Genomic DNA, 56,768 nt, shown 5'->3' with positions numbered 1-56,768 from the left:
CCAGTTATTGATACTTATAGACACGCTTGCATCTAGTGCTTTTGTAATACACTTTAATTGTACAAGCCCGCAAACGATGTAAGATCATATCCATGTCAAAGTTGCAGCCACCAAGCTCTCACCCTCTTCCCCAACGCCTCATTGGCTATGCGCGCGTATCGCCAGTGGACAATCAGGTTCATGACACACAAATGGATGAGCTGCGCTCTGCCAGGTGCAACCGGATTTTCGAAGAGCAAGGATCTGGCGCAGTGAGGGACCGCCCGGTTCTGAACAGACTACTCTCAGAACTTGCCGCAGGTGATGTACTCGTCGTTGTTAGCCTTGACCGGATCGCTCTGTCGCTCGGCCATCTTCTTGAGATGCTCGAAAAGCTTGCGCAACGGGGCATCCACTTTCGATCCATCCACGACCCAATCGATACATCAACACCGCAAGGTATGCTTGCGCTGGAAATCCTGCGCTCTGTTATAGAACTTGAACGCAGACTTGCTGCTGAGCGATCGAAAGCCGGGATAAAGGCTGCGAAGCTACGCGGCAAGCTTCCGGGAAATCCAGGACTACGAGAACGCAAACCAGAGGCGATCAGGGCAGTTTCACAAGCACGCGACAAGCGCTATCTTGATGAGCTGCTCGCTTCAGCGCCGACATGGCTGCCGGTCGTACAGCAACTGCGCCCCACCCATGGCTGGGACAATGTGGTTGAGGTGCTTAATCGCCAAGGTCAGGACTGGACGATTGAGCGTTTGCGCCGCGCCGTGCATCGTCTGGTTCGGGAGAACATGGCAGACCAAAAACTTCTTATCCGGTCCACCCGCCGCATACCGGCCAATCGGTTGATGAAACTGGTCGCTGCAATCACGATCGCTGATCCAAAATTATCGCTACGCGATATTGCAGCACAGCTTGATAAACTAGGAGAGAAGCCAGTGCGTGGAGGACGCAAATGGCAACCTTCATCTGTTCGCAATCTCCTTGATGATGCGCATCGCTTCGGCCTCATTCCCCGCTAAGCATCTCGCTGGTCGGTCAATCAGACAGACCGCCCGCCCCAACCGGGCAATTTTATTGCTTGATCTTCTGCCCGACACATCCTCTCCTGCCAGCTGGTTGTCAGGAGAGATTATGATGCAAACTTTTCTTTTCGCCTGCGCGCCATACTTTACTTGAGCAGAAGACAACCAGCGCAGTGGGAAGAGAGACATGTCTTATCAAAAATCCTTGAAGGGGGCTGCCCTCGCATTCTCCATTTTCGCCAGTGCGACAGCGATGTTCGCGGGTATGGCTCAAGCACAGGTCGTGGTTTCGTCCAAAATCGACACCGAAGGCGGTGTTCTGGGCAACATCATTCTCTTGATGCTCAACGCCAACGGCATTGAAACCACAGATCGAATTCAACTTGGTGCAACGCCCGTTGTGCGTCAGGCTATCACGGCGGGCGAAATCGACATTTATCCGGAATATACCGGCAATGCTGCTTTCTTCTTCAACAAGGCGGATGATCCCCTCTGGAAGGACGCTGCGAAAGCTTTTGAGACGGCAAAAAAGCTGGATTACGATGCCAATAAGATTGTCTGGCTTGCCCAATCGCCTGCCAACAACACGTGGGGCATCGCCATTCGCAAAGATGTGGCGGAGGCAGGCAAACTTGCAAACCTCAGCGATTTCGGGAAATATGCCGCTGATGGCGGCAAGGTGGTGCTTGCGGCATCGTCCGAATTTGTAAACTCAGCGGCAGCTTTGCCCGCCTTTCAGACGGCCTATGCTTTTACTCTCAAGCCCGACCAGTTGATTACGCTTTCGGGAGGTGACACGGCAGCAACGATTGCAGCGGCAGCCAACCAGACCAGTGGTGCCAATGCTGCCATGGTTTATGGAACAGATGGCGGCATCGCGCCTTCCGGCCTTGTTGTGCTTGAAGACGACAAGCATGTGCAGCCAGTCTATCAGCCAGCGCCGATTATTCGCGAAGAGGTTTTGAAAAAGAACCCGAAAATTGAAGAGCTTTTAAAGCCGGTCTTTGAAAAGCTCGATCTCACCACGCTTCAGGATTTGAATGGTCGCGTGCAGCTTGGTGGCGAACCTGCAAAAGCTGTCGCGGAGGATTTCCTCAAGAAAAATGGCTTCATTCAATGAGTCTTCACGCTGACAGGACCGCGTAATTTTGTCAGACATCATCACGAAAGATCGTTCTGCCTATAACGGCAGATTGCATGTCTTTGACAAGCTTGGGCTGGCCTTCGCTCTTTTGAGCGGAGCAAGTTTTGCTTTGCCTTTTGCTCTTTTTCGAGCCAATCGCATTGTGCAGGGCGAGGGGCAATATCTGCTCGATGCTTTACCGACTATGGCTTCCGCATTGCTTGTTGCAGCCATCGTACTTGGTATGATCGTTGCGATTTTTGTCCGTCGGCCAGCGCTCAGGCTTATGGCGAGTAGTATTTTGCTTGCAGTTCTGCTCGTGATGATCGGCATGTCCGCCTCATATCTCTCACCCGATGGCAACTCATATGCACGCGTGTCGCCAGCGTCGGGTTTCTGGCTGCTGCTTTTCGCGAGCGCTCTTTATGTTGCCGACAGTCTCGTGCGTCTTAACGTGCGCCCGTCGTTGCGCATAGGATTGCTGCTTATAGCAACGCTTCTTTTTGCTATGTTATTGGGTTCCGGGCTCTGGGACGATATTTCTTTCATAAAGGAATATCAAAGCCGCGCAGACAGCTTCTGGAACGAAGCTCAACGTCATGTCGCTCTGGCGCTGGGATCGCTGATTGCGGCAACCATCATTGGCATTCCCATCGGGCTGATGTGCTATCGACTGCCACGCGTTCGGGCCTCGGTTCTCAACAGCCTTAACATCGTCCAGACAATTCCCTCCATGGCGCTTTTTGGCCTGTTGATCGCACCAATGGGTTGGCTTGCCGTTCAATTTCCCTGGGCCGGGCAGCTCGGCATTCGCGGCATTGGAGCAGCACCAGCGTTCGTGGCACTGTTTCTCTATTCGCTTCTGCCTATCGTCGCCAATACGGTTTCCGGCCTCACCAATGTGCCTGACGCCATAACTGACGCTGCGCGCGGCATGGGCATGACACGGCTGCAACGTCTGTTCAAAACGGAGTTTGCCTTGGCCTTTCCGGTTATCCTCACCGGCATCCGCATCGTGATGGTGCAGAATATCGGGCTGACGACCATTGCAGCCCTGATTGGCGGCGGTGGATTTGGTGTGTTTGTTTTTCAGGGCATCGGACAGACCGCCATGGATCTGGTGCTGCTGGGCGCGCTCCCGACAGTTCTGCTGGCCTTTGCCGCGGGCGTCATTCTTGACGCCGTTATTCAGATAGCCAGAGGGCAGACCGCATGATCGAATTCGACCAGATAACCAAACGCTACAATGGCCGTGCGGCGGTTGATAATGTGAACTTCATGGTCGAGCCGCGCAGCATTGCAGTCATTGTAGGAACATCGGGTTCTGGCAAAACGACATTGCTGCGCATGGTCAATCGGCTCGTAGAGCCCGATGCAGGTGAAATCCGCATTGATGGCAGAAGCAATCACGATAAACCCGGCCATGAACTACGCCGGCGTATCGGTTATGTCATCCAGCAACATGGACTTTTTCCGCATCGGTCTGTTGCGAGCAATATCGGCACGGTTCCCGCGCTGCTTGGCTGGACAAAAAGCCGTACTAACGCCCGTATCGATGAATTGCTCGATCTGTTTCAGCTCGAACCCAGGGACTATCGCGATCGTTATCCGCACGAGCTTTCCGGCGGTCAGGCGCAGCGTGTCGGCGTTGCACGCGCCCTTGCAGCAGGACCGAATATTTTGCTGATGGATGAACCTTTCGGTGCACTGGACCCAGTGATCCGGACCAAAGCGCAGGAAGACCTCAAAGCCATTCAAAAACGGCTCGGGACGACTATTCTGCTGGTGACCCACGATATGGAAGAAGCCATTTCACTTGGCGATCATATTGCGGTGATGGATGAAGGCAAGCTGCTGCAATATGGCACTCCGGCAGAAATTCTCGCGCATCCTGCAACGGAATTCGTCGAAAAGCTCGTCGGCACTGGCGAGCGGCCTTTCCGGTTACTGTCCCTGGCGAACCTCAAAACTGTGCTTCAATCGGGTGAAGCTTCGGGCGCGCCCATTGTCGTCAGCGCATCGCAGCGCGACGCACTCGCAGAGCTTTTGTGGTCAGGAAGAAGTGCACTGCCGGTTCAGGATCATGATGGCAGGCTATTGGGCCGCGTGACGCTGGAAAAGCTTCTCCATGAAGCCGAGCGCCCCGCATGAAACTGGCTTTGTCACTCACGCCTCGTTTATTGCTTTTGCTGGTGTTGCTGCTGTTTCTCTCGCAGCCGCATCTGTTCGAACCGCTGTTGCGACCACTTGTGAGTGAAGGAACGCCCGTCATTTATGATCGTGCAAACCTGATGACGCTGACACTTCAGCATGTGGGGCTTGTTGCGGCTGCAACATTCGCATCCGCTTTGATTGCCATTGCAATGGCAATCGCCGTCACCCGCTCATGGGGAGCCGAGTTTTTGCCGCTATCGCGGAGCCTCGTGAATATCGGGCAAACATTTCCGCCCGTTGCGGTGCTGGCACTCTCAGTTCCGGTTTTTGGCTTTGGGGACAAGCCAACGCTGATTGCACTGTTTCTTTATGGAATGCTTCCGATATTCGAAAACACATTAACCGGCCTGACAACGCTGCCCTCGCCCGTTGTGGAAGCAGCCCGCGGCATGGGTATGACGACCGGCCAGCGCCTTGTGAAGATCGAAATCCCGCTGGCAAGCCCGGTTATTCTTGCGGGCATCAGGCTATCCGCGGTCATCGGGCTGGCCACCGCAACCATTGGCTCGACAGTCGCTGCAAAAACGCTTGGTGAAGTGATTATCGCAGGACTGATCTCCAACAACATCGCTTTTGTACTGCAAGGCGGTATGGTCGTTGCGGCACTTGCAATTCTCATATTCGACGCCTTTCAGGCCATCGAACACTATCTTTTAAAGCGAATGAGGCAGTGACGCTTCGATATATGTTTTTCCTTAAACAAAGAAATAAATCAAAAGATAGGTAATTTAAGCCCATTCCTTAGCAGGAAAAGCTATAATTCTCCAAACTCAATGACGACGTCAGGTAAAGAATGCGCCTTGGTTGCCCGGGTGCGCCCGTGAAGACACGGTATTGCGACCACCGGCTGAAAACATCAATGGGGAGTTTCGGCTCCCCTACCCTCAAAATTTCACTCAACTGAAATCATTGACTTAAATCTTCGGGCACTATCTCCCTAATCAGAGAAGCCGTCGAAATAGGAATGTCTGATGCCTGACTTAAAATCCAAGAAAACCTATACTGCTACTGCCGCAACCGTATTCCTTGCACTATCTATGCAGCCATCATTTGCTTCAAGTGACGATGCCTGGAAAGAATTCCAGCAGGATGTGAAGAAAGCATGCACTAAAGCCGCCAGCGCAAATATGAAGGTTAAAGCGACCAAGGTCGATCCGTTTGGATCCGAGACATATGGCTATGCCATTATCAATGGCTTTGAAAAGGGCAACAAAACTGAGCAACAGGTTATCTGTGTCTATGACAAGAAGTCTAAAAAAGTTGAGATCAGCGGCTTCTTCAAAAAGTAGTCCGAGACCAATTCATCTCAGACATCAAAGCTTCTGAGAGATCAGGAGCTTTTTTATTACCCCTTTCCTGCTCTTCATTTTATATTATTGAAAACACTGCCAATTCGCGATTTCTGCCGGCTAATCCCATCAGTTTGTGTCATTCATAGAACGAGCTCACACTGTATCTCTAAGCATTTTCACAAGGAGATACATTGATGCAATTTATAGTCGGAAACCAGGGTACTTTAGAAAAATTTCATTACTCAAATGCTGGATTTCAACACGAGATCAGCTTTAACCGTGCGCATGTTTTCTCAAAAAACTTATATGATGGCGGCAAAAAATCACGCAGAAGATCATGATTTCAGTTTATACAGCGGACGTGGTCTGGAGTGTTACTAAATCATTCAAAGACATTGAAGAGATCGAGCGTGGAACTGCTAAGACGTTAGCTAAAGCTGTTAATGCCTGCGAACAAAACGCCACTGTTATGTTGTGCAATATTAAACCAGAAGATTTTATGGATTATATCAATCACGAATTCGAGCATAATCAGCCGATATCGGTCTACAGTCATTTTGCGATCTCAATGATGGCTTTCACGATTGCAGTAATTCTATCTGAGGTCTTTGGCTTTATTGTTGGGCAGACACCCGGTTGACTTGGGAAATCACGCTTATCAGAAAAATGGAGAGCGCTCCTTCTCCCAATCTTCTCCTACTCGTTCGTAATTGCGATTGGATTAGGCGATCATCGATAATCTGTGACAGAAACTAACTCGTACAAACCGTTGTCAGCCGTACAAATTGAATTTACTTATATAGAACAATTAGTTGATGATAATCCGTTAAATTTCAATGATCCAACCGTTTCAATTTCACACAACTAACGAAATTGCGTTAACCTTCTGTTAACCTTAAAGTTGTTGCGAGGATTTCGGAATCGGTTCATACAGTATCGATAATTTACTTATGTGAACAAAATAATCGCTACTCAAGGGTTCCGACAATGGATATCGCTTCATCACCGAAACAGCATTTCGCTAAGACGATCTTAGCGCAAGGTGAAGAAATCTCAAGTCGTCTGGATAACCTGCGTCAGCGTAAGTTTCCTCCTCACGCTCAGAAAAATTTACGCCAATTTTCGATCGCTGAAGTTTCAAACTTCATCGGCGTATCTCAAAGCTATATCAAGAAATTACATCTTGAAGGTAAAGGCGGCGTTGAGCCTGAAACCTCGGCAACTGGTCGGCGTTCTTACACAGCTCAACAGATGCACGATCTTCAAAATTATCTTGAGCGCTCACCTCGCCGCAGACCTGGTGATCCTTTGAAGGTTATCTCTGTAGTCAATTTTAAAGGTGGAAGCGGCAAGACGACTACTGCTGCTCATTTAGCCCAACACCTGGCGCTGACTGGTCACAGAACTCTTGCTATCGATCTCGATCCACAGGCTTCTCTGACTGCTCTGCACGGCATCCAGCCAGAACTTGATCGCAATCTTTCTTATTATGACAGCCTGCGATATGATGACGAACGAAAACATCTTTCAGAAGTCATACAGAAAACCAACTTCCCACTACTCGACATCGTTCCTGCAAATTTGGAACTGCAAGAATACGAGTATGATACCCCGCTTGCTATGCAACAGAATCCTGCTGCAGGCAGAACCTTCTATACCCGTATCGGGGAAACACTTGCTGAAGTTGACGACCAATATGATGTCGTCGTTATCGATTGCCCTCCGCAGCTTGGTTATCTGACGCTGACTGCTTTGACAGCATCAACATCAGTTTTGATCACTGTTCATCCGCAGATGCTCGACCTCATGTCCATGAGCCAGTTTCTGCTTATGCTCGGCGGCATTCTGACAACGATTGAATCAGCTGGTGTCAAAGTTGAACTGGATTGGTTCTCATATCTCGTCACTCGTTTTGAGCCTACTGATATTCCGCAGGCGCAGATGGTTGGCTTCATGCAGTCTATGTTTGTTGAGCAGATGCTGAAGAATTCAATGGTAAAATCGACAGCTGTATCGGATGCAGGTCTCACTAAGCAGACAATGTATGAAGTCGAAAGAAGCTCAATGACGCGCTCTACCTATGATCGCGCTATGGAATCTCTTGAAGCTGTCAATTCAGAAATCACACATCAAATCCACAAATCCTGGGGTCGTAGTTGATTGTCAGCCGTACACTTTCCAAAACGGCAATGAAAACAACTAACTGAAGCGAAATGGATATAAAAATGGCACGCAAAGACATCTTCTTAGACCTCACCTCTCCTGCTCCGGAGCGCGATAAGGAAAGTGGATCTTCTAACTATGCGATGCGGGGTGCCACCAAATCCATGCTTTCGTCTATTGGTGAATTATCAGCGCAGGCCGCTCGTGCAGACAGGCTTCTGGAAGGTGCATCTGTTGTCGAACTTGATACAAACCTCGTTGACACTTCGTTTGTGTCTGACCGCATGTCTGGAAGTGATGAAGCCTACACCGAACTCCTCGAAGCTATTCGTGAACGCGGACAAGACACCCCAATTTTAGTTCGTCCTCATCCTGAAGACGAGAACCGCTATATGGTTGTCTTTGGGCATCGCCGTTTACGTGTTGCTAAAGAACTCGGAAAGCCTGTTAAAGCTGTCATCAAGAAGCTGGATGATGCCGTTCATGTAATCGCACAGGGACAAGAAAACTCTGCACGAGACAACCTGTCTTTCATTGAAAAGGCCGTCTTTGCTCAAAAGCTTATCGATCTCGGATATGAACGTGAAGTTGTCCAAGCCGCTCTTTCGACCGACAACCCAATGCTTACCCGCATGCTGTCAGTAACTAAACGGGTTCCAGCTTCCATCATCGAAGCTATCGGATCAGCAAAGAATGTAGGCCGTGATCGTTGGATTGATTTCGGAGCGCAGTATGAGAAGGCAGGGGAGGGGTGCCTTGGCGACTTAATCACTTTACCTGAATTCACTGCAATTGAGCAATCAGATGACAAATTCTCAAAGGCTTATGCGCTTCTAAAAGCCGCGAACAAGCCCGCTCCGAAAAAGAAGAGACTGGAGACTGCGGCAAAGTCCTGGAGATCCAAAGATTCATCAGTTGCGTTCTCGATGAATCGGAAGCCTAAGAAGACATCAATCGAGCTAACTGACGCAAATGCAGGAGAGTTCGGTGACTTTATGTCTACCCGTTTGGACTCTCTGTTTGATGAGTTTGAGCAAATGAAAAAAACACGAACCGGAGACTAAACCGCAAAAGAAAAAAGCCCCCAAGACGTTTCCGTCGTGAGAGCCTTTCAAAAGTCTAAGCACCTTCTGAATCGCATTTCTCAGAAACGTTGTCAATGATTTTAACGACATTTTTGGCGTGCTGGACTCTTTTGCCTAAATTTAGAGGGCAAGGAAATGCAAATTCTGGAGGCTGTCACGGCTGCATTACGCAGTCGAATGACTCAACGCGTCTCGACATCTGAGCCATCAGGTGAGGGCATAAAGAAATGGGAACTGTATCGGCATCTCTGCATCGCAAAGGCTGACTACAGCCTGAACGACCGTTGTCTGACTGTTCTCAATTCTCTGCTGTCATTCCTTTCCGATGACACAATCACATCGAAATCAAAGCTCGTTGTTTTTCCATCCAACAAGCTGATTTCGCAGCGCGCGCATATGATGCCTGAATCCACATTACGTAGACATCTGACATCATTGATCGCCGTAGGTATTATCACACGCAAAGACAGTCCAAACTTTAAGAGATACGCGTACAAGAGCAGGGAAGGGGAGGTCGAGCTGGCATTCGGTTTCGATTTCTCACCGTTCTTTGCAATGGCATCTGAAATTAAATCTGCAGCAGACCGCATTCTTGATGAACAGAGAGTTGTGAAGCGCTTGCGTGATGAAATCTCGATCACAGCAAGAGAGATGGCAAAAAACTTCACAGATGCCGCGGTAGACGGCTCTGACAGCCGTTATATGCAATTCCGCGATGTCGTCAATTCAATCCCTAGAAAGGCTTCTCTGAATAAATTGAAGGCGATTAAGGCTAATCTCGAAGCCGTTTTTTCAGAATTGGCTATCACACTGAAAAATATCAATAATGCTAAAGAAATGAGCGGCAATGGTGCTCAAATTGAGCGGCATATAGAGTCCCTTACTGAACCCCTTTTAGAAGAAAAAGATAATTTTTTAAACGTGAAAGAGATGACATCTGAAGCTGCTGATCAGAAATCGGATGCCTCAAAAGCTGGAACCATTTCTCTTGATCTCGTTCTCAGAGCTTGTCCTGATATCAGTGCTTATTCACCAGCTGGCATAAAGAGCTGGAGAGACCTCACAGATGTTTCAAAGCTGGTTTCGGGATTTCTTGGAATTTCACAAGCTGCTTATATCGATGCTGTTCGGATTTGGGGCATTGAGAGCGCTTCAGCGGTCATTGCTGGCATTCTTCAGAAGAGCATTGGGATCGTGTGTCCTGGTGGGTATTTGCGGTCTCTGGTGCAGAAGACGAGGGCAGGGGGCTTTTCGGTGAGCGAGATGCTGATGATTGAGTTGAGAAATCGGGTTTATCAGTGAAGTCGATTTTGCGTTGAGCTTGCTAACGATGATCTAAAGTGTAGTCTGATCAACATCACTGGAAAAATAACGGGGCGGGATATGTCTGATATCATCAAAACAGAAGTCGAACACATCAAAGCTAAGATTGAAGATATTAAAGCTAAAATTCATGCTCGCGCTGAACAGCCAGATCATGAACGAGAACAAGAAGATGCAGCAATACGTATGCAGCTGAATGATATGGTCGGCCAAATTAATGCAATTCTTCCGCATTGAAATTGTCGATAATGATGGCGGTTAAGCTGCGTTCTGCGAGAATTAACTATTGAATAGTCATCTAAATTGACATGCTTCAGGCCGCAGTGTGAAATCAGATTGCTTGGACATTAGACAAGGGGGGATTGAATGCGTAAAATTGGATTGTGTTTGATTGCATTGATGGCCATTTCAGGATGCACATCAACTGAAAAAGATCTCAGCATCGGTACAGTTGCAGGAGCTGCCGTAGGTGGTATCGCTGCCGGCGGTGAAGGCGCACTCATTGGAGCTGGCGTAGGAGCTATCGGTGGACTTTTGGTTCGTGACCTCCGAAACGGTAACTGCCAATACCGTAATAGCAGGGGTAAAATTTACACTGCACCTTGTAAGTAACGAAACTTACGTTGTGTATTGGAGCGGTAGCTCGGGAAAATTGCACAGCTAAGATAAGTGGCATTTCTGCTTAACTTCGGCTTAGATGCCAAGAAGCGGAGATACCATAACGAGATGCCGCAGCCCAAAGCATAGCCCAGCTTTTAAGGCAAAAGTTGGGCTAGCTGCGATAAGAGGCGAGCCGTATTATCCCAGCAGTTTGACGTGTATCCACGCCTACAAAGCGTATTCGCAGTGCGAACTGGCATCTGCCAATTTGGCCCTTTACAATAGCCGACGCTCACATTGATCGCTTGACCGGCAAACACCGGCGCATTGCATTAAAAAATCCCCTTCTTATCAGGCTCTTGAACGTCTTTCCTTTCCATGGGGAAATCGAACAGGATTTTTGGCCATAGACTTTCATGCTGTTTACTATGGCAAGACGTATTGAAGGGCTGAGGCTAGAAATTGCCCGTTTAAGTCATTGTCAAATGCCCGATTACATTTGACGCTGGGTGGTTCCGAGCATTGATGAGGCATTATAGTGCGAGTGGTAATGATAAAACACAGGTAGTTTTGGTGGCTGTCACATTGTTACTTGGAACTGGAAAAATGCTCTGTGATGACCATGATGAGGGTCTCGTAGAGTTCAGCATTGTGAGCGGTGCTGATGGTCAGGATATGACCAGGCGTGGCAAGATGTGGGGGAACAAAAAGGCCGTTGTGGCTGCAATGAGTGCAACGAAGATAGTGCTTATCCTGGCTGACTCTGATGAAATGCTTCTCCTCGATGTTCGGGATCTGGATCGTGACGGTGGCGCGTTTTTCACGGTTTTACAAACTGATCCGGTGTAAGTCACACGGCCGTAAACATCAGTTGATCACGTGGTCGAAGATAATCGATTTGAACTCCGAATTCAGTAAAATCGGGATTTTGCGGAAAAATCAAGGTTTGAAGAGATACTTCGAGGTTGGGGGAAAGTTCCTTGCCGTACAGTCAGCCAGAGAGGTTGCATGAACCAGGGGCAGCGACCACTATGCGGAACAAATGGAACAAACTGGACAAATGAGAGTAATCGCTTTATATTGAGCTGCAGTAATATGGAGTTTACCCATGGCTAGTCCAAATATGCAGGCCAACCAGAGTGGCCGCACTGACGTAGCAGATCGTGTCACCAACAAAGTCACAAATGCTCTTAAAGGTGATAAGGCATTTGAGGCCGGTACGCTTGCGCTTTCGGCACATATTGCTGGAGCTGCATCGGCAGCCGTTCTTGACCTTCCGCTAGAAGCACGTCAGGAACTTCGGAAGCGTCAGGCCGAGTTGACGCAGGGTATCAACCGACTGATTAAATCCTTTGGCAATAAATCGAGTTTCGGCAAGATTAAGCTCACGAGACCTGATGGTTTCGAACCCTCCAGGGGGGAGGGTCTTGGTGCGGTCGTGTCCGAGGAAGAAGGACAGCGACTGCTCGATGAAATCGCTGTTGCCCGAAAAATTGAAGACTGGGCCGGAGAAGCTATAGGCGCAACTGAGCTCAGTCGCGACTATGGTATCGCGCGCTCGACGCTCCATAGGTGGCAGCATTCTAATGAAGTAATTGCCCTTCTGAAGGGGACTAAAAAACATGTCTATCCGACGGAACAGTTTATTGATGGGCATCCTGCAAAAGGAATTTCCACCATTATCGATCTGATCGGCAGTCACCGAATTGCCTGGCTCTGGTTGCGTCAGCCGAATCCGGTGCTGGGCGGACGTAAGCCAATTGATCGCCTCAAGCAGGATCGCTTTGATGAAGTGGTCGATGTTGCTCGTGCATATTTCGATCCGCACTAATGCTCGATCCACACATACTTCAGCAACTCGCCGTTCGAGTAGATGTCACCAATTATGTGCGCATTCTTCCGCGCATTTTTGCAGCATCACCATTAGGAATGGGGTTTGGTCTTACGCGTTTTTCTAGTTCGAAGAATAAATTCCAACTGCTCTACCTTGCGCAAAATCCGATTACCGCGGTCGCGGAGACAATAGTACGAGACAGGTTTGAAAAGACAACGGACCGGATCCTTCTTCGTGAAGAGCTTGATCGCTATTCAATTGCCCTGATCCGTAATCCAAGACCGCTATTTCTGCTCGATTTGCGCTTTGAGGGTGCCAGCTTGCTAGGAATATCAACAGATACGGTGCGTGCAAAAGCGCAGGCGGCAGGTAGACGGTTAAGTCAAGAAATCTACGATCGTACCGAATTCGATGGCATCATTTATATGTCACGTATTACAAACAAGGAATGTGTCGCGGTCTACGATCGGGCTGTTGATCCCAACCTCGCAACCGACGCTTCGGCCTTGAACTTAACAATGTTATCAAGCTTGAGTGATATTTTCGAAACGTTGTTCGTGACCTTAATCGCAGAACCATAACATACGATATTCAGACCGGCTGAAAGCTTCAGCACGTTCAGCTGCGCCAGATACCAAATTGCTGGTGCGTCAGTCGGTCCGCGGTCCAGCCGCCATCGAAGGTCCATTTGATGGTGCGATGTGCCTGCCAGGATTGCTGGAAGCCACCCAGTTAGCAGAGAATGAAGGGGCAATGGCGCACATTATCGCCTGTTTCGATGATACCGGGCTTGACGCTGCCCGGGCGCTCTCGCACCGGCCTGTGATTGGCGTCGGAGAAGCCGCTCTTCACTTCGCAAGCCTTGTTGCGCAGGAATTCTGTATTGTCACTACACTGTCCCGCTCTGTTCCCGTCCTGCGAGCGAATGTATTGCGCTACGGCTTCGAGCGCCGATGCCCGCAAATTCTTGCAAGCGATATTCCCGTGCTCGATCTGCACCGCCCTGAGAGCGGCGCCAAAGAGAAAATCGCTGAGCTCATCGAACTAGCAGTTAATAACGGCGCAGAGGCTGCCATCCTAGCCTGCGCCGGGATAGCCGATTTCGCAGCAAGCTTGCAAAAGAAACTTGGCATCCAGGTGATCGACGGGGTGAATGCGGCTGTACGTATGGCTGAAATGCTTGCCAACTCCGGGCATAGCCCCTCAAAGCGGGGTGGCTGGGCCTATCCCGTACGGGCGGCAGAGTTTCCGACAATCTAGCGACGCGGCGTTTCCCTTTTGGGCGTCGATACATCATCGATAAGCTCGACCATATGGTCGATCCTGCGGAAGCGTTCTGCGCTGAGATCATCCAGCCGGGCTGCAACAGACCATGTCAGGTAATCTTTTATCGTCACAGCTGCTGGAAAGGAATTGAACGGTGCCAGCGAGTGACAACGGCAACGTATAACGTGATCGGCAGCTTTTGCGCTCTCAGATGCACTTATGTCCGTGATCAGCACTACTCCACTTCCGCTTGCGCGAAGCTCGTTCAACAGAAGGGCAAGTTTGCGTGGGCGGCGACGAAAAGAGAAACAAATCACCAGGTCGCCTTCATGGATACCTGATAGTTCATGCGCCATTGATGTGCCTGTTGCGGGCAGAACGCGAACGTCTTCTCTTATTAGGCTGAAATAGTGGGCTGCGTAGTGTGCGAGGCCAAAACCATTACGCATGCCGACAATAAAGATTCTCCCAGCCTTGATACAGCGCTCGTAGATCGCTTCCAACGTTTCCTGAGGAATGCCATCGGCGGTTGCCCTGATATTGTCCATATTCGTCTGGACCACTATAGCCAAAGAGGGTTCATCGTTTGCATTTTGTGCTTTATCGATGGCTCCGCCCTGAGGCGATCCCCAATGGGAGGCCTCGCGGATTTGCCGTTTAGCTTCCGGATACGATGAATAGCCAAGCGTTCGAATCAGCCAGGCCGCAGTTGCCGAAGAGACCCCGCCTTTTGTGCCAACTCACCAGCAGTGTAGAGCCCCAAATCCATCTGATGCTCGAGCATGACGTCCGCCAGACTGCGCTCCGAGGGAGTTAGGCCCGAATATACTGTATAGATTCATGCCTCCAACGATTTTGTCGATTGAGCAGTTTGCATAAGCAATGATCCATCTCCAATAAGTTCAGATTCCATCTCTGTGATTTGATTGTCGGGAGCAATAAGGCAGAGAGGGTACGTGTGGCGAGCTTGACGTGATAAGAGCTATCTTCGTGTGGTGTCTACGAGAGTCAGATTTAGCAGATGGCGGAAAGCATGCCTGCCCTTTAAAGAAAAAAGGGTGGCACGGAATGCATTCTTCCAAAGAGAGGCGACGCTACCCCGCACGTCAAGACTACATGATTTTGGAAAAGCGGTTGTGTTGCAAAAATTTGATTTGTTTTGAGTTCCTGAGTTACAAGTTGGCCACACACCGAATTTATGGGATGCAGGTACAGATATATTATATTCCGCGTCAGTACCAAAGAGGTGAATATATGGCTCGTTCGAAAGACGCCGTCTTCACGATGAAACTCGAAAATGAACTTCGTGATGCGTTTATGGCAGCTGCCGATGCTGAAGACCGCCCTGCTTCGCAAATTGTTCGCGAATTTATGCGCCGATTTGTAGCGGAGCGTAAGCTTGCAGCGGAACTTACTTCAGTCACGCCTGAGTATAGGGAATTTCTAGAAGCTAAGGTTATGAAAGCTCGCTCTCAGATGAAAGAGGGTTTAGGCGTGCCAAACGCTGAAGTTTCGGCTCATTTTGCTAAGATGCGGGAACAGCTTGCGTGACAGTTTATTGGCTTCCGGAAGCCATAATTGACCGCCAAGAGATATTTGACTACGTTTCAACTCGTAATCCTGCATCGGCTATTGGGTTAGATAATCGTTTTGAGAAGGCCGCTAAAGATCTTGAGTTCTTTCCTGACATGGGTGCACCCGGCCTAATGCGGTACTCAGGAGCTCTATCCCCACGCGAACTATCAGCTCGTTTATGAAGTTCAGGGATCTGACGTCTTCATCCAGGCAGTCGTACACCGGGCACGTCAGTGGCCGCCGATTAGTCGGGGTTAGCTGACTTAGCCAAAGTCTTTGGAAATCGCTTGGTGGCTAATTCACCTAGCGCTTTCCAATCGACATCGGGTGGTGGCTCCTTCGTCCTGTCGTCAGATGTTTTTTGGGCATAGTACGTGAGTGATAAGTCACGCATGGCAAGCATAGGACACGGAGAAGATGACAAATCATAGCATTGGCGTCGACATTTCCAATTCCCATCTGGACGTTTAAAAGAGAACCGCCCAATATGGGCATGGGCGGCATAGCACCCGCACAGAAACTGAGAATGGCTACGTGAATTCCATCCAAAAGCCCCATTAAATGAGTGGGCGCTGCAGTTAACCGGGGCTTGATTACCGCCATGAAACGTCGAGATTTTTTGTTCGGAGCCGCCGCCATTGGCGTGACGGCTCCCTTACTGTCGAAGGCCGCCATTTCACCGCTGCACGCCGCACCGGCCGCGCCGCAGAATGCCAGGATTGCCCGGTTAGCGATTTTTCCGGCCATCGGCTTTTCGCGGGTCGGCAATTCGCCGCAATGGTTTGCCGCGCCGGAAGTGCCCGGTTTGCTTGATGAACCGGAAGGCGGGTTTAAAGATGACGCGGGTCGGCTGAAAAAACAGGTCCAGCGCTTCCGCATCTTTGCTTATGACGATCAAGGTCGCGTTATTCGCGCGCTTGGAGCCGCTGATGGCATTGAGTGGAGTGTGCATGTCGCCAACAGCAAGGCTGCTTGGTATGGATTTTCCAATGCGCTGGACCGGGACAGTGATGCGCCCGGCATTGCCGAACCGTTGCGCAATGCACCGGTCCCGATGGATCAGCGTGCCGGCATGCTGATCATTGATCCGGGTGTGGTGACAATTTCGGGTCCGTCCCGCAATACCGCCGGTGATGATGCCACCTGTCGTATGGCGGGTAAATTCTGGCAGCGTATGGATGTTACGCTTGGCCATTTGCGCACCGATGATAATGCCCATTTGCTGGTCTTTCCGGGCGATGGTGTGTCGCGCACTGCTATCGAACAAAACCCGGTCCGCGATTTTACTAATAATGATGGCTGGCATGATGACTGGTGTGATGGCTGGGTTAAGGCCAGCGTAGTTATTGACGGTGTGCGGCATGATTGCGACCCGGCCTGGGTTGTGAGTTGCGGACCGAAATTTGCGCCGCAGCTGGAGCCGATTGTAACGCTCTATGATGCGGCGCGCAGCGCCATGGAAAAGCTTGGCCAGATGGAGCCGCCTGCCGACCGGGTGTCGTTCCGGCGCGACGTATATCCGATCCTGCGCCGCACAGGCAGCCTGCAATGGGTGGCAGCAGCTTCCTTCCTGGGGGCTGCCTGGACCGACATCGAGGACCTATCCGACCTTGACGTGCTGGGCCGGCTTAATCAGGCGACCCCGGCGGCGCAACAAGCGCGCGAAAAAGTGGTTGCTGCGTTTCGCAAGCCGGGCGGTGAGGACCGCCGCCCTGATGCTCTGCCCAAAATGCTTGGCGATGGTGTCAATTACCCTGACAGCGCCCATGCCTGGCTGACGCTGACCAATAGCCAGTACCACACGCTCGAACTTTGGGCGGCTGGCAATTTCGACGATGATCTCGATGATGCGGAGGCCAATGCTGTACTCCGCATTGACGATTTGCCGATCGAGTTGCAGCCGGAGGCACTGACCCGGGCCGCGTTGGATGCCTGCTCGGGCGGCGCCTTTCATCCGGGCGTCGAGATCACCTGGCCGATCCGCCATCCGGAACTCTACCTGGGTCGCAATGAAACACCATTGCCATTCCGGATCGCCATTTCGTCGCGCCCCGGCCTGGTGCAAAATCTTGGCCTGCAGCTCAATCCCGTCAATGTGTTCGCCGGCAATGCTGCGGCGCCGCACGATGGGGCACCTATTGGTGCGCAGGCTCCCGGCGATCTCACCCGCTGGATGGGCGTGCCCTGGCAGGGCGATGCGTTCAGCTGTCAGGCAGTGCAGACCGCCGATGGTTTCCCCACCCCGGTATGGTGGCCAGCCCTGTTACCGGTCGATGTGCTACCCGAAGCTTTCTATCGCCAGTTGATGCGCAGCGATCTCAGTGATGAGGCGCGGCTGCGTTTTTATCATAGCCGGGTGGCCTGGGCGCGCGGGGCGTCCGGCATCGGCCTGCACGTTGAGGCCGGTTATACCGATGGCCTGCGCCGCATGATCGAATTGTGGACGCGCATGGGTGTATTGGTGCGCCGCCCTGGTCCGGCCGGACTGCCGGGCGTGCCGGAAAATCTCTATGTAGAAGTGCAGCGCGGTTCCATGGATCTTTATGCCGGCAAATAGCACCAGGCAGGCACGAGGTTGATGGCATCGGTCATTGTCGCGGGTGACGGGGTCGCTGGTATGACGGCTGCACGCTGGTTGCAGTTGCAAGGTGTTGCGGTCACGCTTATCGCACAATCGGCCAAAATTATCAGTCGCGGCGAGACCCTGTCGCCGCGCGCCCTGCCGCTTCTGCAGCGGCTTGGCTGGGATACGCTGCTTACGTCGTCACGGGCACTCGCGAACGAGGGACGGTTTTCGGTATGGGGCGATGACCGACTGCGCAAAGCCGATCTATCCGGCGAAGGGACGAGTTACCATATTGACCGGGCAGGGCTGGAAATGCAGATGGCGAAGGGGCTTGCCAGTGTTGAGCGCTGCCACAGCAGCGTCCAGTCGATCCGGCACGAGCCCGAGGGCGTGACTTTGCGGCTTGCCAATGGTGAAATCCACCGGGCTACCGTGCTGATCGATTGTAGCGGTCGTGCCGCGCTCAGCAGTGGAGACCGGGCTAACCGCCGCCGTCTCGACCGGCTGGTGGCACTGTGGCGGGTTTTGCCGGTGGCCGATGACGTGGACATGGCACCGGTCACTCTGGTGGAAGCAACGCCATCCGGCTGGTGCTATTCCGCTCCCATGCCCGGCCAGCGCCTCATCCTTGCGGCTTTTACTGATACGGATCTGGTTCCTTCCGGCGCAGGCCGCACGGCGCGCCCATGGAAGGCACTGCTGGCAGCTGCACCTGCGACGGCGCAGAGGCTCGCCAGCCTTGCCACGGATCTGGATGATTTGCCGCCGTCACTGGCAGCGGCCTCGACGGTTATTTGTGAAAGGCTGCTGGAAGGCCGTATCATCCGGGCTGGCGATGCGGCAGCGGCTTTTGATCCACTGGCTGCCAATGGACTGGTAACGGCATTTTGGAGCGGCATGCAGGCGGCCGATGCAGCAATTGCCCTGCTCAACGGCGACAAGACCGCTGCACAGCGTTATGAGGCGGCTTTTCTCGATGGACTGGCCACCACGCTGATGACGGGTCAATCGCTCTATGCAAACGAGCGGCGTTTCAACGATCAGCCGTTCTGGGCCAGGCGGCACTGACTGTTGAATGCCACCACCATTCGAGAGTGGATAGTGCTCGTCACAGGGCGCTGTTACAAAATGGGTCTGCTGGGATGGACGCCCCACGGACGGCCTTGATGTGGCAAAATAGGTTTCTTAAGCACGGTGTTGTCACGTTAAGTTTTTTTGGCCGGAAATCTCAGCGGCTCGTAGATCTTCAGGCGACACAGGCCGCAAGTTTCGTGCGATCTGAGGTCCGAACCTTGCGATCCAACGACGAACTGTTTCGTTTGACACGTCAATGCCGCGCTCCGCCATCATTTCCTTCAGACTGCGAAGCCACCTATTATAAACCAGATATCATCGAAAACACAGCAGGATGACAGATTTATCAAAATGGAGACCCTTGAACATCCGAAATACTCAGCTGATCAAAAGCCAGGATACTATCACCTCATCCATTGACGGAAAGTTTGAAACACAACCGTTGGAAGTTGAGTATAGAGATTTATTGAAAATGTATCTTCAAAACATAACATCAGTCTAACTCAGCGCGAGGCTTCATGGCACCGGTCATCAGAGCAACTGCATCCGACATCGAATATTCTTTTGGATCCACCACTGTCAATCTACGACCAAGACGATGAATATGGATGCGATCAGCGACTTCAAACACATGCGGCATGTTGTGTGAAATCAGAACAATCGGCATGCCGCGCGCCTTCACGTCCTGGATAAGCTCCAGAACGCGACGAGATTCCTTCACACCAAGCGCTGCGGTTGGCTCATCCATAATAACAACCTTGGAGCCAAAGGCTGCAGCGCGCGCGACAGCAACACCCTGACGCTGACCACCTGACAGTGTCTCAACCGCCTGACCAATATTTTGAATGGTCGTCAGACCAAGTTCGGAAAGCTTTTCACGCGCGATCTTTTCCATCGCGCCACGATCCAGCATGCGTAGCAATGAGCCAAGTGGACCTTTACGGCGAATTTCACGCCCGAGAAACAAATTATCCGCGATGGAAAGTGCCGGAGAAAGAGCAAGGTTCTGATAGACAGTCTCGATACCCGCTTTGCGCGCTTCCATTGGCGAATGAAAATTAATTGGTTTGCCGTCAAGCATGATCTCGCCCTCGTCAGGGCGTACAGCACCTGACAAAGCTTTGATAAGCGACGATTTACCTGCGCCATTGTCACCGATGACGGCGAGAACTTCGCCCGGATAAAGGTCAAAATCGGCATGATCAAGAGCGGTGACGCGTCCATAGCGTTTGACAAGACCACGTGCAGAAAGAACAGGCGTAACGGAGGTTTTCATGCGGCAGCCTTTCTAATCCACTGGTCGATAGCAACGGCAGCGATAATAAGAACGCCAATCAGCAAATAGGTCCATTGCGGATCAGTTCCCCACAGGCGTAAGCCGAGTGAGAAGACGCCAACAATCAGCGCGCCAAACATCGTGCCGAGGATGGACCCGCGTCCACCGAAAAGCGAAATCCCGCCGATCACCACGGCTGTGATAGATTCGATATTCGCAAACTGCCCGGCGGTCGGCGAGACAGAGCCGAGCCTTCCGATCATAGCCCAGCCAGCCAGTGCGCAGATGAGACCCGCCAATATATAGACCGACATCAGGATTGGTTTTACGGAAACGCCCGATAGTTTCGCCGCTTCCGGATCGTCGCCTATAGCATAGACGTGGCGTCCCCAAGCCGTATGGTTGAGAACAAACCACAGCAGCAAAACCAGCAAAACCATGGCAATAACACCATAGGTGAAGACCGCACCACCAACGCGAATACTCTCACCAAAGAATTGCAGTATCGGAGCTTCAGCAGTGATTTCCTGCGCGCGAATGGTTTCATTCGACGAATAAAGGAAATTCGTTGCCAGAATGACTTGCCACATACCGAGTGTGACAATGAAAGGCGGCAGTCGGACATAAGCAATCAAAAATCCATTGATAAAGCCGCAAAGCGCGCCTGTTGCGAAACCAAAGAGAATGGAAAGTTCAGCTGGCAAACCATAGCGGAACGTAAATTGCCCCATCACGACAGAAGACAACACCATGATCGCACCAACAGACAAATCGATGCCCGCAGTCAGGATCACCAAAGTCTGTGCCGTTGCGATGATACCTGTAATCGCAACCTGCTGAAGAATGAGCGTCAATGCAAAAGCTGAAAAGAATTTTCCGCCAAGCGTAATGCCAAAAATAAGCAAGGAAATAACAAGCACAATCAATGGCACAGCTGCTGGATTGTGATGCAGGAAATGCCGCAGGCGATAGAGAACAGAGTGATCGCCAGCATCGAAAGATGCGACATCGCGCACGCTTTCAGACAGCGACTTCTCATATTCTTGCATTGATGATTTTACGGAGGTGTTTGTCACCTGAGGCTCACTCATGTCTATCTCCTGCTTAATTGCGCAAGAGCATCCGGCAAAAACTGCCGGATGCATTCAATCGAGAAGCCTTTAGCCCCAGCATTTACCGAGAGCCGTTTTGGTGTCGATTGACTCCACACCTTCAACCGGCTTGTCAGTGACGAGTGCCACGCCCGTATCAACGAAGGTTTTGCCTTCCGTTAGTTTAGGCTTTTCTCCGCTATCCGCGAACTTTTTGATCGCTTCAATGCCAAGTGCAGCCATCTGCAACGGATATTGCTGTGACGTCGCACCAATTACACCTGCTTCAACATTCTTGACGCCAGGGCAGCCACCATCGATCGATACGATCAGTACGTCTTTTTCGCGGCCTACCGCCTTAAGCGCTTCATAGGCGCCGGCAGCGGCAGGTTCGTTGATCGTGTGTACGACATTGATGGTCGGATCTTTCTGAAGAAGATTTTCCATGGCGCGACGGCCGCCTTCCTCATTACCATCCGTCAAATCACGACCGGCAATACGTGGATCATCTTCGTCGCCGAGCTTGGTTTTGTCCTTCGGATCAATACCAAAGCCTACAGCAAAGCCCTGATCGCGCAAAACATCAACGCTTGGCTGCGACGCGGTCAAATTGAGAAAGGCTACGCGTGCATCTTTGGCCTTATCGCCAAGCGTTGCTGCAGCCCATTTGCCAACCAGTTCACCGGCAAGGAAATTGTCTGTTGCAAATGTTGCATCTGCGGCATCTGCTGGTTCAAGCGGCGTATCGAGCGCGATGATCAGAGCACCGGCTTCGCGCGCTTTTTGCAGTGCAGGTACGATACCCTTGGTATCGGAAGCCGTAATCAAAATACCCTTTGCACCATCTGCAATACAAGTTTCCACCGCAGCAACCTGGCTCTCGGAATCGCCATCGATTTTGCCCGCATATGTCTTCAGATTAACGCCAAGCTCTTTAGCTTTCGCTATCGCGCCTTCCTTCATCTTGACGAAGAAAGGATTGGTGTCAGTTTTAGTAATCAGGCAAGCGCCAACATCGGCGGCATTGGCTGGACCAGCCACAGCAGCAGCCACACCAAGCGTAAAGGCAGCCACGGCTGCCGAGAGAACTGTCTTCTTCATAAACTCCTCCCAGAGTGAAACCGGTTCCTCTTCCCCCGGCGTGACCAAAGCAAAACACGGCTTTGCAAGAGAGTCAATTAATAAATCCACTTGATTTATTAATCTGGTGTGTCACTCTGTCGAGGGGGAATTCCACTTAGTGTTTTTTGTTCGCGCACATGGAAATCAGCTAAGTTGATGTTTTTATTTAACATGTTCTAAAAAGAACGCTTTTTCCATTGCCTCGAATGAGATAGGCAAACTCAAGTTAAATATCCGGGACACTGGGAGAGGATATGGTCAGGCACACTTCAGAACGTGGAGCTGAGCAACGCGGCGATCTCGCCGCCGCAGGACCAGCTTTGCCGCAATTTGCGCAAACAGAAGCAAATATTGATCGTGGATCCAATCAGATCGGTGTCCGCGCTTATAACGAGCGTCTTGTGCTTGCCTTAGTGCGCCGACACGGTGCAATGGCGCGTGTCGACATCGCTCGGAAAACCGGCCTCTCCGCGCAAACAATTTCAGTGATTATTCGCGAACTGGAAAAGGACGGACTTATCACGCAAGGTGAACGCGTACGTGGACGCGTCGGACAACCGTCCATGCCTATGCGACTTGCCGCAGATGGCGTTTTCTCATTCGGCCTTAAGATTGGACGCCGAAGCGCTGAAATAATCCTGATGGATTTTCTGGGCCAAATACGCCAACGACGCCACATCACCTATGCTTGGCCTGTTCCCGATAAAATCCGCAGATTTGCTTTCGATAGTATCGATGAATTTACTGCCGCGCTTGATGCAGACAAACGCGACCGTATTGCAGGTCTGGGGATCGCACTGCCTTTTGAGCTTTGGAACTGGGTCGAGGAAGTGGGCGCACCCGCCGCCGATATGAACGCCTGGCTAGATGCCGATCTGATCAACGATTTCGGTTCATCTCTGCCTTTTCCAGTCTTTTTGCAAAACGACGGTACAGCCGCCTGTGGTGCAGAACTAACTTTCGGACGCGGACCTGAATTTACGGATTTCGTTTACTTCTCAATTGGATCTTTTATAGGTGGCGGCGTTGTGCTGAATAACACGCTCTATCCCGGCAGAACCGGCAATGCTGGCGCTCTGGGTTCCATGCCGATACGTATGCGTGAAGCAGACGATACGCGTGAAGCAAGCCAGCTCATTGATACAGCATCGCTTTTCGTTCTTGAACGGATGTTGCGCGAACAAAATATCTCGTCTGAAGATTTATGGTTGTCGCCAGAACAGTGGCCAGATTTTGGACCATTGCTTGATGAATGGATTGCGTTGGCGGCACGTGGACTGGCACATGCCGCAGTTGCCGCCACAACGGTGATTGATTTTCCCGCAGCGATTATTGATGGTTGGCTGCCCACGGATATCCGTCAAAAAATTGTAGAGGCAACGAAAATTGAGCTCAGGCATATCGATCTGCAGGGTATTTCAGCACCTGAAATTCTTGAAGGGAAAGTCGGCGTTCACGGAAAGGCAATGGGGGCTGCCAGCTTGCCGCTCTCTCATCGCTATCTATTCGATCAAAGGGCAGTGTTACTTTAACGAGAGTGCCGAGGTCACTCATTCTTTGACGCATCTTTTGTGCGAATTCTCAGCCAAATTGGGAAGTTTGTAAGGCTTTTTGCGGGACAGAACACTAGACAGCCTGGAGTTACAACACCTCTATGTCCGGGATCGCTCCGATTAAAAATCGAAAGAGGGTCCAACCGATGCCATTGCATCGAGAAAGATATCGATCAAGGCTCCCAGCAGCAGGTTATTGAAGGTACAGGCTGCAGTCCTTTATGGCGTCTCGTTGGGACAAACTATTCTGAACGTCAGGCCGCGGAGGGATGGCAGTTCGGCTGTCACCTCACCCAATCATGTGCACCTAAGCGACAGTAACGCAGCAGAAATAAAAATTCCGACAGAACCTGTATGGGTACGGAGCATGCCTCGACTGCTATTGTGTGGATTCCTCAGAGACCAGGGACCAGTCGCCTGGTGCTATTGGCGGTCTCTGACCCAGAAGGTCAGGGAAGCGGGCTTTTCGATCAATAGGCTTCTGTTTTCTAAAATGAAGGCAAACCAAGCATTAGGCCCGGCATGAGTGCGAAACATTTCTTGAATATTGCTTTTAAAATAGCTCGGGACTCGTCGTCGGAATGGATTTTCTGTTTAGTTTGGGAGAGCTCATATAGCGCCGAGGAAAAACCAGGACTATCGTAGAGGTAGTTCATGCATTCCTACGAATACTGGATGCGAGTGGTTGCTCTCTACATGAGGTTTGACAAGCGTGCGAAGGCAACTATTCGCCAGCTGGGCTATGCACGATGTTGTAGCATTCAGCAATCAGTCCACACATGGGGCAATGTACTTCGCTCTCCTTCCATAGTTTGCGGACGGACATCGATTTTTATGAAACCGAAGAACTCAGTGTTACTCATTGATAGTTCTGGCTATCAGCGTATGGTCATAGTGTCGTCACCGACGAATTTCCGTAGGCAGTGGCGGTTGTGGGATAATAGGTGCTCTTGCCTGGTATCAGGAGGAGCGTTTGAGGAAAAACCATCTTGCCCGTGATGTTTCCGCCGACCAATTTGATGGCCTTCGGTCTTTTTTCTAAATTGACGCAGAAAGATTTACGCCTTGTGAGCGGTTGCGATTAAATATAGCTGAAATGGCTATTTGGCTTGCCGTTGAAAGCATGGAGGAACTTTTTCCAGTCAAACCGACGTGCTTCCTGAAGACGTTCTACACAGAGCCGTCATTGCAGCACTCAATGTTCAGGCTAAACAGCACGCGGAAAGGAAGAATAATTCCTCCCATTGATAGTCATGGGGATGCTCGAGCTAACTGATTTAGCCTGTAGAGAAATCCGGACTGCAGATATCTTACTAAGGTTCCTCTAAACGACGTACCAAGGCCTTTATACCATGAGAGCCAGCACGCGACGTATTTCGCGCAAATCGCGTGCTGGAAGGAATAGTCTGGTCGAGATTAGGACGTTTAAATTTTCCCAAGGCGTTTGCGCAATTCCGCGTTCTCTGCGCGAAGCTTCTCAGCAAGCGCGTTGCGGAGCTTAAGATTTTCTGCTTCCAGGGCTACCAAAGTGGTGAGATCATCACCTGTATTCTTTGATGCAGGGGTGGACGATGCTTTACCGACAGCGTTCTTCCAATTGTAATAAGTCTGTTCACTCACTTCAAACTGCTGCAACGCGGCTTTAAGGGTGGTTGCTCCATCTTTGATTGTTTTTTCGATTGAAGCGAGAATAGATGTTCGCTGAGCTGGTGTATATTTCTTACGCTTGCTCGCAGCAGGCTCTGTTGTATCGGCATTTGATGCAATCACAGATTTGCTGGTGACTTTTGGTGCTACAACGGCTGGTTTTACTTCTGCCTTCTTTGTTTTTGAAACTCTGGCTTTCCGCGTAGCGCTTGCCTTTGGCTTATCTCCCGCGGGACCAGCATTTTTGATTTCAGTTACAGCGGAATTTGTATCTGCGATTGTTTCATCAGCCATTTAATGTTTCTCCGGTTTTATTAATCGGGCATTTCTCGATGGTATAGATTACAGATCTATGATAATTATGAGAATATCATCAAAATGATTTAAATCTATCTAATCAGGATACCTGATCATGTAGCATTTTGAGTTGGTGGTTAGTGTGGCAATTTTTCGAAATAATTTTCAAAATCTGTGCTTAGCGATCAGAGATTTATAAAATCAATTTATCTTTAGCGGAGTCATGTAAAACGGTGAAAAATCCAGTTCGCAATGTTGTCGTTGAATATAAAAATAAGCGTTCGCGCAAGGCAAATGGATCCTTATGGGGAGACCTTGATTTAAAATCGATTTCTCGTGAAGTCGAAACGGTTCTCCCACAGTCCGAGGTCAAGGGTTCAGCCCATTCTGATGTTTCTGAGTCGCTTGTAAACAAAGCGAAAAACACTGTTTGGGTTGATTTGCCAGTGATCGTGGCGGATGAGAAGTTTGAAGACGATCAAACCACAAGCGAGCCTGATGTTGTTGAAGCTGTAGAGTTTGAAATAGAGGTACCTGTTACGCATCCGTCGCCAAAAGCAGAGCCTTTTGAAAGCCCGTCCATCGAGCATAAAAATCCATCTGTTGAGAGCACAGGGATTGCCACCTCTCAACAACACCATAAAGTGACAACACTTTCGGTCACAGATATGGATCTGCGCACTGAACTAACGTTTCTGGAAAGTGAAAATGTTTCTTTGAAGAGAGAGCTGATTACCAAACTGCGTTTAGAGAATGAAAATTTGTCCGCGATGCTCGCACGAATGAGGCGACGGACAGCACATGAGACATAAGGCCGTCCCGTTCGGCCCGACAATTCCAGTGAATTCGTACTTATCGCGCAAAGATGACAAAAGTTCCTCGCGCTCGGGGTATAAATAAGCGATCATTCATTAATATGCTGGCTGCCGTTGTTGTTGGCATCCAAAGTTTTCTGGTACAAACACGGAGGTTGGTTGATGGCGAAATCTTGGGGAGCTCGTATCGTTGGGCGTCTGTTTGGCTCGCGATCGCACAAGAAAGCTGATGCTGAGGGAAACGAAACGCCCACTCTCGAGGATTCAGTCAAAGATAGTCTTCTGCAGCACGATTCAGAGCCTTACGAGGCGCTGTCAACCAAAGACAGTGAAAAAGACCTGAATCAATTTGAGCCAGAGACTGGCGATGAAGCTGCACCGACCAAAAGTCCTTCAGAGGCTCAATTGAATGTCGGCAAACCAGATACGGGTGAGATCCCAACCCTATCTGAAGAGCCGGGGAAAGAAAACGCAGACGAGCCCTTAACACGATTAAGCAATTCCGCACCAATGCCAAAGCCATCCCCGGTGCAGGTACACAAATCCCAAAATGGACCGCTGCTTGATAAGGCATCAGGAGTGGGCGTGGGCCCAGCAACCGATGAAACGTCCGACGGGAAAAGCGTCATCAGCAATAGTGGACGGAGGCGCAAACGTGATCATGGTGCGCAGAGGAAGGTTGCAAATGAGGTTCCAACAAAAGTACCTGCTAAAGCAGACATTAAAGCGCTCACTGATTTCAGGCTCGAAACTAGCGCAGATGAACTGGCATCCACTAAAGATACGGTGAAGGCTAAGAAACTGTCACCTCACGGGGATCTGCCCAGAGTCGTGCAGGAGAGAGAAGAGAAATCAGCAGCCCCTAAAGCCAAACTTTCAGCAATGAAACGCTCTCACACACAAAAGCCGAAGGCTATGGACGGACAGGTGACAGATGAGGAACTGGCAGAACTGGAAGCAGAGAATGCCCGGCTTAAGCTTCTTCTGCACGAAAAGCTTCAATCTAACGCTTTGCAATCATAAATAAGGAGCAGACTTTTTCGACAAAAATAGCGCGGTTGCTCAGGCGGTGATCTGCTACGTTTCCTGCATGTTTAAGCTCGGAAAGCAGCGCTCCGTGCTCAAAATTTTTGTTGTAAAGTCAGTCAACATCAATTTAACCATATAAAGTTTATATACTATGCTAATCATGTTTGGCTCGGATTTGATCGAAAACATTTTTTGCGAACTCAAACTGACGCGCTGTTCCACGCCCCATTGAGTTCTTTCCCAAAGTTTCTGTCAGAATGCCGCGTTGAACGAGCTGGTCCATGGTTTCAAGGACTCCACCGCGCGTCATACCCGTAATTTTTATGACGGATGCCAGTGTCAAAGGCTCATGTGCCTGATGCATCATGTAAAGCACATTCAACATACCAATTTGTTTGATGCGCGACTGAGGAGTCTCATCCTCTAGCGGCTTTTCCAGGATTTCCTGAACGCCAAAAAGGGCGAGGGCCTGATTTTGCCATCGTTCACTTAAATTGCTTGCCATTCTTTTAACTATCAATTATTTGTATAGTATGGCGTTGCGGCACATTCATATTCGCGAACGTGTCCAGCAGCAATTCGGAGGATGGGTGGCATGATGAGCTTTCTCTTTCGCTGTGCAATGGCAGTCTTCGGGTTTGGTTCATTGTATCTCATATCTGACCAAACGGCTTATGCCGATAACTGGGGTTGTGAGGTTATCCTATGCTTATCCAATCCGGGTGGGCCAATGCAATATACACAGTGCCGCCCACCAGTACAAAAACTATGGCGCGAACTTGCAAGAGGAAAGTCGTTCCCAACTTGTAGCGGTGTTGGATTTAAGGCATCGCGCCCGGGCTATGATCCGTTCTACTGCAATGGGAGTTACCGCCTTACCATTTCACATTCAGATCGCGGGCGGAAAGCGGCCTGTGTTTCCAGTTCCAGGCAGATCTTGAGCCGAAGCCTCTGCCGGCAAGATCGCAACGAGCAAAGAAATAGCAGTAAGCAATTGTCAGACGCGCAATGGCAATCGGTCAATGGCCAGCTGCGATGCATGGGCTATACGACGGCCCGGCCGCTGGTACGTGAACAGCCAAACTATATTGACGTCACGATTGACGGTGCTGGCAAACAGCGGGTGTGGTTTTGATGATGTCCGAACCATTTGTTGATCTTGCACAAAGCTGCGCACCCATGATCGCTGTCGAGACGCTGGCTGGCATTGTCAGTCTGGAAAGCGGCTTCTCACCGTTTAACATTCGCACTGACAGTGACTTGCCGCTTAAAACGCAACCAGCTTCGAAATCCGAAGCAGTACAAACGGCCACAGAGCTTGCCGCTCAACACCAGGATATACAACTCGGCCTTTCCGGGCTCCGTATTGAAGATCTGGAAAAGCTAAACATGTCAGTCTCCGACGCCTTTGAACCATGTCTTAATTTGAAAGCCACGGCGACCCTTCTCAAAGGCTACTACCGATTTGCGATCAGACTTGGCGATGATGAAGCGCAAGCCCAGACAAGCATGCTGCAATCGTTCTACGGTCAGGGAGATCCCTCTTTGGGTGCTGTTGTCAAATATGACAGCCAGGTCAAACATGAGATCGACCGTTTGAAACCGATAATGACAGAATTAGTCGTGAGCGCGCCTTTGCATGGCGACGATCAGATGCACTCTGCTGCCGTGCCGGGCATGGCCAGCGATATTGCGGCTGAAAATTCCATTCAGCCGGAAGCCACAAAGCCAGCATCCCCTTCCTGGGATGTGTTCAATCGCCAGTGGCAATCTTCGATCCTTGTTTTCCAGAATAAGAATGGAGCAAATTGAAATGAACTTTTCTTGTCGTGTGCGTTCAGCCGCAACGTCGGCCGCTATGTCGCTCGCAATCGTTGCAATTCTTGCAGAGCCTGCATTTGCTCAAGCCGCAGGCATTGAGAGCATCCTTCAGAACATTGTTGATCTCCTGACAGGCAATATCTTCAGACTGATTGCAACAATTGCCGTGATCCTGATCGCGATAGCCTGGATGTTTGGCTACATGGATCTTCGTCGCGCGGGCTACTGGATCATCGGGATCGGCGTTATTGCAGGCTCTTCCGAGCTGGTGAGCACGATTGTTGGGAACTGAGCGCATGTCACTTCCAAAGCCAGTATTTGAACAGGACACACTGTTCATTGCCTGTACGCGACCTGCAATGTTTGCTGGCGTGACTATGGAGGCGATGGGGATCAATGTCATCGTGACAACGATCTTTTATCTTTCAGCCGGCTCCATCGCCTATGCGCTTGTTGGCGTCGTTTTTCATTTTATCTTTCGGGCGCTTATTAAGCACGACCACAACATGTTCCGCATTGTTGTCGCCTGGGCAGAAACACGTGGCAGATCGAGAAACACCCACTTTTGGGGCGGTAGCTCGGTCTCTCCGTTAAAACTCGTCCGTAAACGCGATGGAAGGGATTTTGGTTTTGCCTAAGCTGGACAAACTCAAATCACGTGAACTGGGCCCGGAGACTTTCATCCCTTACGTGCGCCATGTCGATGAGAATACGATTGCTTTAAAATCGCGCGCGTTGATGGGCGTGATTGCGATTGAAGGTGTGTCATTTGAGACTACTGATGTTCTTGATATCAATGCCCTTCATCGTGATCTCAATACACTCCACAGAAACATCGCTGACGAGCGTCTTTCCTTTTGGACCCATCTCATCCGCCGTCGCGATAACAGCTATCCTGATGGCAGTTTCAAAACATTTTTCTCCGCTCAGCTCAATGAAAAATATCGCTCCCGGATGGTGAATGAGGATCTCTTTTGTAATGAGCTTTATCTGACAATCATCTGGTCGCCACTGAGCGATCCTGCTGAAAAGGCGGCAAAACTATTTTCGCGCCTTAAACGTGCACATAGATCTGGAATTGAACTCGATGAGGAGGCTTTATCGCAGCTTCGCGACAAGGTCATCGATATTGTTGCGGGCCTGGAGCGGTTTAAACCGCGGGTTCTTGGCCTTTACGAACAGGGTGGGCTTTTATTCTCTGAGCCAAGTGAAGTTTTGCACCAGCTTGTTGGCGGGCGATGTGAGCCGGTTCCATTAACAGATGGACTTATCGCAAGCGCGATTTATTCAGATCGTGTCATTGTCGGACGCGAAACAATTGAAATCCGCCACGAAGCTGAGAGCCGCTTTGCAGGCATGCTGAGTTTCAAGGAATATCCTGCCAGTACAAGGCCAGGGATGTTGGATAAAGTGCTCACAAGCCCCTTTGAATTGATCCTTTCGCAGTCCTTTTCCTTTGTATCCAAATCTGACGCTCGGTCCATCATGGGGCGTAAGCAAAATCAAATGCTAAGCAGCGGTGATAAAGCAGCATCGCAAATCGATGAACTCGATGATGCAATGGATGATCTCGAATCCAACCGGTTTGTTCTTGGCGAACATCATCTCTCGCTTGCAGTCTTTGCACCCAGGATAAAAGATTTAAGCGACCATCTCGCAAAAGCGCGCACGAGCCTTACCAATGGTGGCGCTGTCGTCGCACGAGAAGATCTTGGCCTCGAAGCTGCATGGTGGGCACAGCTTCCGGGTAATTTTCGGTTTCGTGCGCGCTCAGGCGCAATCACCTCACGCAACTTCGCGGCCATGTCGCCATTTCATTCCTATCCTTCCGGTCAAAAGGATGGAAATGAATGGGGTGCAGCCGTTGCTCTTTTAAAAACTGTATCCGGTTCGCCCTACTATTTTAATTTTCATGACAGTGATCTTGGCAATACGTTCATTTGTGGCCCCTCAGGCGCGGGCAAAACGGTATTGCTTAACTTTATGCTGTCGCAGCTTGAAAAGCATGATCCGCAAGTCGTCTTCTTTGACAAAGATCGGGGCGCTGATCTTTATGTTCGTGCAGCAGGTGGCACATATTATCCTTTGCGAAATGGCAAGCCCACAGGTTGCGCACCGCTAAAAGCCCTCGATCTGACGCCAGACAACAAAGTCTTTCTGGCAAACTGGGTCGGAAGGCTTGTGGGTTCAGCGAAGCGAGAATTATCAGTCATAGAATTGCGGGATATCGCTGCTGCAATTGACGGGTTGGCTGATTTATCCGTGGAGCAGCGCACGATTGGCGCACTTCGAACCTTTCTTGATAATACGAACCTTGAAGGGATCGCTGCCCGGCTTCGTCGATGGGAGAGGGGCGGCCCGCTTGGCTGGGTGTTTGATAACACAAATGAAGAGATCGGGTTTGGCACGTTAGATGCCGGTGGAACGATCGTCGGGTTTGATATGACCGACTTTCTCGATAATGAGGAAATTCGTACGCCGCTGATGGCTTACCTGTTCCACCGCGTTGAGCAACTGATTGATGGCCGGCGTATTATCATCGTTATCGATGAATTCTGGAAGGCCTTGCAGGATGATGATTTCCGCGACCTCGCACACAACAAACTAAAAACAATCCGGAAGCAAAATGGCTTGATGCTGTTTGCAACACAAAGTCCACACGATGCTATCGCTTCCCCCATCGCCCACACCATAATCGAACAATGCCCGACACAGATTTTTCTGCCGAACGCGCGCGGAAATCACTCGGATTATGTGGGCGGCTTTAAACTCACCGAGCGTGAATACGAACTGATTGCGCGGGAGCTTTCTGTCGAAAGCAGGCGCTTTGTTCTCAAGCAAGGCCACCGAAGTGTCGTAGCGGAATTAAACCTCCAGGGTTTTGAAGACGAACTCGCTGTTCTTTCGGGGCGCACAGCCAATGTCGAACTCGCTGACGCAATTCGCATCGAGGCGGGGGACAAGCCAGAAGATTGGCTTCCCATTTTTCACGAACGAAGGAATGCAGGTTAATGACTATGAAGAGATTGCAAAGTGTAGCAGTTTTAATCGCGTTGACACTTTCCGCTCCTGCAGCTCATGCCCAGGGAATTCCGGTTATCGATCGAAACGCAATCCTCAAACAGATAGAGAGCATTACCCAGTTAAAATCCCAACTTGATGCGCTCCACCAGCAAATCGATCAGGCGCAGCAGCTCTATGGTTCGCTCAATAAGCTGACGGATATGGCTGATGTGGCCCAAATCCTGAATGATCCTGCAATAAGGAAAGCATTACCTTCCGATTTTAATTCAGTAGAGCGCCTTTTTAAGGGTGGTGCATCTGATGCTTTAGCGCAGTCCGCTTCAAAGTTCCTTGAGCGTAATTCGACTTACCGGACGAATGCCGATGATTTTTACGCAAAGGAACTCTCGCGTCTTCAAACCAGGAATGCTGGCCAGATGAGCATTGGGCAACAGATCTACGATGCTGCAACAAAACGCATCGATGGTATCGATGAACTGCGTGAGAAAATCACATCAGCGGGTGACGCTAAAGAAATCGCGGATCTTCAGGCCCGATTGCAGGTGGAACAGGCCTTTCTTCAAACCGATCTCATAAGAATGGAGGGACTTAAAATGGTGCAGCAAACGCAGGTTCAGGTTGATAATCAGCGAAAAGCTGAGGATTGGCGTCAGCGTATGGACGCAATGAAAGCGGCATTCAAATGAGGGTCGCTGTCATCGTTGCTCTCTTTGTTTGTTTAATCAGTTGCTCAAACGAAAACAGCTCAACTTATAACGTTGAAGAACTGATCCGGGATGAAGGTCTGCTGAGCCGCATTCTCACTGCGTGCCGTAATGATCCCGGCGGTCTGCAAAAGACGAGCAATTGTGTGAATGCGGAAGCTGCTGATTTCAAGCTTCGTCTTCAGAAAATGCGCGAAGCACTCAGGAAATAAAGCAATGTATCAGGTCTTTGAATTCATTGACGCGCAGTTTAAAGAACTTTTGGAGACCTTTGTTTCGGATGGGACGACTAATATTGCTGCGTGGGTTACGGGCCCGCTTACCGCTGCGGTCACACTATACATCGTTCTTTATGGTTATCTGGTGCTGCGAGGTTCTGTCAGCGATCCGATCATGGAATTTGTTTTTCGTGTGATTAAGCTTGCGATTATCGTCATGCTTGTAAAGAACGCAGGCGAATATCAAAGATACGTCACGAACACGTTTTTCAATGTGCTCCCGCATGAAATCGCTCAGGCGTTAAATTCAGGTGCTGCGCCAGGTGCCAGTACCTTCGATAGTCTTCTGGACAAAGGTCAGGCATCTGCATCCCATATCTGGTCACGCGCGTCATGGCCGATTGATATCGTCACTGGCCTATGCGGACTGATGGTTATCACTGTCAGCTTTTTGGTTTCTGGAATTGGATATGTTGTTTCGCTTTATGCGCGCCTGGCGCTAGCCATTGTGTTAGCGATTGGCCCCGTGTTCATCGCGCTTGCTATGTTCCAAACGACAAGACGCTTTACGGAAGCGTGGATCGGACAGCTTGCGAACTTTGTTATTCTGCAGGTTCTGGTGGTTGCTGTCGGATCATTGTTGATCTCGTGTATGGCTTCAACCTTTACAGCAATTGACGGCTATTCAGACGTTCTCATGCGGCCTGTCGCACTTTGCGCTGTCGGGATCGCTGCTTTGTATGTTTTTTATCAACTCCCTGGAATTGCTTCAGCGCTCGCTGCGGGCGGGGCATCACTAGCCTATGGTTACAGTGCTGCGCGTGACGCAGATGAAGGCAAGCTCGCGCGTGGTACCAGAGGTGCAGGACGAGCAATCAAGCAAACAGCGCAGTTTGTTGGGCAAACGCTCAGATCCAAAGAAACCCGATCATGACGAGCTTTAAACAGCGGCTCGTTCTGCTGTGTCGTTAGAGCAGAGCTAAGCCACTGTTTTCAATGTTTTTATGAAGGAAGCGATTGCTTTTTCTGCGCGTCGATCGTTTCAAATAATCAAAAAAGGACCCTCAAAAATGCTCAGGCTAACCTTTTTATTTACGATAGCACTTGTTCTTGGTGGGTGTGCTTCGCTTCGCGATCCTTTGCCAAAATGTGATGGATATTCCCGTCGGCCACTTAATCGCGCGATGTGGCAATGGGACGGAAATAGCAATCCGCAACTTCACAAATCTGATGCCGAATTATCACCCTTGATGACGCCTTTTCTCGATCCGCCAAAGCATCGGGAGGCGTTCGCCCATCTTGACATTGACGGGTCGCACCGTCCTTGCGCGGAGTGAAGCCATGATCAAGACAAATAATCTTAAGAGCTACTTTGAAAAAGCACGTCGTTTTGATCAGGACCGCATGATGCAGGTTGAACGATCAAATCGTATTGCATGGTCTGTTGCGATCGTGGCCAGCGTTGTCGCGCTTGCTTCTGTAACAGCACTCGTTGGTCTGACGCCTCTTAAAACGGTAGAGCCCTTTGTCGTGCGGGTTGATAACTCAACCGGCATCGTTGATGTCGTTTCTGCATTAACGTCAACTGCTGGCACCTATGATGAGGCGGTGACCAAATATTTTGCTGCAAAGTATGTGCGTGCTCGTGAAGGCTACGTCTGGAGCGAGGCGCAGGAAAATTTCAGAACAATAGCTCTGTTATCAACGCAGACAGAGCAAGATCGCTTTGCAAGCCATTATCGGGGAAGCAACTCAGACTCCCCTCAGGTGATCTACGGCCATAGTGCTACTTCTAAAATTAACATCGCCTCAATTTCCCTGATCAATCCAAATGTCGTTTCGGTACGCTATATGCGCCAGGTCACCCGCGGGGGTGAAATGCGAAACACGCACTGGGTCGCAACGCTTACCTTTTCTTATGCCAACTCTCCGATTTCCTCGACCGATCGTCTGGTTAATCCCCTGGGCTTCGCAGTGAGCGAGTATCGCTCTGATCCGGAGGCAATCAATTGATACGAAAATCCATCATGCTTGCAGCAATAGTTGTCAGCCTGAATTCGGTTGCGCATGCGCTCGAAATCCCACGTGGTGCGCAACAAGATAATCGCGTTCGGTTCGTTAATTATCAGCCCTATAACATTACCAGAGTTGTCGGCTCCCTTCGTTCATCGGTGCAGGTTGAGTTTGCAGCGGATGAAGAGATAGCGCATGTGGCGCTTGGCAATACGGTAGCCTGGGAGGTAGCGCCGGCCGGAAATATTCTTTTTTTAAAACCACGTGAAAAACAACCAATAACCAATATATCCATTATCACCACAAAGCGCGATGGGTCCAATCGCAGTTATCAGTTAGAGCTAACGGTACGCGATGGAACAGTGGAAGCAGGGCAGAACACATATTTTTACGTGAAATTTCGCTATCCAGGCGATGAGGCAGAGGCACGTCGCAGACGTGCGCAATCGCGTGCGCAGGAGGCGCAGGCAAGAGCCGCTGATGATGTATTAGCACTTCATGAGGCCTATGGTCCGCGCAATTGGCAGTATTCTGCACAAGGTTCAGAGGCGTTAGAACCCCACAGTGTCTATGACAATGGCAAGGTTACGACTTTCGCATTTGTCGGCAATCAGGACATGCCAGCAATCTACATTGAAAACGCGGATGGGTCCGAGAGCCTTGTGCCGAAATCTGTCGATGGCAATCTCGTTATGGTTCATGCAATCAGCGCCAAATTCATACTACGCAGTGGCAAGGATGTTTTGTGCGTTTTTAACGAAGCATACAATCGGGTCGGCATTAATCCAGAAACCAGCACGACATCGCCGTCAGTCGAACGTGTTGTAAAAAATGACAGATCAACGCGATAGGTGCGGGGTTAATGGCATGACACAGGAAGAAGACATCCAGATCCCTGGTGAACGTGCTGAGACAACGGCTAGTCGGCGTATTGATAATAACCCTGTTCTTAAACGTGGGGCCGTTGCGCTCGCTGTCGTTGGTTTTGTTGGCTTTGCAATATGGTCGACTTCAGGAAAGAGGAACAAAGATGATCAGATATCGTCTGAGCGTGTTGTCATCCGCCAGACCAATGCCTTTGAACCGGTAAAGGAAAAGACTGAACCGGAACTGCCCAAGCCTGAAGCACAGGTGACACTTCCGACTCCAGGTCTTGAGCCGGTTGTTGAAGAAAAAGATGAATTGCTCGATTCTGCAAGGCGCGCTCCTGTGATGGCTTATAGCAGGGCGCAGACGAGCGGGTATGAACAGCGGGCATCTGCTGATCGCTCAGGTTCGACTGATGACGACTTTGTTGCATTTTCAAACGGCCTGACGGGGGAGAGCCCGGCGAATAATGAACAGCAGCGCTTTGACGGACTTCTTCAACCAACCCGCCTCGAAGGCTCACGCGCCGGAACTTTGGGAAATCGTGATTTTATAGTCGCGATGGGAACTTCTATTCCTTGTATCCTGGAAACTGCACTTTCATCAGATCAGCCGGGCTTCACAAGCTGTATGATTAATCGCGATATTCTTTCTGATAATGGCAGAGTGGTCCTGATGGAAAAGGGAACGCAGGTTACAGGTGAATATCATGGTGGACTTCGACGCGGTCAAAAGCGGTTGTTTGTCTTATGGAATAGGGCAAAAACACCAAAAGGTGTTATTGTTACGCTCGCATCACCTGCCACTGATGCACTTGGTCGCGCAGGTATGGGTGGTCATGTTAATACCCATTGGTGGGAGCGGTTTGGCAGCGCGCTTTTATTATCGATTGTCGGCGATGCTAGCAGTTATGCTAAGAGCCGCCTTCAGGAAACCGGTTTTGATGCGCAGAGTACCGCAAGTTCTGGCCAGCAGGCCGCAGCAATCGCGGTTGAGCAATCAATCAACATTCTACCGACGCTCAATAAGCATCAGGGAGAAGTCGTATCAATTTACGTTGCTCGTGATCTCGATTTTTCTGGTGTTTATCGACTGCGTGTCACTGAGCCGCAAAACCGCATCTTTGATAGAGCGGTGCTTGGCGACTTTGTCCCGGATCCAAATATCGTCACAAAGTAGGGCTGTGTAATGAGCGATAAAACGGATGGAGTTGTTGTACGTGAACTCCTATCACCACTTGCAGTCTTCCTTGCAGATCGATCGCTTTATGAAGTGATTGTCAATCGGCCAGGTGAAGTGCTCACGGAAGGGCCCAAAGGCTGGAGCGTTCATAGTGTACCAGATCTGACATTTGAAAAACTCATGCGTCTGGCAAGAGCCATTGCGACTTTCTCCAATCAATCCATTGATGAAAAACGCCCCATTCTTTCGGCAACACTGCCCAACAATGAGCGCATCCAGATTGTGATACCGCCGGCGACGACGAACGGTACCGTCAGCATCACGATCCGTAAGCCATCGTCGCTTGATCTCACACTCACAGATCTGGAGAATGGTGGTTTCTTTTCTGAGGCCATAAGCTGCATGACAGCAACTAAGCAGGATACAAACCTTGCTGCGCTTTATAAAAATGGCGCTTACATGGAGTTCTTACGCCAAGCAGTCATTGCCCGAAAGAATATTGTTATTTCAGGCGCGACAGGGTCCGCTAAAACCACGCTTTCCAAAGCTTTGATCAAACATATTCCCAATAATGAAAGGGTGATATCCATCGAAGATACACCGGAGCTCGCTCTTCCCCAGCCCAATCACGTGCGCCTTTATTATTCCAAAGGCGGCCAGGGCCTTTCCGGGGCAGGGCCACGTGAACTTCTGGAATCGTGCCTGCGTATGCGCCCGGATCGCATCCTTTTGCAGGAGCTTCGTGACGGAACTGCGTTTTACTACATTCGAAACGTCAATTCTGGCCATCCGGGATCAATTACTACCGTTCATGCAGGCTCCGCAGAACTTGCATTCGAGCAGCTCGCCACACTGGTGAAAGAGTCTGATCCAGGACGCGATCTGGAACGCTCAGAAGTACTTGCCTCGCTACTAATTGCAATCGACATTATCGTTCAATGCAAGCGCATTGATGGTGCGTTCCGGGCGACAGAGATTTACTATCGAGATGCCGCCATTCGGCAGTGCGTGAATTAGCACGTCCGGATGGCGCTTAACGAAGCTCAGCAACAATGTTTGAATTGACCAGATACTTCAGGACAAATTTGCTCAGCGCGGCAAGTGGGATATAGGGTTTAATATCAAAATCGATGTTTGCAGCCTCTGGCATAGCAAGCATCTGAAGAATGCTCTGTTTCCGCCCGTACAACTCCCTGAATTTTTCTATGCTCATGAGCACATGAGCAGGTTTTCCTCTGTCGAATATATATACAATATCATCGCCTTTCTCAGCCTTCTTAGCTGCCGCAACGTTTCGATTAAATTCTCGACTGCTGAAATTGGAAACTTGCATCAAGCACCTCCGGTTTTTGTATGTATCTCGCTGCAACAATGCGAAATGCAATAATATACAATCAACGTATATTGGAGTTTGATATCTCACTGTGCAAACAAGATTTCTGCGTAATTCATCGCTCTATGAAGGACATACAGAATGATAAGTTGCTCACCTTCATACCTGTAGAAAATCAGTTAGTTTGCATGAACGCAGCAGCGAAAAGCAAATTGTTCATAACGCGGTATCAATGGAAACAGCTTGGGAGAATTGGCAATCATCCGGCATTTCTGCTCGTGTTCTTTTACCAATGATAAAGCCCGGGCCGGACTATCTTTAGCTATGTAATCACCGGTCTGCTCCACACAGGCCCTTGCCTCAGCGGTAAACCGAATGTTTATTCAGCCTTGTCCGCAAGCATAGAGTTATAGCGGTTGCGCAGTTCACAAAAGACATCGTCCGCAGCATGAGTGCGACCAGCATCAGCATCTGCATTTCCACGATTGATCAATGCATCAAGTGCAACAAGTCGTGTTTCTCGATCCTCGATCAGGCGAACGCCTTCACGTGTTTTACCCAACTCAGCGCTGATCATGACCTGGCCTTCCTATACGCGTTTATAGTTTTTGATATAGCAGTTTTATCAACTATTATTCATGCGCCAGAAGATCCCGTTGGTCCGGCAGTACGTCAATAAGGCAGCTCTGGAATGTTTTCTTTGCCGACATGCCAAATCCACGGTGTGATTTCGGGCCGGGCATTCATCATATCCTGAAGCGCATTTTCATATTCATCTCCCACATCCGCTCGCACGATAAACATTGCCACTGGGGACGGTTTCTGTTCGGGAAGTGTTATCGAGACAATCGGTTTATTGCGGGGCAAGTTAAAGCGTAAACCTTTGACGATTTTCCGTTTCAATCGTGCAAGCTTTTCCAGCAATTGAAGTTCAACCATATCCTCGAATGGCAACCAGTTTTCATTGACAACCATCAGAGCAATTTCGTCAACAGATGCAATCCCGGCACTGGAAATTGCGAACGTTGCGATGACAATCAGATGAAACGCTTCATTTGAGCGCCAAAGGTCCAGTTCTGTCTCATAGCGCACTGTTAGCCGTCGCGTAGCACTCTCATCAAGCAATAGCGGGAAGGGCATATGACGAACAGTGATCTTCTGTCCTTCCCGGGCGCAGGAGAACTCTTTTACCTCGGCGACGATCATCATGAGCTTTCGGGGCCCGGACTTAGGTGCGAGAGCTTTTTTAAGCGATTGCGTGCGTCGCGCGCTAATTGCATCTTTGTCCGGTGTTCTGAACACTTCCGGTATGTAAAGCACGTCGTTTAGCGGTCCGCTTCGCGTGCTCATTTGCGAGGCTGCATTGATTAAACTGGAGCGTACGCGTCCCCATCCACGTCTGCCTGTCCAGGCTGAGCGCCACTCAGTCAGCTCTCCCGCTTCCCAGAGATAATGAAGCATGGCGCGGAGTGTCAGTTTATCAGACGTATGGCGAATAGCGGATTCTGCTGCTATTTTTGCTTTAGGGAGCGCCGGTCGTGGCCCACGCCTGGTCATTGAGAAGTCGAGTTTAAGGTTTGTCTGACCGCTGTTATCGAACTGAATAGCAGTTCCTATAAGGGGACCAAGTCCCGACAGTTCATAGGGCGGTTGATGTGATGGGCAGTTGGAATCATGTTCGCACCCAGTAAGAGGCATTCGCTTGATCAGATATTGGTCTTCAACCCGCGCTATATACATGGGGATGTGATTTGTCTTGCACATGCACATTGGGCGAAGATGCTGCTCATATGCGTTAGCAAGAAAAGCACGCAATTCTTGAGAGGATTCTTCGAACACCTGATTGTCGATGGTGAACTTTCGCATGAGGCTTGTCCTCCCGCTTCGCTAAATAGCATTGAAACTACATTTTACTATCAAAAATATAAATAGTAAAAGCAAGGTACTGCTTCAGCATTTTTGTTTTAAACGCTTAAGAAGCATGTGTCCGATCAGTCGACGAGGATGAACGGATTTCATGTCTGTTGGCCGCAAATGCCGGGGTTTACAGGCGTGGAGGGAGAGGGGGGAAGGAAGTTTCGTGGCGGTTTGTGGTGGTCGGAGAGAGGCTCCGGCCAAGCTGCCACGGAGAAATGCTATGGCACATGCCAACCAGAAAATATCGCTCAACGCTGGCCGGGAAATCCCTTTCAATAAACTCGTACTTAGCCAGCAAAATGTCCGCAAGACCAAAGCGGGTCTTTCGATTGAAGAACTTGCTGATGATATTGCACAGCGGGGGCTTTTAACCAGCATCAATGTGCGCGCGGAACTTGATGCTGAAGGAAGAGAGACGGGCGTTTATCGCATTCCAGCTGGCGGAAGACGCTATCGGGCACTTGAATTGCTTGTTAGCCAGAAGAAGCTATCTAAGACTGTAGGCATACCCTGCATTGTCAGCTCTGGTGAAACTCTTGAGGTCGAAGACTCGCTTGCTGAAAATCTGAAACGTGTTGACCTGCATCCGCGTGATGAATTTCGCGCAATAAGAGAGCTGCAGGAACAGGGCCTTGATGATGAGGAGATCGCCGCCCGCTTTCACTTGCCAGTATCGACGGTAAAGCAGCGTCTGCGTTTGGCGTCGGTTTCGGCCCGGCTTCTGGAACTTTATGCAAATGACGAGATCAAGCTTGGTCAGATCATGGCGTTTTCAATCACCAATGATCACGCCCGTCAGGAACAGGTCTGGGATGTAGTGTCGCGTTCCCACAACCAGGATCCTTATTACATCCGTAGAATGCTGACCGAAACTGCCGTTCGGGCAAATGACCGTAGAGCGCTTTATGTCGGCGTTGCAGTCTATGAAACTGCTGGCGGTATCACCATGCGTGATCTCTTTGAGCAGGACGGAGGCGGTTGGCTTCAGGATCCGGCACTGCTGGAGCAGCTCGTGTTCGAAAATCTGAAAGCGCATGCTGAGGCTTTGAAGCTGGAGGAGGGCTGGAAATGGGTTGATGAACGCATCGATTTTCCATACGGCCACACATCTGGCTTGCGGCGATTTTACGGGCATCAGCCTGAAATGACAGAAGACGAGCTTGCACGCTATAACGATTTAAAAGCCGATTATGATCGACTTGATGCTGAATATGCTCAGGCTGAAGAATATTCTCAGGATACGGAAGCTCGCCTTGAAGAACTCGGGCATGAAATCGATGCGTTCAATGATCGACCCTACCAGTTTAACCCTGAAGAAGTCGCATATGGTGGCGCGTTTATCTCGCTGGATGTGAATGGCGAGCTGAAAGTCGAACGCGGGTTTGTTCGCCCGGAAGATGAGCCTGTCGTTGCGGAGAAAAGCTCTGAAGCGGATAGTTTCGCAAATACCGGTGACGGTATGGGCGATGATCCAGCTTGTTTATCGCACCATGGGATTACAGAAAGCGACCAGCCATCTCACGCCAATCATCTGGAAGAGGAGGATGAGACAATCCGACCTCTATCCGAGCGGCTTGTTGAGGATCTGACCGCTGAACGAACCGTTGCACTGCGCAATGCGCTGGCCAACAATCCTCTGGTGGCATTCATTGCAGCACTTCATGCATTTGCGCTTAGGGCGTTTTATCGCTCAAACACGGAATCGTGCCTTGAGATTGCGATGCAGAATACAACCTTCGCGCAAACTGTCGGACTTAGTGAGACAGTCTGGATAAAGGAGACTGAGCAGCGGCAAGAAGCTTGGGGACAGGATCTTCCAGATAATTCTGAGGCGCTTTGGGATTATCTGGTGGCCCTTGATGATGCGAGCCGCATGGCACTCTTCGCACATTGTGTGTCGCTATCGCTCAATGCCAGTGTTCAATCATGGAACCGTCGACCACGAGAAAATGCGCACGCCATCGTGCTCGCGAATGCACTGGGCTTTGGCATGGTGGATGCAGGTTGGGTTCCTTCTGTCGAGAATTATCTTGGACGCGTAACAAAGGCACATATCCTTCAGGCAGTTCGTGATGCGAAGGGCGAAAAGTCCGTGCAGCTCATTGATCATCTCAAAAAGCCGGATATGGCCCGTGAGGCTGAACGATTGCTTGAAGGTAGCGGTTGGCTTCCGCAAATGCTGCGGTTTCCACTCGATGAATTGATCCTGGAACCGAACGAAAACGAGGTTGCTGACCCTGTCGGAGACAGCACAGTTCTGGTGGAGACTGGTTCTGAATTGCCTGCGTTTTTAGTGGAGAGCGAGCAGCCTGACGACGAAGACCAGGAAGCAGCAGAATAGCGATCATTACGATGTTCGCACTTAAAGCAAGGCCCGGCGCATGTCGGGCCTTGCTGATTTGAGACCGAGTGGTTTTGGCTTCTCGTCTGAAGCGTAGATGAGAGGAGGAGTTGAGCTGGCTCGTGGTGAACCGGGCGTTTGGAAGAGAGCTTCGGTTGAACTTAATTCCCTGAGGAGTAACACCAATGACCATAAATGAACTCGTTCGCCCGCATGCAGCACGTGTTCCTGAAGCACGCCGTTTACAGTTTTTGCCAGCAATGTTTGGGTGCTCATTATTGATTATCGCGGAAAGTAGCGTTTACAATCTCATGCAGCGGCTTAGTCCGCTCGACTATAGTGGTGGGCTCTGGGAGTTTTATGAGCACGATAATGAGCCGCTTTATTTGGCCCCGAAATGCGACCGGCGATTTCGGATAACGGGTGAAATCACGGGATTTCGTGGTGAAGTGTCGGCTGATGCAGCCGGTATTATCGCAACCTTGTTTACCTTTTCACATCTGTCGTTTCGCTCTCAATCTGATCTGCTTTGCGACGGTTATAGTCGTCTTTATGCCTATGCGGCTTATCATGATGAAGCGGCAGAGATTTTTCAGGCCATTGACTGAAAAACGACATTTGACCGGCTCTGACGCCGTCATTCAAAATCACAAAATTTACTCTCTCTCAGCCCGACTGTCGCCCCGACAGTCGGGCCTGTTTGTTTCAGGAGATGACAATGAATTATACGATTTCCAACCCCTTGAGCTTTCCCTCAGGATATAAAGTCGATATTTCGCGCGGTGAGCGGATCGGGCGTGTTTCGTCTGAATGGTTTTCACGCCCGGACGATCAACGTTTTCTCTCACTTACCGATCTTCATCGCGCTGTCAGCGCAAGGACTGAGCATGCTCGTGTCCGAATTGTGGAAAGCTCTCAAATCCGTGTTGATGCAGCCCGTGATAATCCTGAGCGGCTGTCACTGTTTGTGCCGGGCAATAAAAGCCCGATTGCACCGACCCACTGGAGTTACGGGCAACTCTGCAATCTGGTTGGAGCCCCTACAAGCTATATGCGACAGCTGCCAGCACCATTGGCCGCGATTAATCTGCAGCACGGTCTGCTTAATAACCGGGAGGAAATGGTCAAAACCCTGGAAATGGATGATGGATCGGTCCAACTGCGCGCTGTAACCGGCCCGCAATATGGGCGTATCTGGGATAAGGACCTGATCGAAGCTATCATGAACATTGCAGGCAATGGAACCGGCGAAACCCGCTGGAAAATCCCCGGCGTGCTTGATTGGTCTTCCATGACGCACAATCCCTATGTCGATGTCACCAGGGATACGACAACGCTATATGCAAGTGATCGCGATGTATTTGTCTTTCTTTGTGATGATGCCAATCCGATTGAAGCTGGTCGCCTGCCAAACGGTGACCCTGACTTATATTTCCGCGGCTTTTATGCCTGGAACAGCGAGGTTGGGTCAAAGACCCTTGGAATTGCGAGCTTCTATCTTCGTGCAGTCTGCTGCAACCGAAACCTTTGGGGTTGTGAAAACTTCCAGGAGATAACCATTCGACATTCCAAATTTGCGGCGCAGCGTTTTGTGCATGAAGCGGCACCCGCGTTGGCCAGTTTTACAAACGCGTCGCCAGGCCCATTCATTGCCGGCATTCGCGCAGCGCGTGAACGGGTCGTAGCCCGTAATGATGAGGATCGTACCGACTTTTTGCGTAAGCGTGGGTTTTCGAAAGTCGAAACCAGTCAAATCATCCAAACCGTGTTTCAGGAAGAAGATCGCCCCGCCGAAACGATATTTGACTTCGTGCAAGGCATTACAGCATTCGCGCGCGGGAAAACGCATCAGGATGCGCGGTTAGAACTCGAAGGCAAAGCTCGAAAGCTGCTCGAAAATGCTGGGTGATGCGGATTGTAATTAAAAAAAGAGGGCCATCGGAGACCGAGGCCCTATAAATTTTGAAGGTTAAACCTTCAGAGGGGAACAGCTGGACGCGGAAATGGGAGGAACGCGCGTCACAGCTGCGGTCCTTATGCCTAAATATTTATCATATTGCATCTAATATTTGTGCAATTCAGCTATGAGCTTTAAGCAATGCTTGGGGGATACGACTCTTATGTTACCGAAAATCCAGTCGTAGGCTCGATTCTATACCCAAAGGGTCGGACACACGCCGACCTCACTTTCTATGATTGCAATGGGCCGACTGCGGTCTTCCGCTTCGCGTGCAATGTCGGCATTCGGGTTCCCAAAAGTTTGCGGAAAGCGGTCGTTTCGCTTTTCATAGTGCTAACGACCGCGAAGGGAGACCACGCCATGGTCAGAAACCGAAGTCGTTGATGTGCGAGAATCTGGCAACAAACTCTCGAAGTTTCGGCGTGATGTATCCTGCCAATGGTTCTGCACGACGCCGCTTCCTCAAGGGGAGCGGCGGCGCAGAAATGTGGGTCATTAGTGGTTGGCGGTGTCAATAAGAAAGGCGAATGACACGCACCTACTGTATTACCTAGAGGGATGGAACTTCGCTATTCGCCGCCTTCGGTGGCAGTTTAAGTGTTGCCCCGATTGGGCCGACGCTTATTTCCGGCCCTAGTCCCATGACCGCACCGAGCGCCGCAAGCGAGCTAACATTTCCGTCACCTTTCGCGCCCATCTGGAAAAGCACAGCACAGGCGCCTTCGACTCATTTTTCTGGAAGCTGTGCGCTTTCCTTGTTGGTTGTCCCCATTGCAGTCTCAATAACCCAGCTCGCGCGGTTGATGTCCATTCCATACCGCTGGAGTTCCTGCATAGTAGCTTCGTCAATTGCGGACATATCGAGAAATGCCCGCGCTTTGAAGGGAATGAGGAGTGTTTCGTCGATGACTGTCACTTGCTCGATCCGTCGCTTCGCGGAGTTCAACGCTTCATAATATCCGTCGTCGAGCAGAATGGCCGAGAGGCTGACGATGTCTTCCTCGACCGGAATGGGGGTGCGTTCTGCATTTTCCGGAAGGTCGAGCGTGCCGGGCTTGCGGGAAAACAGCTCGATCATGAAGGGGAAGCCCTGGTCCGAAGGCTTGTGGAAGCGGTAAATTTCTTCTTTTTTTAATGCTACGTTCGCGTGCCTGATAGCCGCCAGCATCCAGAAATTCTTTGAAAGCGGTGCCGAAGGCGGCATCGACCACTTCAACGCAAAGCCCCATGTCGATATGCTTGGTGGCCCTGAAATCGAGGCCAGCTTCATCGAACACGAGGTCGCAGGCCGCGCCACCGATGATGGCGTAGTGGTCCTCATGGCCAGCGAAGTATTTCTGAAACTTATCGATGCCGGTTACCAGGTTAGGTTCTCCAAAAGTCCATCCGCAGCCATGGCGACACGCTCGTCGCGATGACCCGGGAATTGTGCGTACAAGGATAGGACGTCCACTTAATGGGTGTCGGACAAGGCGGCCGGATCGTAGGACCATGTCTCGATGATGCAGTTAGCTTCGTCGCGGTTAGTTTCAGCCAGGTTCGCAGTTTGCGAAATTGCTTTCCAGTCGCTGGCGGCGAAGGCGAACGTCTCGATACGTGGATTAGGCCGCACACTCATAAACCGGGTTTTCAAATTGGTCTGATTTTGATTCACTGAAGCCTTGATTTGGAGGCTTCTCATGACCCGTCGCCGGTTTGATCTCACCGATTTCAAGTAGTGTGTTATTCAACCGTTGCTACCGAACAAGCCGCGCGGCGTGCGCCGTGTTGACGACTGGCGTGTGATCAACGCTATCTTGTGGCGGTTTCGGACAGGCTCCCCATGGGCGGATGTTCCGGATCGATATGGTCCGTATACCACATGCTACAACCGGTTCGTGCGATGGCGCAAAGCGGGTGTCTGGGATCATGTTCTGGGCGAGATTTCCAAAGCTTTCGATGACGATATCATCATGATCGATAGCTCCTGTGTCCGTGTTCATCGACATGCGGCGAAGGGAAAAAGGGGGATCAAGACGATGGCTGCATGGGACGTTCCCGTGGCGGCCTAACCACCAAAATCCACGCAGTTGTCGATGCTGATGGTCGATCGATCCGTCTAGCACTTACAGCTGGCCAAGCCCATGATGGCCGTATGGCGGAACCGTTGTTACAGACAATCTCCAAGGGTGCGATCCTGCTGGCGGACAAGGCCTACGATACCAACACTATACGAGCATTTACAAAGCAACGGCAAGCATGGGCCAATATTCCGGCCAAAAGCAATCGGACGGGACGCTATCCTTTCAGCCAATGGGTTTACCGACAACGCAATCTCGTTGAGCGTTTCTTCAGCAAACTCAAACAGTTCAGAGGTATCGCTACCCGTTATGATAAAGACCCGATGAACTTTCTCGCCGCCGTCAAATTGGCAGCAGCTAGAATTTGGATCAGATCTTTATAAGTCTACGGCCTGGAACAAGAGCAGCAGCAAAAGAAGGGACGCGACGAGCACGAGCGTTAATCGGCTATGCGACACGATTACATTTATAACTCACCTCCCGATCCGAAGGCCCACGATGCGTTTGCAATCTTGTTTTGGCTCGTGCTTGGACTGGTTGCAATCGTGTATGTTGCTACTGTCATTCGGGACTGGTTCAATGCAGCCGTTGCCTGGATGACTTTTACGATCAGTTCCATGGCGAGTTTTTGGCCGTTCTGAACCGAGCATTATTATCATCGAGTTTTTTGAGGCCCGTTATTGAGTTTCAATGACAAAAGGTCGTTTCCCCGTTTGAGCGCTCTATCTCGATAGACGCATTAGCGTATATAAATTGTTTATACGTCTTAGCGTATATATCTCAATAATTCGAATTCGCGTATATTGAAAGAATATACGATGACGCGTATACTATGGCCTGGAGGCTCGATGAACCAACAGATCGCCCGTACAGAAAAACAACTTGGCGCTATCATACGACGTGCCCGCAAGCAGGCAGGTCTGAGCCAAGGTGTGCTTGGTGAACAAATTCATATGCGTCAAGGTACGGTTTCACGCCTTGAAGCTGGTGAGCCAGCGGTACAGTTGCACACCTTGATGGAAGCCCTTTCTGCACTTAATTTAGAATTGGTTGTCCGGCCACGCAGTCAGAGTGATGCCTCCGACATTGAGGACTTGTTCTGATGACGCGAAAGCGGGTCCACGTTCCTCTTAATATATTCCTGAACAGCCGACATGTCGGCGTACTACGCCGCGAAGCTACAGGCGCAGTCGACTTTCAGTACGGATCAAGCTGGCTGAATTGGCGTAATACATTCCCGGTGTCATTGTCACTGCCTTTGCGCGAAGACCGGTATATAGGCACTCCTGTCATCAATGTGTTTGATAATCTTCTTCCTGACAACGACGTATTGCGCAGGCGTGTCGCTGAGCGTGTTGGTGCGGACGGTATTGACGCTTTCAGTCTCCTGACTGCGCTCGGCCAGGACTGTGTGGGCGCACTACAGTTCTTGCCCGACGGTGTAGATCCGGGACCTGCCGGCAATAGCGAGGGTAAACCGGTCAGTGACGATGAGATTGCTGACATCATCAAAAACCTCGCGTCCGCTCCGCTTGGTATGGGGGAAGATCAAGATTTTAGAATTTCGATTGCGGGAGCACAGGAGAAAACTGCTCTGTTACGCAAAGGTGGACAGTGGTTCAAACCTTTAGGTACTACGGCGACAACTCATATTCTCAAACCACAGATTGGTCAGCTTCCAAATGGGGTTGACCTTTCCAATAGTGTTGAGAATGAGTATCTCTGTCTGAAACTTTTGCAAGCAATGGGTGTCCCCACGGCTAACGTTGAAATCACAGATTTCGGTGGACGCCGCACGTTAATCGTAGAACGTTTCGATCGCCTTTGGGCGAAAGACGGAAGATTGCTTCGATTGCCACAAGAAGATACTTGCCAAGCGTTGTCGATCCCACCCACCAGAAAGTATCAGTCCGATGGTGGCCCAGCTATGCGGGAAATCATCAATCTGTTAAAGGGCAGCGACACGCCCGATGTTGATGTTACGCTATTCATGCGCGCCTGCATCTTGTTCTGGCTACTCGGCGCGACGGATGGGCATGCAAAAAACTTCAGTATTTTCCTCGGGCCGGGTGGCCGTTTCAGAATGACGCCGCTCTATGATGTGCTTAGTGCACAGCCGAGTCTTGATGAGAGGCAGATTTCGCGCAAGAAATTTAAACTCGCCATGTCGATTGGCAGAAACCGGCACTATACGATTTCGGACATCGTGCCGCGTCATTTTATTCAGACTGCAGATCTTGCCGGTGTTGGTATCTCAACGATGAATGCAATCTTCGAAGATATTGTCGAAAATGCTGAACTGCAGGCTGAAGCCGCTATTGCTGCGTTACCCGTTGGTTTTCCGGATCAGTTAGCAACTTCAATTATGGGCGCTTTGAGCTACCGCATCCGACTTGTTGCTGCCTCACTTTCGTGAGTGTTAAATTCGGATGTGAGCGCATTAAGATATTCATACATGCCGTCTGGGAAGCCTTCAGTCGCCACATAACATAGGCTTAGTCCCTATCCAATGAGCTGCGCTATTCGGATATTGCTACAACGGCCATGGCCAGATCGATGTCTTCCGGGACTGGCACTGTAGCGTTGAATATGTCGAGATAGCTTTTTCGTTTACGAGGTGAAGCGCTGCCGGCTTCAACTTTCTCATGCACCACCTTCAATAATCGTTTTGCACTAGATTTTAGCTGAGCTTCGACGTCCATTATGTGGTTATTGATATCAGCGGGAAGAGCAGACGGTGACGTGCGGTTGCGCTTGGATGGCAACTTGACGCTCAGATTGACCTTTCTGCTATCTGGCTGTTTCTTGTAACGACCTTCTGCAACGGCTTCTGTATCTCCACCGCTACTATCTAGCTGAGGTTCCTCATGCAGTTGAGGCTGAGAAGGACGGGCGATGATATTCTGCTCTGGGGGCTTGCTGCCTTCAACCACATATTCGCTCGTGAGTGCTGGTATTGGCCTATGGGGCAAATATTCAATCGTCGGGACATCAGGAACATGCGATTGCGAATAAGCTTCAGCGGATTTAAAGGGCTGTGTGTTGAAAAATCGCAGCTTGTCGCCATAGATTGGTCGTTGTCCTTCGACTAGCAAGATCATCTTGCTTTCTGGCATTTGCAGCACTTCTTGCGGCATCATCAAATCGCGCTCGCGAATTTGCTCAACCTTTGTACGACGGGGTAAACCGAGAATTTCGATGGTACGGGATGCATATTCCGCTGTGGCCTGGTCGTTGGCACCCAGCACCAGCTGATAACCACAGTTGCCAAGAAGCGAGTGACGCGAAGTCTCGCCATAAATCTCATCGAGATTTTTGAGATCCTGAATGATGATAGCAAGCTTGATATTATAGCCGGCCACATAGGCAAGCTTCGTCATAATCTCATCCATCTTTTTAAGCTGCCGAAATTCATCAAGCAAAAAATAGACAGGGAGCGAATTGGGATCGTGTTCCAGTGTCAGGATGTTCATGACTTGCTGCACGAACAATGTGAGAAGCGGGCGCAAGATCGTAATATCGGTAATACCGGGTGCCAGATAAATAGGGTTGTGTTGGAAAAATTCGAATTGAACAGAGTGCGGCTTAATTCTGGGCGCAATTATGCTGCGAGTGCTTCGAGCTGTTGTTTGATTGAGCATACTTTCTGATCTGCACAGACGCCTTGCTGTTTGCGCATCATATGAATGAGTTCAATGCCAGAGAGCGTGATGCCGGCTGAGGTTTCGGATTTGAAACCAAGCATGGAGCGTGTGCGTCGTTTGATGCGGCGATGGTCCTGCTCGATCATGTTGTTCATATATTAGCTGAAGCGAATGGCAATAGGTTTGCTAGGCCGCACACTCATAAACCGGGTTTTCAAATTGGTCTGATTTTGATTCACTGAAGCCTTGATTTGGAGGCTTCTCATGACCCGTCGCCGGTTTGATCTCACCGATTTCAAGTAGTGTGTTATTCAACCGTTGCTACCGAACAAGCCGCGCGGCGTGCCCCGTGTTGACGACCGGCGTGTGATCAACGCTATCTTGTGGCGGTTTCGGACAGGCTCCCCATGGGCGGATGTTCCGGATCGATATGGTCCGTATACCACATGCTACAACCGGTTCGTGCGATGGCGCAAAGCGGGTGTCTGGGATCATGTTCTGGGCGAGATTTCCAAAGCTTTCGATGACGATATCGTCATGATCGATAGCTCCTGTGTCCGTGTTCATCGACATGCGGCGAAGGGAAAAAGGGGGATCAAGACGATGGCTGCATGGGACGTTCCCGTGGCGGCCTAACCACCAAAATCCACGCAGTTGTCGATGCTGATGGTCGACCGATCCGTCTAGTGTCAATCAGCGTGCAAAAGTTACCAGGTTCCGGGCGGAAACAGCGATTAAAAGTTTCCACCTGGTTGTGATCCAATCCGGATGAATATCCGGAGAACCTGTGGTGATAACAATGGAATTGATAGCCGAGATACGTCGCCGACATTTTGTTGGTGGCGAGAGCATAAGTGCGCTTTCTCGTTCAGTCGGTCTTTCACGACCGACGGTGCGCAAGCATCTGTTGACTACGACAGCGCCTGTATATTCGCGGGCTGTTAAACCCGGTCGGCGGCTAGGTTGTTTTGAAATGAAGGCGCTTACGATAGTGTGCAGCGTTATGTGCAGCGCTGGAAACGCAACAATCACTCTGGTGCTACGGCTTCTGGAACCGGCATCAAGGCAGAATTTGTTCCACTTGCCTTTTCGCCTGGTGAGGCGTGTCAGTTCGACTGGAGTCAAGAACGTATTGAGATTGGCGGAGTTGTCCAGACCGTCAAAGTCGCACATTTCCGTCTGGCGCACAGCCGCCAGTGTTTTGTGGTTGGCTGTCCACGGGAACGCCAAGACATGGTGTTTGATGCTCATGCCAATGTTTGAATAGGGGCGTTTGCATTCTTCGGCGGGGTTCCTGTTCGTATGATCTACGACAACTTGAAGCCCGTTGTAGACTTGATCTGCGTCGGCAAAGAACGACAGTTTAATCGCCGGTTCTTAGCTCTCGCCAACCATTACTTGTTTGAGCCTGTTGCATGCACACCCGCCTCTGGTTGGGAGAAAGGCCAAGTGGAAAATCAGGTCGGCAATCTTCGTGAGTGGCTTTTTACACCGATGGCGCGCTTTGCAAGCTTCGATGATTTGAATGTATGGCTGTCTGTTCGTTGCCTGGAACTGGGAGCTCGTAAGCATCCCGCTTATGGCGAACAGACTATTGCCGAATGTTTTGAGCGTGAGAAGCAAGATTTACGTCCTGTTCGCGCAGCCTTTGATGGCTATGTCGAGCAAATGATGCGTGTTTCCAGCACATGCCTGGTTCGTGTCGATCGCAACCGCTATAGTGTTCCAGCTGATTTTGCCGGAAAGATCATTTCCGTTCGAACAAGTGCGACAAGGATCAAAGCTGTCGCAGACAACCGGGAAATAGCTGACCATCCCAGAAAGTTTGGCCGTGATCAGCTTATCTGTGATCCGTGGCACTATCTCCCTGTCCTGGAACGCAAACCCGGTGCGCTACGCAATGGCATTCCATTCAGGGAGTGGGATTTGCCCAGTGCAATCAGGACTGTCAGAGATCACATCCTTGGTCAGTCGCGTGGTGATCGTGCATTTGTGGAATTGCTACAGATCGCTAGTCAGCATGGGTTGGAAGCCCTCGACATTGCCTGTCAACTTGCGATGAATGCGGGCACCGTGTCGGCCGGTGTTGTCATGAATGAGCTGCGACGCCTCGTTGAACCACCGAGACCCCAAGCTGATGAGGATAATGACAGGTTGCGCCTGACCATTGAGCCTTTGGCCGATTGTGCCCGCTACGACATGCTGCTGGGAGCTGCTAATGCCTATTGATAAACTAGCACAACTCAAGGCTATGCATCTTTATGGAATGGCCACGATCTGGAGCGAATGGTTGGCGGAAGAGGTTAGAAAGCCGGTTCAGCCAGACATCTTTTTGGAAAAACTCTTTGAAGCTGAAATCGTTGACCGGCAGGTAAGAAGCCTGAAATATCAGCTGAAGGCCGCCCGCTTTCGGGCCCACTGTGACCTTGCCGGGTTTGACTGGAAAGAGGCAACAGTCTCGCGCTCACAAGTCGAGCAACGGGCAACTGCGGCGTTCATGGAAACAGCGCACAATATCATTCTAGTTGGTGGAACCGGAACAGGCAAAACTCACCTTGCGACAGCAATCGGCGTATCTGCCGTGCATCACTCCAAACGCATCCGTTTCTTCAATGCCGTTGATCTCGTCAATCTCCTGGAAAAGGAAAAGCGTGATGGAAAGGCAGGCAATCTCGCAAAGCAGTTACAACAGATCGATGCTGTTATTCTTGATGAGCTTGGCTATTTGCCGTTCCCCGCAGCCGGTGGTGCGCTACTATTCCATCTCATCAGCCAGCTCTATGAGAAAACATCGCTCCTGGTCACAACAAACCCCTCGTTTGCCGAATGGGTCACCGTATTTGGGGATGCCAAGATGACAACCGCTCTACTCGACCGCATTACCCATCACTGCGTAATCATAGAAACCGGAAATGATTCATTCCGATTTAAACAGCGCAAAAGAACAACCCAAATTACCAACTAAAACTGGAAACTTTTAAACGCTGATTGACAGCTTGGCGACATCGATTCCGACAAAAGCTTCTTTATAATCTGCCATGGCTCGTCCTCCTGTGATGAGGATCAGCTCGGCCCGTCCGAGCAAACCTCGGAAGACCAGTGTAGGGCGAGCCACCTCAGGCGCAAAGACGGACATACGGTCTTACGTCGTAGGCTCGATTCTATACACAAAAGGTCGGACACACGCCGACCTCACTTTTTATGACTGTAATGGGGCCGGGAGCGGAATGTCGGCTTCTGTCCCGTGGGCCCTTGAAGTGGACATTAAGCTCTGACTAAGCAGCCTGCCTGCTGGCAAAATGGTCATCACAATACGTTAACAACAACCTTCCCCTTGGCGCGCCCGGTTTCCACGTACGCTAAGGCATCGGGCGTCTGCGCAAAGCAAAATACCTTGTCCACTACCGGACGGATAGTGCCAGCGTCAATCAGCTTGGCGATCTCAACCAACTGCCGCCCATCGGCGCGCATGAACAGGAAGGAATATTCAACACCCCGGCTCTTTGCCTTCTTCAATACTCCCCTGCTCAGCATTCGCATGACAAAGAGAAGGAAAAGGTTCAGCCGCAGAGATTTGGCGAAGGGAACGTCCGGCGGGCCAGAGATCGAGATCAATCGGCCACCTGGTTTCAGCACGTTCAGTGATTTGGCCAGCGTCTTCGCATCCTGACTGTTCAGCACCAGATCATAACCGGACAGCACCTGTTCAAAATCATGCGTCTTGTAATCGATTACTACGTCTGCGCCGAGGCTCGTGACCAGCTCTGCATTCGCGGGGCTCGTGGTGGTTGCGACGATGGCGCCGAGATGTTTTGCGAGCTGGATAGCGAAAGTACCCACACCGCCGGAGCCGGCTTGAATGAACACCTTCTGGCCGGGCTTAACCTTACCCACCTCAACAAGCGCTTGCCAGGCGGTCAGTCCGACCAGTGGGATCGAAGCGGCCTGCTCCATCGATAAGCTTTTCGGTCTCAGTGCTATGTCGTCCGCATTAACCGCAATCATCTCCGCAAAGGTGCCAGCACGAAGATCGCGCGGCCGGCCATAGACCTCATCCCCCAACTTGAACTGTTTGACATTGGCGCCAACGCGCAGAACCGTTCCGGCCAGATCATGGCCCAGAATGAAGGGCGGGCGATAGGGCAAGAACAGTTTGAATTCGCCGTCCCTTATCTTGGAATCCAGAAGGTTTATCGCTGTGGCGTGGATGCGAACCAGCACATCATTTGCACCGGTCCGGGGTTCGGGTACGTCGGCTAGGCGCAGCGGCCCCTTCTTCTTGTACTTGTCGACGACGAAGGCTTGCATTGACTTTCTCCGCTGTGAAATTTTGATGAGATCAGGCCGCCAGAAAGCTCAGGGCTTTCGGCACGAACTGGGCATGATATTGAAATATCCCGCCATGGCCGGCATCCTCATAGACCTCGAGCTCGGCATTGAGGATGCGCCGCGCCATATCGCGACTATTGGTTGTCGGCACCATGATGTCATTGTCTCCGTGGGCCACGAGAACAGGAATGTGGATGCGCCCCAGATCCTGAGGTGCCCGACGACCCCAAGCTTTGATGGCGCTAAGCTGACGCAGGAAGGCACGCGGTGTAGGCCTTTTGTCGCGATTGATCTTACGCTCTTTGAGACGTGCCAGAAAGTCATTCGCTGCGCGACGACCATTGTTAGTCGAGGTGAAGAACAGGAAGGTCTTGGGGTCACGAAACGTCACTATGCCCTTGAACATCAAAGGCCATGAGACGGCTCCGACGCGTTCAATACCAGCTCCACCTGCAGGGCCGGTACCGGTCAAAATCAACTTGCGAACCAGATCGGGCGCTTTCAGAGTGATATCCTGCGCCACGAAGCCGCCCAGCGAGAAGCCAAGCAGATCGACGATCCGGGGATCAAAATTATCCAAAACCGCACCCCAGTGGTTCAAGAGTACCAATGGCACACCACCGCGTGGACCGAGTTCGCGATACGCGAATTGAGTCTTCCCAGCCGTGATGAAACGGTTGGGCGCGTCGGTATAGCGGTCTGCCGCGACTGCCGCTGTGAAAGCGTCTGTCATGATTGCTCCTGCTTGCCGCGCTATTGCGGCCCATATTAGTTTGCTTGTGGATTCAGGCGATATTGAACTGCTTGCGCAGGATTCGGTCGAACAGCGTGCGCGGCAGGAAGCGCCGGGCAAAGGACGTTTGGCCAGCCGCCTTACCCGAGGGGTAACGCAAACGCGGCTTCCTGGCCTGTGCTGCCGCAAGAATGGTCGTCGCGACATCATCCGCCGTATCGCCTGCCGCCATCGCCGCATTGAATGCAACTTGGTATCTGGCAAATGTCTCACGATAGGCTGCAACCGGGCGGTCGCCCTGCGGTGAGTTGGTTTCGATGGCGGTCTTGGTGGCCCATGGCTCAATTACTGCAACACGGATGCCGAACGTCCGCACCTCATGGTCAAGGGATTCGGAATAGCCCTCAATAGCGTGCTTGCTCGCCGTGTAATAGGCACCGTATGGGCCCGGAATAAGTCCCACGACCGAGCCGATGTTCAGTATCCTACCATAACCCTGCTGACGCATGATCGGCAAAACCGCATTCGTCACCCGCACCACGCCCAGGAAATTGGTGTCTGGACTTGCCCTGATTTAATGGAGAGGTTCTGTCACTAGTTTACGTTTTATCATCTCGAACTGGATCGGTGATTTATACCCGAGTGCAGAATGTCTGCGCAC

General features: G+C 50.7%; 58 protein-coding genes and 5 pseudogenes. 45 read left to right on the top strand and 18 right to left on the bottom strand.

Features of this window, described 5'->3' with window-relative positions:
- Positions 1-92: 92 nt before the first annotated feature.
- From WH356_RS22745 to WH356_RS22665, 16 genes are all read left to right on the top strand, one after another.
- On the top strand, positions 93-1,013 hold the full coding sequence (locus WH356_RS22745) for a recombinase family protein (RefSeq protein WP_339514956.1): 921 nt from the start codon (positions 93-95) through the stop codon (positions 1,011-1,013).
- A 190-nt stretch (positions 1,014-1,203) separates the two neighbouring features.
- Positions 1,204-2,136: a glycine betaine ABC transporter substrate-binding protein OsmF gene (osmF, locus tag WH356_RS22740; RefSeq protein WP_339514954.1), complete on the top strand. Its 933-nt coding sequence runs from the start codon at positions 1,204-1,206 to the stop codon at positions 2,134-2,136.
- A gap of 25 nt (positions 2,137-2,161) precedes the next feature.
- A complete protein-coding gene (locus WH356_RS22735) occupies positions 2,162-3,355 on the top strand; it encodes an ABC transporter permease (protein ID WP_445253722.1) in 1,194 nt (397 codons plus the stop codon).
- Positions 3,352-4,290 (top strand): ABC transporter ATP-binding protein, encoded by a 939-nt coding sequence (locus WH356_RS22730; RefSeq protein ID WP_339514950.1) that lies wholly within the window; start codon positions 3,352-3,354, stop codon positions 4,288-4,290. The genes WH356_RS22735 and WH356_RS22730 overlap by 4 nt, the downstream gene beginning before the upstream one ends.
- The gene (locus tag WH356_RS22725; RefSeq protein ID WP_339514948.1) at positions 4,287-5,027 is read left to right on the top strand and encodes an ABC transporter permease; all 741 of its coding nucleotides are present in this window, start codon (positions 4,287-4,289) and stop codon (positions 5,025-5,027) included. The genes WH356_RS22730 and WH356_RS22725 overlap by 4 nt, the downstream gene beginning before the upstream one ends.
- A gap of 297 nt (positions 5,028-5,324) precedes the next feature.
- On the top strand, positions 5,325-5,642 hold the full coding sequence (locus tag WH356_RS22720) for a hypothetical protein (RefSeq protein WP_339514946.1): 318 nt from the start codon (positions 5,325-5,327) through the stop codon (positions 5,640-5,642).
- Positions 5,643-5,982: 340 nt separating this feature from the next.
- Complete coding sequence (locus tag WH356_RS22715; RefSeq protein WP_339514944.1) at positions 5,983-6,285, top strand: hypothetical protein; 303 nt, start codon at positions 5,983-5,985, stop codon at positions 6,283-6,285.
- 347 nt (positions 6,286-6,632) lie between these two features.
- Positions 6,633-7,805, top strand: coding sequence for a plasmid partitioning protein RepA (gene repA / locus WH356_RS22710; protein WP_339514942.1), 1,173 nt, complete (start codon positions 6,633-6,635; stop codon positions 7,803-7,805).
- Positions 7,806-7,870: 65 nt separating this feature from the next.
- Entirely contained in the window at positions 7,871-8,872 is a 1,002-nt protein-coding gene (gene repB, locus WH356_RS22705) for a plasmid partitioning protein RepB (RefSeq protein WP_339514940.1), read from the top strand.
- A 156-nt stretch (positions 8,873-9,028) separates the two neighbouring features.
- Entirely contained in the window at positions 9,029-10,195 is a 1,167-nt protein-coding gene (gene repC, locus WH356_RS22700) for a plasmid replication protein RepC (RefSeq protein ID WP_339514938.1), read from the top strand.
- Positions 10,196-10,276: 81 nt separating this feature from the next.
- Entirely contained in the window at positions 10,277-10,453 is a 177-nt protein-coding gene (locus WH356_RS22695; RefSeq protein ID WP_339514936.1) for a hypothetical protein, read from the top strand.
- A 129-nt stretch (positions 10,454-10,582) separates the two neighbouring features.
- Positions 10,583-10,828: a YMGG-like glycine zipper-containing protein gene (locus WH356_RS22690; RefSeq protein ID WP_339514934.1), complete on the top strand. Its 246-nt coding sequence runs from the start codon at positions 10,583-10,585 to the stop codon at positions 10,826-10,828.
- Positions 10,829-11,389: 561 nt separating this feature from the next.
- On the top strand, positions 11,390-11,665 hold the full coding sequence (locus WH356_RS22680) for a hypothetical protein (RefSeq protein WP_339514932.1): 276 nt from the start codon (positions 11,390-11,392) through the stop codon (positions 11,663-11,665).
- 259 nt (positions 11,666-11,924) lie between these two features.
- A complete protein-coding gene (locus tag WH356_RS22675) occupies positions 11,925-12,647 on the top strand; it encodes an antitoxin Xre/MbcA/ParS-like domain-containing protein (protein WP_339514930.1) in 723 nt (240 codons plus the stop codon).
- A complete protein-coding gene (locus WH356_RS22670) occupies positions 12,647-13,231 on the top strand; it encodes an RES family NAD+ phosphorylase (RefSeq protein WP_339514928.1) in 585 nt (194 codons plus the stop codon). Before WH356_RS22675 ends, WH356_RS22670 begins: the two co-directional genes overlap by 1 nt.
- 1 nt (position 13,232) lies before the next feature.
- Positions 13,233-13,910 carry an aspartate/glutamate racemase family protein gene (locus WH356_RS22665; protein WP_339514994.1) on the top strand — a complete coding sequence of 226 codons (678 nt, stop codon included), beginning with the start codon at positions 13,233-13,235 and terminating at the stop codon, positions 13,908-13,910.
- Here the strand turns inward: WH356_RS22665 and WH356_RS22660 are convergent.
- Positions 13,907-14,464 carry a MurR/RpiR family transcriptional regulator gene (locus tag WH356_RS22660; protein WP_339514926.1) on the bottom strand — a complete coding sequence of 186 codons (558 nt, stop codon included), beginning with the start codon at positions 14,462-14,464 and terminating at the stop codon, positions 13,907-13,909. The two genes, WH356_RS22665 and WH356_RS22660, sit on opposite strands and share 4 nt — an antisense overlap.
- 520 nt (positions 14,465-14,984) lie before the next feature.
- Between WH356_RS22660 and WH356_RS22655 the strand changes: the two genes are divergently transcribed.
- The 4 genes from WH356_RS22655 to WH356_RS22645 all read left to right on the top strand — a co-directional run bounded on the left by WH356_RS22655 (position 14,985) and on the right by WH356_RS22645 (position 19,125).
- Positions 14,985-15,467, top strand: a complete 483-nt coding sequence (locus WH356_RS22655; protein ID WP_339514924.1) for a hypothetical protein — start codon at positions 14,985-14,987, stop codon at positions 15,465-15,467.
- Positions 15,464-15,673, top strand: coding sequence for a type II toxin-antitoxin system RelE/ParE family toxin (locus WH356_RS24160; RefSeq protein WP_421566548.1), 210 nt, complete (start codon positions 15,464-15,466; stop codon positions 15,671-15,673). Before WH356_RS22655 ends, WH356_RS24160 begins: the two co-directional genes overlap by 4 nt.
- 419 nt (positions 15,674-16,092) lie before the next feature.
- Positions 16,093-18,048 carry a CTQ-dependent glycine oxidase GoxA gene (gene goxA, locus WH356_RS22650; RefSeq protein ID WP_339514922.1) on the top strand — a complete coding sequence of 652 codons (1,956 nt, stop codon included), beginning with the start codon at positions 16,093-16,095 and terminating at the stop codon, positions 18,046-18,048.
- Positions 18,049-18,069: 21 nt separating this feature from the next.
- Positions 18,070-19,125, top strand: coding sequence for an NAD(P)/FAD-dependent oxidoreductase (locus WH356_RS22645; RefSeq protein ID WP_339514920.1), 1,056 nt, complete (start codon positions 18,070-18,072; stop codon positions 19,123-19,125).
- Between the two features lie 207 nt (positions 19,126-19,332).
- Here the strand turns inward: WH356_RS22645 and WH356_RS22640 are convergent.
- From WH356_RS22640 to WH356_RS22625, 4 genes and pseudogenes are all read right to left on the bottom strand, one after another.
- Positions 19,333-19,443, bottom strand: a pseudogene (locus tag WH356_RS22640) (IS6 family transposase); the annotation flags it as partial.
- A gap of 181 nt (positions 19,444-19,624) precedes the next feature.
- A complete protein-coding gene (locus WH356_RS22635; RefSeq protein ID WP_339514918.1) occupies positions 19,625-20,407 on the bottom strand; it encodes an ATP-binding cassette domain-containing protein in 783 nt (260 codons plus the stop codon).
- Positions 20,404-21,498, bottom strand: coding sequence for an ABC transporter permease (locus WH356_RS22630; RefSeq protein WP_339514916.1), 1,095 nt, complete (start codon positions 21,496-21,498; stop codon positions 20,404-20,406). Before WH356_RS22630 ends, WH356_RS22635 begins: the two co-directional genes overlap by 4 nt.
- A gap of 69 nt (positions 21,499-21,567) precedes the next feature.
- Positions 21,568-22,599: a sugar ABC transporter substrate-binding protein gene (locus tag WH356_RS22625; protein ID WP_339514914.1), complete on the bottom strand. Its 1,032-nt coding sequence runs from the start codon at positions 22,597-22,599 to the stop codon at positions 21,568-21,570.
- 275 nt (positions 22,600-22,874) lie between these two features.
- On the opposite strand from WH356_RS22625, the gene WH356_RS22620 reads away from it, so the two are divergent.
- A complete protein-coding gene (locus tag WH356_RS22620) occupies positions 22,875-24,152 on the top strand; it encodes an ROK family transcriptional regulator (protein WP_339514912.1) in 1,278 nt (425 codons plus the stop codon).
- Positions 24,153-25,598: 1,446 nt separating this feature from the next.
- Here the strand turns inward: WH356_RS22620 and WH356_RS22615 are convergent.
- Positions 25,599-26,114: a transposase gene (locus WH356_RS22615; RefSeq protein ID WP_339514910.1), complete on the bottom strand. Its 516-nt coding sequence runs from the start codon at positions 26,112-26,114 to the stop codon at positions 25,599-25,601.
- Between the two features lie 236 nt (positions 26,115-26,350).
- Between WH356_RS22615 and WH356_RS22610 the strand changes: the two genes are divergently transcribed.
- Together WH356_RS22610 and WH356_RS22605 are read left to right on the top strand one after the other, a co-directional pair.
- Entirely contained in the window at positions 26,351-26,929 is a 579-nt protein-coding gene (locus WH356_RS22610) for a hypothetical protein (protein ID WP_339514908.1), read from the top strand.
- A gap of 165 nt (positions 26,930-27,094) precedes the next feature.
- Complete coding sequence (locus WH356_RS22605) at positions 27,095-27,955, top strand: hypothetical protein (protein ID WP_339514906.1); 861 nt, start codon at positions 27,095-27,097, stop codon at positions 27,953-27,955.
- Positions 27,956-28,115: 160 nt separating this feature from the next.
- On the opposite strand, the gene WH356_RS22600 is transcribed toward WH356_RS22605, so the two are convergent.
- Complete coding sequence (locus WH356_RS22600) at positions 28,116-28,466, bottom strand: transcriptional regulator (protein ID WP_339514904.1); 351 nt, start codon at positions 28,464-28,466, stop codon at positions 28,116-28,118.
- 90 nt (positions 28,467-28,556) lie between these two features.
- On the opposite strand from WH356_RS22600, the gene WH356_RS22595 reads away from it, so the two are divergent.
- The 13 genes from WH356_RS22595 (at position 28,557) to virB11 (ending at position 38,807) form a co-directional block, all read left to right on the top strand.
- On the top strand, positions 28,557-29,096 hold the full coding sequence (locus WH356_RS22595) for a hypothetical protein (RefSeq protein ID WP_445253721.1): 540 nt from the start codon (positions 28,557-28,559) through the stop codon (positions 29,094-29,096).
- A gap of 2 nt (positions 29,097-29,098) precedes the next feature.
- Positions 29,099-29,773 carry a type IV secretion system protein VirB1 gene (locus WH356_RS22590; protein ID WP_339514990.1) on the top strand — a complete coding sequence of 225 codons (675 nt, stop codon included), beginning with the start codon at positions 29,099-29,101 and terminating at the stop codon, positions 29,771-29,773.
- Position 29,774: 1 nt separating this feature from the next.
- Positions 29,775-30,074 (top strand): TrbC/VirB2 family protein, encoded by a 300-nt coding sequence (locus WH356_RS22585; protein WP_339514902.1) that lies wholly within the window; start codon positions 29,775-29,777, stop codon positions 30,072-30,074.
- Between the two features lie 4 nt (positions 30,075-30,078).
- Entirely contained in the window at positions 30,079-30,420 is a 342-nt protein-coding gene (locus tag WH356_RS22580; RefSeq protein WP_339514900.1) for a type IV secretion system protein VirB3, read from the top strand.
- The gene (locus tag WH356_RS22575) at positions 30,395-32,794 is read left to right on the top strand and encodes a VirB4 family type IV secretion/conjugal transfer ATPase (RefSeq protein WP_339514898.1); all 2,400 of its coding nucleotides are present in this window, start codon (positions 30,395-30,397) and stop codon (positions 32,792-32,794) included. Before WH356_RS22580 ends, WH356_RS22575 begins: the two co-directional genes overlap by 26 nt.
- Positions 32,794-33,492, top strand: coding sequence for a P-type DNA transfer protein VirB5 (gene virB5, locus WH356_RS22570; protein WP_339514988.1), 699 nt, complete (start codon positions 32,794-32,796; stop codon positions 33,490-33,492). Before WH356_RS22575 ends, virB5 begins: the two co-directional genes overlap by 1 nt.
- Positions 33,489-33,722, top strand: a complete 234-nt coding sequence (locus WH356_RS22565) for an EexN family lipoprotein (RefSeq protein ID WP_339514896.1) — start codon at positions 33,489-33,491, stop codon at positions 33,720-33,722. The genes virB5 and WH356_RS22565 overlap by 4 nt, the downstream gene beginning before the upstream one ends.
- Positions 33,723-33,726: 4 nt before the next feature.
- On the top strand, positions 33,727-34,662 hold the full coding sequence (locus WH356_RS22560; RefSeq protein WP_339514894.1) for a type IV secretion system protein: 936 nt from the start codon (positions 33,727-33,729) through the stop codon (positions 34,660-34,662).
- Positions 34,663-34,798: 136 nt separating this feature from the next.
- Complete coding sequence (locus tag WH356_RS22555; protein ID WP_339514986.1) at positions 34,799-35,065, top strand: hypothetical protein; 267 nt, start codon at positions 34,799-34,801, stop codon at positions 35,063-35,065.
- Between the two features lie 4 nt (positions 35,066-35,069).
- Positions 35,070-35,741 (top strand): virB8 family protein, encoded by a 672-nt coding sequence (locus tag WH356_RS22550; RefSeq protein ID WP_339514892.1) that lies wholly within the window; start codon positions 35,070-35,072, stop codon positions 35,739-35,741.
- A gap of 14 nt (positions 35,742-35,755) precedes the next feature.
- Positions 35,756-36,592: a P-type conjugative transfer protein VirB9 gene (gene virB9 / locus WH356_RS22545; RefSeq protein WP_339514984.1), complete on the top strand. Its 837-nt coding sequence runs from the start codon at positions 35,756-35,758 to the stop codon at positions 36,590-36,592.
- 16 nt (positions 36,593-36,608) lie between these two features.
- On the top strand, positions 36,609-37,787 hold the full coding sequence (gene virB10, locus WH356_RS22540) for a type IV secretion system protein VirB10 (protein WP_339514890.1): 1,179 nt from the start codon (positions 36,609-36,611) through the stop codon (positions 37,785-37,787).
- 9 nt (positions 37,788-37,796) lie between these two features.
- Positions 37,797-38,807 carry a P-type DNA transfer ATPase VirB11 gene (virB11, locus tag WH356_RS22535; protein WP_339514888.1) on the top strand — a complete coding sequence of 337 codons (1,011 nt, stop codon included), beginning with the start codon at positions 37,797-37,799 and terminating at the stop codon, positions 38,805-38,807.
- A 16-nt stretch (positions 38,808-38,823) separates the two neighbouring features.
- On the opposite strand, the gene WH356_RS22530 is transcribed toward virB11, so the two are convergent.
- The 3 genes from WH356_RS22530 to WH356_RS22520 form a co-directional block, all read right to left on the bottom strand.
- The gene (locus WH356_RS22530; RefSeq protein ID WP_339514886.1) at positions 38,824-39,123 is read right to left on the bottom strand and encodes a type II toxin-antitoxin system Phd/YefM family antitoxin; all 300 of its coding nucleotides are present in this window, start codon (positions 39,121-39,123) and stop codon (positions 38,824-38,826) included.
- Between the two features lie 379 nt (positions 39,124-39,502).
- The gene (locus WH356_RS22525; protein ID WP_421566560.1) at positions 39,503-39,700 is read right to left on the bottom strand and encodes a type II toxin-antitoxin system ParD family antitoxin; all 198 of its coding nucleotides are present in this window, start codon (positions 39,698-39,700) and stop codon (positions 39,503-39,505) included.
- Positions 39,701-39,795: 95 nt separating this feature from the next.
- Positions 39,796-40,989, bottom strand: coding sequence for a DUF1173 domain-containing protein (locus WH356_RS22520; RefSeq protein ID WP_339514884.1), 1,194 nt, complete (start codon positions 40,987-40,989; stop codon positions 39,796-39,798).
- A gap of 271 nt (positions 40,990-41,260) precedes the next feature.
- Here WH356_RS22520 and WH356_RS22515 point away from each other — a divergent pair, with 271 nt between their 5' ends.
- The 3 genes from WH356_RS22515 (at position 41,261) to WH356_RS22505 (ending at position 45,290) form a co-directional block, all read left to right on the top strand.
- On the top strand, positions 41,261-43,381 hold the full coding sequence (locus WH356_RS22515) for a ParB/RepB/Spo0J family partition protein (RefSeq protein ID WP_339514882.1): 2,121 nt from the start codon (positions 41,261-41,263) through the stop codon (positions 43,379-43,381).
- A 185-nt stretch (positions 43,382-43,566) separates the two neighbouring features.
- Entirely contained in the window at positions 43,567-43,989 is a 423-nt protein-coding gene (locus WH356_RS22510; RefSeq protein ID WP_339514880.1) for an antirestriction protein, read from the top strand.
- Between the two features lie 110 nt (positions 43,990-44,099).
- Complete coding sequence (locus WH356_RS22505; protein WP_339514878.1) at positions 44,100-45,290, top strand: DUF932 domain-containing protein; 1,191 nt, start codon at positions 44,100-44,102, stop codon at positions 45,288-45,290.
- Positions 45,291-46,068: 778 nt separating this feature from the next.
- Here WH356_RS22505 and WH356_RS22500 read toward each other — a convergent pair.
- Together WH356_RS22500 and WH356_RS22495 are read right to left on the bottom strand one after the other, a co-directional pair.
- Complete coding sequence (locus tag WH356_RS22500) at positions 46,069-46,557, bottom strand: hypothetical protein (RefSeq protein WP_339514876.1); 489 nt, start codon at positions 46,555-46,557, stop codon at positions 46,069-46,071.
- 237 nt (positions 46,558-46,794) lie between these two features.
- Complete coding sequence (locus WH356_RS22495) at positions 46,795-47,022, bottom strand: hypothetical protein (protein WP_339514874.1); 228 nt, start codon at positions 47,020-47,022, stop codon at positions 46,795-46,797.
- 43 nt (positions 47,023-47,065) lie between these two features.
- Between WH356_RS22495 and WH356_RS22490 the strand changes: the two genes are divergently transcribed.
- The 3 genes from WH356_RS22490 (at position 47,066) to WH356_RS22480 (ending at position 49,817) form a co-directional block, all read left to right on the top strand.
- Positions 47,066-47,784, top strand: a protein-coding gene (locus WH356_RS22490) for an IS5 family transposase (RefSeq protein WP_339514982.1) whose coding sequence is annotated in 2 segments (ribosomal slippage) — positions 47,066-47,336 and positions 47,336-47,784 — 720 coding nt in all. Because the reading frame shifts where the segments join, the coding sequence is not laid out codon by codon here.
- Positions 47,785-48,249: 465 nt separating this feature from the next.
- Positions 48,250-48,504: a helix-turn-helix domain-containing protein gene (locus WH356_RS22485; protein WP_339514872.1), complete on the top strand. Its 255-nt coding sequence runs from the start codon at positions 48,250-48,252 to the stop codon at positions 48,502-48,504.
- On the top strand, positions 48,504-49,817 hold the full coding sequence (locus WH356_RS22480) for a type II toxin-antitoxin system HipA family toxin (RefSeq protein WP_339514870.1): 1,314 nt from the start codon (positions 48,504-48,506) through the stop codon (positions 49,815-49,817). Before WH356_RS22485 ends, WH356_RS22480 begins: the two co-directional genes overlap by 1 nt.
- A gap of 103 nt (positions 49,818-49,920) precedes the next feature.
- Here WH356_RS22480 and WH356_RS22475 read toward each other — a convergent pair.
- Positions 49,921-50,946: pseudogene (locus WH356_RS22475) on the bottom strand (type IV secretory system conjugative DNA transfer family protein); the annotation flags it as partial.
- Between the two features lie 56 nt (positions 50,947-51,002).
- Positions 51,003-51,203, bottom strand: a pseudogene (locus tag WH356_RS22470) (DDE-type integrase/transposase/recombinase); the annotation flags it as partial.
- Between the two features lie 151 nt (positions 51,204-51,354).
- Here WH356_RS22470 and WH356_RS22465 point away from each other — a divergent pair.
- The 3 genes and pseudogenes from WH356_RS22465 to istB all read left to right on the top strand — a co-directional run.
- Positions 51,355-51,731 (top strand): annotated as a pseudogene (locus tag WH356_RS22465) (IS5 family transposase); the annotation flags it as partial.
- A 104-nt stretch (positions 51,732-51,835) separates the two neighbouring features.
- Positions 51,836-53,274 (top strand): annotated as a pseudogene (istA, locus tag WH356_RS24155) (IS21 family transposase).
- Positions 53,264-54,010 (top strand): IS21-like element helper ATPase IstB, encoded by a 747-nt coding sequence (gene istB / locus WH356_RS22450; RefSeq protein WP_339514864.1) that lies wholly within the window; start codon positions 53,264-53,266, stop codon positions 54,008-54,010. Before istA ends, istB begins: the two are co-directional and overlap by 11 nt.
- 12 nt (positions 54,011-54,022) lie before the next feature.
- Here the strand turns inward: istB and WH356_RS22445 are convergent, their stop codons facing one another.
- The 4 genes from WH356_RS22445 to WH356_RS22430 form a co-directional block, all read right to left on the bottom strand.
- Positions 54,023-54,181, bottom strand: a complete 159-nt coding sequence (locus WH356_RS22445; protein WP_339514862.1) for a hypothetical protein — start codon at positions 54,179-54,181, stop codon at positions 54,023-54,025.
- A 170-nt stretch (positions 54,182-54,351) separates the two neighbouring features.
- Complete coding sequence (locus WH356_RS22440) at positions 54,352-55,353, bottom strand: NADP-dependent oxidoreductase (protein ID WP_339514860.1); 1,002 nt, start codon at positions 55,351-55,353, stop codon at positions 54,352-54,354.
- Between the two features lie 31 nt (positions 55,354-55,384).
- Positions 55,385-56,107: an alpha/beta fold hydrolase gene (locus WH356_RS22435; protein ID WP_339514857.1), complete on the bottom strand. Its 723-nt coding sequence runs from the start codon at positions 56,105-56,107 to the stop codon at positions 55,385-55,387.
- A 52-nt stretch (positions 56,108-56,159) separates the two neighbouring features.
- A complete protein-coding gene (locus WH356_RS22430) occupies positions 56,160-56,639 on the bottom strand; it encodes an SDR family NAD(P)-dependent oxidoreductase (RefSeq protein WP_445253720.1) in 480 nt (159 codons plus the stop codon).
- Positions 56,640-56,768 lie beyond the last annotated feature (129 nt).

Origin of the sequence: Ochrobactrum sp. MYb379, assembly GCF_037479515.1 — a bacterium.
Classification (GTDB): domain Bacteria; phylum Pseudomonadota; class Alphaproteobacteria; order Rhizobiales; family Rhizobiaceae; genus Brucella.
This window is presented reverse-complemented; position numbering and strand designations above follow the sequence as displayed.

What these genes read in the sequence shown, in the direction of transcription:
- WH356_RS22745 (WP_339514956.1), top strand. Translation starts at nt 93, where the DNA reads ATGTCAAAGTTGCAGCCACCAAGCTCTCACCCTCTTCCCCAACGCCTC.
- osmF (WP_339514954.1), top strand. Translation starts at nt 1,204, where the DNA reads ATGTCTTATCAAAAATCCTTGAAGGGGGCTGCCCTCGCATTCTCCATT.
- WH356_RS22730 (WP_339514950.1), top strand. Translation starts at nt 3,352, where the DNA reads ATGATCGAATTCGACCAGATAACCAAACGCTACAATGGCCGTGCGGCG.
- WH356_RS22725 (WP_339514948.1), top strand. Translation starts at nt 4,287, where the DNA reads ATGAAACTGGCTTTGTCACTCACGCCTCGTTTATTGCTTTTGCTGGTG.
- WH356_RS22720 (WP_339514946.1), top strand. Translation starts at nt 5,325, where the DNA reads ATGCCTGACTTAAAATCCAAGAAAACCTATACTGCTACTGCCGCAACC.
- WH356_RS22715 (WP_339514944.1), top strand. Translation starts at nt 5,983, where the DNA reads ATGATTTCAGTTTATACAGCGGACGTGGTCTGGAGTGTTACTAAATCA.
- repA (WP_339514942.1), top strand. Translation starts at nt 6,633, where the DNA reads ATGGATATCGCTTCATCACCGAAACAGCATTTCGCTAAGACGATCTTA.
- repB (WP_339514940.1), top strand. Translation starts at nt 7,871, where the DNA reads ATGGCACGCAAAGACATCTTCTTAGACCTCACCTCTCCTGCTCCGGAG.
- repC (WP_339514938.1), top strand. Translation starts at nt 9,029, where the DNA reads ATGCAAATTCTGGAGGCTGTCACGGCTGCATTACGCAGTCGAATGACT.
- WH356_RS22695 (WP_339514936.1), top strand. Translation starts at nt 10,277, where the DNA reads ATGTCTGATATCATCAAAACAGAAGTCGAACACATCAAAGCTAAGATT.
- WH356_RS22690 (WP_339514934.1), top strand. Translation starts at nt 10,583, where the DNA reads ATGCGTAAAATTGGATTGTGTTTGATTGCATTGATGGCCATTTCAGGA.
- WH356_RS22675 (WP_339514930.1), top strand. Translation starts at nt 11,925, where the DNA reads ATGGCTAGTCCAAATATGCAGGCCAACCAGAGTGGCCGCACTGACGTA.
- WH356_RS22670 (WP_339514928.1), top strand. Translation starts at nt 12,647, where the DNA reads ATGCTCGATCCACACATACTTCAGCAACTCGCCGTTCGAGTAGATGTC.
- WH356_RS22660 (WP_339514926.1), bottom strand. Translation starts at nt 14,464, where the DNA reads ATGGACAATATCAGGGCAACCGCCGATGGCATTCCTCAGGAAACGTTG.
- WH356_RS22655 (WP_339514924.1), top strand. Translation starts at nt 14,985, where the DNA reads ATGCATTCTTCCAAAGAGAGGCGACGCTACCCCGCACGTCAAGACTAC.
- goxA (WP_339514922.1), top strand. Translation starts at nt 16,093, where the DNA reads ATGAAACGTCGAGATTTTTTGTTCGGAGCCGCCGCCATTGGCGTGACG.
- WH356_RS22645 (WP_339514920.1), top strand. Translation starts at nt 18,070, where the DNA reads ATGGCATCGGTCATTGTCGCGGGTGACGGGGTCGCTGGTATGACGGCT.
- WH356_RS22635 (WP_339514918.1), bottom strand. Translation starts at nt 20,407, where the DNA reads ATGAAAACCTCCGTTACGCCTGTTCTTTCTGCACGTGGTCTTGTCAAA.
- WH356_RS22630 (WP_339514916.1), bottom strand. Translation starts at nt 21,498, where the DNA reads ATGAGTGAGCCTCAGGTGACAAACACCTCCGTAAAATCATCAATGCAA.
- WH356_RS22625 (WP_339514914.1), bottom strand. Translation starts at nt 22,599, where the DNA reads ATGAAGAAGACAGTTCTCTCGGCAGCCGTGGCTGCCTTTACGCTTGGT.
- WH356_RS22620 (WP_339514912.1), top strand. Translation starts at nt 22,875, where the DNA reads ATGGTCAGGCACACTTCAGAACGTGGAGCTGAGCAACGCGGCGATCTC.
- WH356_RS22615 (WP_339514910.1), bottom strand. Translation starts at nt 26,114, where the DNA reads ATGGCTGATGAAACAATCGCAGATACAAATTCCGCTGTAACTGAAATC.
- WH356_RS22605 (WP_339514906.1), top strand. Translation starts at nt 27,095, where the DNA reads ATGGCGAAATCTTGGGGAGCTCGTATCGTTGGGCGTCTGTTTGGCTCG.
- WH356_RS22600 (WP_339514904.1), bottom strand. Translation starts at nt 28,466, where the DNA reads ATGGCAAGCAATTTAAGTGAACGATGGCAAAATCAGGCCCTCGCCCTT.
- WH356_RS22595 (WP_445253721.1), top strand. Translation starts at nt 28,557, where the DNA reads ATGATGAGCTTTCTCTTTCGCTGTGCAATGGCAGTCTTCGGGTTTGGT.
- WH356_RS22590 (WP_339514990.1), top strand. Translation starts at nt 29,099, where the DNA reads ATGTCCGAACCATTTGTTGATCTTGCACAAAGCTGCGCACCCATGATC.
- WH356_RS22585 (WP_339514902.1), top strand. Translation starts at nt 29,775, where the DNA reads ATGAACTTTTCTTGTCGTGTGCGTTCAGCCGCAACGTCGGCCGCTATG.
- WH356_RS22580 (WP_339514900.1), top strand. Translation starts at nt 30,079, where the DNA reads ATGTCACTTCCAAAGCCAGTATTTGAACAGGACACACTGTTCATTGCC.
- WH356_RS22575 (WP_339514898.1), top strand. Translation starts at nt 30,395, where the DNA reads ATGGAAGGGATTTTGGTTTTGCCTAAGCTGGACAAACTCAAATCACGT.
- virB5 (WP_339514988.1), top strand. Translation starts at nt 32,794, where the DNA reads ATGACTATGAAGAGATTGCAAAGTGTAGCAGTTTTAATCGCGTTGACA.
- WH356_RS22565 (WP_339514896.1), top strand. Translation starts at nt 33,489, where the DNA reads ATGAGGGTCGCTGTCATCGTTGCTCTCTTTGTTTGTTTAATCAGTTGC.
- WH356_RS22560 (WP_339514894.1), top strand. Translation starts at nt 33,727, where the DNA reads ATGTATCAGGTCTTTGAATTCATTGACGCGCAGTTTAAAGAACTTTTG.
- WH356_RS22555 (WP_339514986.1), top strand. Translation starts at nt 34,799, where the DNA reads ATGCTCAGGCTAACCTTTTTATTTACGATAGCACTTGTTCTTGGTGGG.
- WH356_RS22550 (WP_339514892.1), top strand. Translation starts at nt 35,070, where the DNA reads ATGATCAAGACAAATAATCTTAAGAGCTACTTTGAAAAAGCACGTCGT.
- virB9 (WP_339514984.1), top strand. Translation starts at nt 35,756, where the DNA reads ATGCTTGCAGCAATAGTTGTCAGCCTGAATTCGGTTGCGCATGCGCTC.
- virB10 (WP_339514890.1), top strand. Translation starts at nt 36,609, where the DNA reads ATGACACAGGAAGAAGACATCCAGATCCCTGGTGAACGTGCTGAGACA.
- virB11 (WP_339514888.1), top strand. Translation starts at nt 37,797, where the DNA reads ATGAGCGATAAAACGGATGGAGTTGTTGTACGTGAACTCCTATCACCA.
- WH356_RS22530 (WP_339514886.1), bottom strand. Translation starts at nt 39,123, where the DNA reads ATGCAAGTTTCCAATTTCAGCAGTCGAGAATTTAATCGAAACGTTGCG.
- WH356_RS22525 (WP_421566560.1), bottom strand. Translation starts at nt 39,700, where the DNA reads ATGATCAGCGCTGAGTTGGGTAAAACACGTGAAGGCGTTCGCCTGATC.
- WH356_RS22520 (WP_339514884.1), bottom strand. Translation starts at nt 40,989, where the DNA reads ATGCGAAAGTTCACCATCGACAATCAGGTGTTCGAAGAATCCTCTCAA.
- WH356_RS22515 (WP_339514882.1), top strand. Translation starts at nt 41,261, where the DNA reads ATGGCACATGCCAACCAGAAAATATCGCTCAACGCTGGCCGGGAAATC.
- WH356_RS22510 (WP_339514880.1), top strand. Translation starts at nt 43,567, where the DNA reads ATGACCATAAATGAACTCGTTCGCCCGCATGCAGCACGTGTTCCTGAA.
- WH356_RS22505 (WP_339514878.1), top strand. Translation starts at nt 44,100, where the DNA reads ATGAATTATACGATTTCCAACCCCTTGAGCTTTCCCTCAGGATATAAA.
- WH356_RS22495 (WP_339514874.1), bottom strand. Translation starts at nt 47,022, where the DNA reads ATGAGAAGCCTCCAAATCAAGGCTTCAGTGAATCAAAATCAGACCAAT.
- WH356_RS22485 (WP_339514872.1), top strand. Translation starts at nt 48,250, where the DNA reads ATGAACCAACAGATCGCCCGTACAGAAAAACAACTTGGCGCTATCATA.
- WH356_RS22480 (WP_339514870.1), top strand. Translation starts at nt 48,504, where the DNA reads ATGACGCGAAAGCGGGTCCACGTTCCTCTTAATATATTCCTGAACAGC.
- istB (WP_339514864.1), top strand. Translation starts at nt 53,264, where the DNA reads ATGCCTATTGATAAACTAGCACAACTCAAGGCTATGCATCTTTATGGA.
- WH356_RS22445 (WP_339514862.1), bottom strand. Translation starts at nt 54,181, where the DNA reads ATGTCCGTCTTTGCGCCTGAGGTGGCTCGCCCTACACTGGTCTTCCGA.
- WH356_RS22440 (WP_339514860.1), bottom strand. Translation starts at nt 55,353, where the DNA reads ATGCAAGCCTTCGTCGTCGACAAGTACAAGAAGAAGGGGCCGCTGCGC.
- WH356_RS22435 (WP_339514857.1), bottom strand. Translation starts at nt 56,107, where the DNA reads ATGACAGACGCTTTCACAGCGGCAGTCGCGGCAGACCGCTATACCGAC.